A 57,671-nucleotide genomic window follows, 5' to 3' on the forward strand; every position below is an offset into this window, starting at 1 on the left:
AGATATCGCCGTTAGTGCCGCCGTCCTGGCGCGGCAGGAATGTAACGTCGGTGAGATCGTAGTCGCGGCCCAGGTCGACACTCAGATACTGGGGCATACCGGTCCCATGGGCCCAGTCGCTGTGCCAAAGCGTCCGCTCGTCGCCGTCGAGAGCGTTGACGGCGTTGCTGCCCTCGTAGTCGGCCTCACTCGAGAAGCCGGCCACCTTGACGTTCTTGCGGTTCTCGGGCGTGTTGATAAGAATCTTCTCATCGACAGGGCGCATCTTGAGGCCGTCGATTGCCTTCTCGATCTTGGCTGTGGCGTCTGCGACATCCTTCTTGCTATAGCTGCCTTGGCCGCCGTCGAGGAGCTTCTGAGCCGCCTCGACCGCAGCGGTGAGAGCTGCATAGGAATCCTTAGTGTAGACGGATTCGCTGTAGCCCGCGGCCTCGGAAAGCGCTGCCACGAGCGCAGAGGTATCGACACCAGCCTTGACTTCGACCTCATAGGATGCGGTCTTGGAGGGGTCGAGTACCGACGCCACCGTGATCTTTGCCTTGCCGGCCTTGTTGGCACGCAGGTAGTAGCTCACGCTATCGCCAGCCTGAACAGCGGAGACGCTTACCACAGAGGGGTCGGAGCTCTCGACCGTCACATAGGGGTAGCCGGCGCTCTCAGGCGTGGCCTTGGCGTCGACGAGCGTAACGTCGCCTTCAAAGAACTCGGTCTGGTTCTTGCCTAGCTCGACACCCTCGATGGCCTCGACACCCTGCGTGTAGTTGAAGTTGACCTCACGCAGTGTGAGCATCTGGTCACCCGATGCCTCAAGCGGCGTGACCTCGACCTTGGTCGCCTTCTTGCCCTTGTTCTCGGCAGAGAGGCCAAAAGCGTAGCGAGCCCGGGAGGAATCGTACTCCCCGCCCGCGAACTCTTGGGTCGAGCCATCCTCGAACGTCACGACAGCCTTGATCTTCTGCACGGTTCCGTTGCCACCGTTGCGGTTAACGACCTCGACACTATCGAGTTTCGAAGGCGTCTTAAATGCGAATGTCATCGTGGTGGGAAGCTTCACGTAACTCGGAAGCTTACCCTCGCTGTCCCAGTTGCCGCTCCAGTTCCATAGGAACTCAAAGCCGTTGTCGCCCTCGTTATTATCGAACAGCGCGTTATAGCTCTTCTGCTGGATAAGTTTCTCGACGTTGGTCCCGTCGTCGGTCGTGAGCTCATCGTTGGTCATCGTGATGTTGAAGGCATCCTGACCGTACTCGGCGACCGTTGGCTGAGGAACATCCGGCATCGTCACCGTGCCGTCGCTCGCAAACTCAAGTGCGTCGCATGCCGGACCGATGAGCCAAGATGTCGAGGGCAGTTCGACCTTGCCGGAGGTCTTGGCCTTGAGCTTGAAACTCGCCACCGCGCCGGTACCGTTGTAGAGCTTGCCATCGCCGCGGTTGGCAAAGGCGAGATTGATAGTCTGCGTTCTGTCCGCGAACTGGACCTTCTCGCGAGACAGGTTCTCCATGCCGGCAGTCGAGCCGTCCTGCGCGATGCTCTCGGACACAAACTCGAACTGGTCGCTCTTGAAGTTGACGAGAGCGCCCAGGGCGTTGACGTTCTTGGCGTCGGCCGCATAGACATCAACGGTGATCTCATCACCGGCCTCGACCTCGGTCTTGCTCGGAATCACCGCGAGCGAACCTGCGACCTTGCCCTTTTGTTTAGTGCCGCCGTCAAGACCCGCCATGGTGAACGAGTAATCGTAGACGTCGTAAACGCCGTTATCGTTGAGGTCGGCGAAGTGGTCGCGGATCTGCGAACCGAACGTCGGGGTATCGGGCTCGCGGTTCTCGAGGCCCAGATAGTTCTTCATGTTGGAGTAGTCTCCGTCGGAGATCGTGGCCTTGTTGAGGTTGGAGCCCACGGCGAAGCCATCCGTGCCGTCGGTCTTGTAGATGGCAATCTCGGACGCGGAGAAGAAATTGCCGACCGAGGCGAGCGGTGTCATGCGCACGTAACGGGCGGCCACGGTGCCGTCAAACGCTACCGTCTTACAATCAGCGGAACGTGCCCAATCGACCTCCTGGCTCGTCCAGTGGACGCCATCGAGACTCGTCTCAACACGCATCTTGGTCACAGTGCCGTTGCCGGCGTCATCGCGCGGATAGTACTCGAGCTTATCGAGCTTGTAAGCGCGTCCATAGTCAACGGTAAGCGCCTTGCCCAGATCGTTGCCACCGGAGTGGAAACCGCCGTCGCCCGACTGGAACTCATGGTCGAAGGCAAGCTCGGCCTTATGGCTGCCGTAAAGTGAGCCCTCCCAGGTGATTTCCTCGGCGTCGGGGACGTTCCGCCACGGATCGAGTGCGGAGTTCGCCTCGATCACATCGCTCCAGGCGGAGTAACCCTCGGCGTTGCGCGAACGAATCTGGTAGGTGTGCTTGCTATTGTAGGCGAGGTCGGTGTGCGTGAACTCGGCCGCATCACCCACGGCAAACACAGTGCCGTCGACCTTAAGGTCGTAGGAGGTAGCACCATCGACCTTTCCCCAGGTGAGCTTTATGCTCGTTGGGGTCGTGACGTCCTCGGGGGCAGCAAGGTTCGTGGGTGCGGAGAGGTTCTCGTTGAGGCGATCGGCTGTGAGCGTGGCGTCGGCATTCACGAAACCGCCCAGCTCAAGCGTCTGCGCCGCTGCAGCAACATCGGTCTTCGCGAACTTGACGTAGACCTTGGGGTTCGTGGTGATCTTGGTGTTGTTAAAGCTCTCGCCCTGCTCGGCCTCGGTGCCGTCCGCATCGCTGCCGTAGTGGTTGAGGTTGGGGGTCTCGCTGTAGAAGTAGACCGCCTGGCCGGCCTCGGGGGTCGCGGCGTCAAAGGTCTCCTGCGAGTCGACCTCAACCACGTTGAGTGCGGATCCGCCGTTCTTGGCGACAACGCTCGTGGGCTTGGCGGACACATTGGCCACGAAGGTCGTGGTGCGGTTGGAGTCGTAGCCGTTGTAGCCGCCCTTCGAGGCCTCGGCGGTAAAGGTCGCGGTGCCGCCTGCGGCCTTGGAGCTGTAGACGGTGCTCACATGCTCACCGTAGGAGATATTGTCGATCGTGCCGTAGGAATCGTCCTCAGTCGTGTTGTTTTCGATGGAGGAGCCGTCGTCCTCGTACTGCGTAAAGGTGCCGTCGCCCTCGGTGGCGAAGAACTCGACGATACGCTGACTGCGGTCGGTACCCTTGGTGTTGGTGTCGCTCACTGCCTCGGGGTTGTTGTTCTCGGCGTACATCGGCACGATAGCGTTGGCCTTCACAAACAGCGGCAGCTTCCAAAGCGGAGCCTCGTAGTTGTTGAGAACCTGGCCGCCGCGATACTGCTTACCCGAGAAGTAATCGATCCAGATGGTGGGATTCTCGTCGGTGCCGTAGTTGGGGAGGTAAATCCCATTGCGAATGTCGTTGCCGTTCTCGTCTGCCTGGGTATCCTGATACACCGGTGCCACTAGGAAGTTCTCACCGAACATATACTGGTACTGCGTCGAAGTGCTTGCGGCGTACTCGGAGTTGTCGGAAAGCAGCATGGCGCGGATCATGGGCAGGCCGGCATCGCCGTTACCCGTGTCGATGTTGGCCGCCGAGGCCGCGCTCGTGTAGATATAGGGCATGAGCTGCGCCTTGAGCTTGAGGTAGAAGCGCGAGATGCCTGTGTAGGGATCGCCGTGCGTCATGGGCGATTTACGGTAGGTGCCCCAACCGTCCATGTCAAGCATAGAGGGCGTGAACGTCTTCCACTGGTAGTCACGCGCAGAGATGATGGGGTCGCCGCCAAAGATGCCATCCATGTCGGAGCCGATGTTGGGGTTGCCCGAAAGACTCTGACCGATATACGTGGGGATATGGAAGCGAATGTACTCCCAGTTACCGCCATACTGGTCGCCGGTCCAAATGCCACCAAAGCGCTGCGTGCCGGCCCAACCATCGAGCGTGATGATGTTGGGGCGCTTGTTAGCGCCGGTCGTCACCGTGTCATAAGCTGTCTTGATGCCATTAAGACCAAAGGAGTAGCCAGATCCAACCCAGGCAACGTCGGTCTTAAGGGTAGAGATGCCTCCCGTCTTGACCTCGGCGTCGAAGTCGCGAAGCAGGTGCCACGGGGTCTCGGAGTTGCTGTCGGGCTCAAGGTTGGACTGGGTCCACAAGCCCGTGCTCACACCCTTGGAGTTGGCATACTCGGTGAACTTCTTAAGGTTGTCGACATTGGCACGCACAGCGTTAAGACGGTCGGCCGAGCTCGTTCCGTCGGAGTTGACGCCGCCGGTCTTGTAGTAACCGTTCTGGCCATAGCCGGCGCCGTAGCCGTCGTTCGGCAGGAACCAACCGAGCGGCATGTCGTTGTCCTCGTAGTCATCGATAACCTGCCGAGCAGAGAACTGGCGGTCGAAATCGGTCGCTTTCATGTTCTCGGTATCAACCGAAGGGCCCTCACCGTTGAGCGTCTCGGCCGCAAGTGTGCCGTCGAGCTTGTAGCCCGTCGACATGCCAGACTCGTACTTAACGTCGCCCTTCTCGCTCGAGGACTTGCTGCCCTTGGTCTCCCACTTCTTTTGACCCGAGGTCGTTGACCAGCCATCACGGTTATAGGCATTAAGATGACCAAGGTAGAACCCGTACTCGGGCAGCAGTACCGGGTTACCGGTCACCTTGTAGTAGTCCTGCAGCATCTCGGTTGCCACGTTCGAAGCGCCCTCGTTGGTCGCCACGAAGTAGTAGGCATCAAACTCATTCTCGCTGTGCAAAGTCGTGACCGTCGATGAGTCCGTGGAACCGAAGTCGTAGGAACCCTCTGCAAACGTGTTTCGGAGTACGCCGTAGCCGTCACTCGTCCAATAAAACGGGTTGGGCGAGGCAACGCCGCCATCAGTCCAGTTGTTCGTGTTGGAGATGGCGATGGTCTGGTTGGTGTGCAGGAAGCGTCCGTTCTGGGTGCCGCCGCCAAAGAAGTTCTCGGACTTCTCCTTGGCGAGCGTCTGGACGGTACCCTTCTTATCAAGGTCGAGGGACGCGGACTCGGAAACCACGACACGGTCGCCTGACTTGATACTCATCTTGCCAGTCGCCTTGTCCAGGATCACGGTCGCCTTTCCGCCGGTGATCTCGATAGTGTCGCCCTTGTCGGCAACCGTCGCGCTCGGCTTGCTGTAGGTGTCCGAGGTATCGGGCTGAGCCTGGATTTTAGCCGTGTGGGACTTACTGCGCGGTGTGGCGTAATCGGAAAACTCACCCTTGGGGTCGACGTTATAACGGAAAATACCGTCCTCGAGGAACGTAATACGGCCCTTGATGCCGTCAGCGAAATCGATGTCGACGACATTCGAGGCAGACTGGGACACGGTCGCTGAGTCGACGCCCTTGAGTGGCGTGGCAATCGCCTGCTGGGGATTGGCAAACACGAGCGTCGCTGCAGTGGCAACGAGGACCGCGCTTCCCTTCACCCACCGTTTCGTAAAAATGGAATTCCTGCGCACCTGGGCTCCTTTCTTCCGACATGCCGAGGACGCCCCCCTCCCGGCAGCATGGGAAAACGTATCAAACGGGGATGTTCGGTACATTCCGCACAATGGGGCCACCCGTTACCAAGGGGCCAACTGGTAGTAACCAGATAGCCACCTACTAGGTCATATCAATATATGGGAGCACTTGCGCAACCAAGTTCGGAAGTCCACCAACGGCAGTAAAATGAGCGTCAACGGCAAGGTAGGCTTAATAAGCCATACCAATTGGTTCTTCAGTCAAATACCAATCTAGCAAAAATGTACTGTTTATCTGGTATTACACAGACCATACCTTTCCCTCGGGAACTGGGCTTCGCGAAGTTTCCCGAGGGAAAGGCTCAGCCGCCACCCTGCGACCTACCGGGGGTTGCCATGGCGTACGTTGGCTGATTTGGTTTGGATAAAAAGGTTGGCGGAGAGTGATGGGCAGTTAGTTCAGATACGTATAATTTGGCCGTGGCCTTGGGCACGAAACTGCCGCTTGGAAGCCGGCGCGGACCCAGTATTGGGCCGTTCCCAGCTTGACAGAGCGTCTTTATCGATTCAGATTGCCAAAAATAGGCTGAATGAGTCCAAATCGATCTTCTCCTACTCTCTAGAAAACACGAATTTGAACTAACTGTCCAGAGGCGTCCTCGACTAACAGTAAAAAGGCCTCCATACAAAGAGTGGGCCCTGCCGCTCGAACGAACGGCAGGGCCCACACTCACTTTCTTTTTCAGCCCTAGTCATCGCGCAAAGCCCCTTCGGCAGCACACGGTGCAGCCAAGTCACCGCAGGCCGGGGCGGGAGGCGGTCCTTTCTCTCGGAAAACTTCGCGAAGCCCAGTTTCCGAGAGAAAGTGTCCGGCTGCCGCCCCGGCCGGCCAGGTCAACTACACCGTGTGCTGCGGCAGGTCCTGCAGGGCGATGACGTCCATGCCCATGTCATTGGCGCTGCCATGACCCTGCTGGTCCTCGCGCACGGCCTCGATGGCACTCACGTACGTGTTGGCGGCAGACATCGCCGTCACGCAGGTCACACCGCGACGCACGGCCTCGGTACGTAGCAGGTAGCCATCGCCACGCGAGCCCGGACCGTACGGCGTATTGATGATCACCGCGATCTTGCCATCGGCGATCAGGTCACCGATGTTGGGACGCTCGCCGTCGTGCGGACCGCTAATCTTCTCCACGACTTCGCACGTCACGTTGCCTCCGCGCAGCACGCGCGCCGTACCCTCGGTAGAGCAAATGTCAAAGCCCAGGTAGCGCAGGATGCGGGCGACCGAAAGGATATGGCGCTTGTCGCGGTCGCACACACTGATGAACACCTTGCCGCTGCTCGGGTCGGGCAGCTTGTAGTCGATCGCCAGCTGCGTCTTGGCGTATGCCTCGGGATAGCTCTTGGCGATACCCATGACCTCGCCCGTCGACTTCATCTCGGGTCCCAGGATAACGTCGGCTCCCGGGAAACGGCCCCAGGGCATAACGGCTTCCTTCATGCAGAACCAGTCCAGCTGACGCTCGTCGCTCGGCAGGCCCAGGCTCGCGATGGAATCGCCCGCCATGATACGCGCCGCGCACTTGGCCAGCGGCACGCCGGTGGCCTTGGAGATAAACGGCACGGTACGGCTGGCACGCGGGTTGGCCTCGATCACGTAGACGGTCTCGCCCTTAATGGCGTACTGCACGTTGACCAGGCCGCGGACTCCCAGCGCCATCGCGATGCGGCGCGTAGTCTCGCGGAGCTTCGCCTGCAGGCTCTCGCTAAAGCTAAACGGCGGAATGCACGTCGCGGAGTCGCCGGAGTGAATACCGGCCTCCTCGATATGCTCCAGGATACCGCCGATGTAGACCTCCTCGCCGTCGCACAGGGCGTCGACATCGGACTCGATCGCACCCTCCAAGAAGCGATCCAGATACACCGGGTAGTCGGGGCTAATGCGTGCAGCCTCGGTCATGTAATCGCGCAGATGCTCGGCATCGTAGGCGATCATCATGCCGCGGCCGCCCAGCACATAGCTCGGACGTACCAGCAGCGGGTAGCCAATGTGTGCGGCAACGGCCTCGGCCTCCTCAAACGAGGTGGCCTGGCCCGCCGGCGGGTACATGATGCCTAACTTGTCGAGCAGAGCGGCGAAGCGCTCGCGGTCCTCGGCAAAGTCGATGGCATCGGGCTTGGTGCCCATGATGTTCACGCCGCTCTCCTCGAGCATGCGCGCCAGCTTAAGCGGAGTCTGGCCGCCGAGCGTCACCACGACGCCGTCGGGGCGCTCAACATCGATAACGTCCATGACGTCCTCGTAGGTGAGCGGCTCAAAGTACAGGCGGTCGGACGTGTCATAGTCGGTCGAGACGGTCTCGGGATTGCAGTTGACCATGATGGTCTCAAAGCCGCGGGCCGCCAGCGCGTAGCTCGCGTGCACGCAACAGTAATCGAACTCGATACCCTGGCCAATGCGGTTGGGACCGGCGCCCAGGATCATCGCCTTGGGCTTGTCCGCCGGCGTGGTCTCGTCGGGAGCCACGCACTTCTTGGCGAGCGGGCTTGTGCGGTAGATGTTCTCGTACGTCTTGTAGTGGTACTCCGTGGCGCTCGAGAACTCCGCAGCGCAGGTATCGACCGTCTTCATGCTGGGAACCACGCCCAGGCCCTTGCGGTAGGCGCGCACAAAGCGCTCGTCCGAGCCGGTCAGCGCGGCGATCTCGGCGTCGCTCGTGCCATACTGCTTGAGCAGGCGCATCGCGTCGGCGTCGATATCCTCCACACGCAGGCCGCGGATGCTCTCCTGGACCTGCACCATATCGTTGATGCGATTGAGATACCACGGATCGATACCGCAAATGGCGTGGATGCGCGCAACATCCCAGCCGCGGCGCAGGGCCTCGACCACAAAGAAGATGCGGTGCTCGGTCGGGGTACCCACGGCCTGAGCAAGCTCGTCGTCGCTCAGCTTATCGGCACCTTCCTTGCCGCCGGCGCAAATGCCCTGGTGGCCGTCCTCCAGCGAGCGCATAGCCTTGCCAAAGGCCTCCTCAAAGGTGCGGCCGATCGCCATGATCTCGCCCACGGCCTTCATGCGCGTGGTGAGCGTGGGGTCGGTACCCTTGAACTTCTCGAAGGCAAAGCGCGGCACCTTGACCACACAGTAGTCGATCGTGGGCTCAAAGCAGGCGGGCGTAGCCTTGGTGATGTCGTTGACGATCTCGTCGAGCGTATAGCCCACGGCCAGACGCGCGGCGGCCTTGGCAATGGGGAAACCCGTGGCCTTGGAGGCCAGCGCGGACGAGCGGCTCACGCGCGGGTTCATCTCGATGACGATCAGGCGGCCGGTGTTGGGGTTCACGGCAAACTGCACGTTGGAGCCACCGGTCTCGACGCCGATCTTCTCAAGAATGGCGAGCGAGGCCACGCGCATGCGCTGATACTCAAGGTCGGAGAGCGTCTGCGCCGGCGCCACGGTGATGGAGTCGCCGGTATGCACGCCCATGGGGTCGAGGTTCTCGATGGAGCACACGATGATGCCGTTGCCGGCGTGGTCACGCATGACCTCCATCTCGTACTCTTTCCAGCCCTCGATGGACTCCTCGACCAGCACCTCGTGGGCGGGCGAGAGCTCCAGGCCCTGGCTCACGATGGAGACGAGCTCCTCGTGGGTGTGAGCGATGCCGCCGCCGGCGCCACCGAGGGTAAAGCTCGGGCGCAGTACACAGGGATAGCCCACGCGCTCGGCGATAGCCTCGGCGTCGGCCACGCTGTAGGCATAGCCCGAGCGCGCGACCTCCAGGCCGATCTCGGCCATGGCCTCGTTAAAGAGTTTGCGGTCCTCGCCACGCTCGATGGCGGCCAGGTCGCAACCGATCATCTCGACGCCGTACTTGTCGAGCGTACCGTCTTTCGCCAGCTCGACGGCGGCGTTCAGACCGGTCTGGCCGCCCAGCGTGGGCAGCAGCGCGTCCGGGCGCTCTTTCTTGATCACGCGCTCGATAAACTCGGCGGTGATAGGCTCGACATAGGTGCGGTCGGCCAAGCCCGGATCGGTCATGATGGTCGCCGGGTTGGAGTTGACCAGGATGACCTCAAAGCCATCCTCCTTGAGCACCTTGCAGGCCTGGGCGCCGGAGTAGTCGAACTCACAGGCCTGGCCAATAACGATAGGGCCAGAACCAATAACGAGGATACGCTTGATGTCAGTACGTTTCGGCATGTTAGTTCTCCTCACTCGCAGCGTTCTCGGACTCGGCGAAATTCCAGCCGGCAAGGCGGTCCTTCGCGGTGTCGATGTCCAGGTAGTTCTCCTCGCCGTCCATGAGTCGCGTAAAGGCGGTAAAGAGATAGTGGGCATCGGTGGGGCCGGGCGAAGCCTCGGGGTGGTACTGGACCGAGAAGCACGGTGCGTCGAGCAGCTGGATGCCCTCGGCGGTGCCGTCGTTGAGGTTCACGTGCGTCAGGCGAATGCGGCCGAAGCGCTCGTTCATCACGACCGGCGCGATGCCGCGACGCACCCAGACGCGCAGGTCGCCATCGGCCGCATGCTCGGTCTCGCCGCCGGAAAGTTCCGGGATCAGTTTGCCCAGACTGGGGAACAGCAGGCCAAAGCCGTGGTTTTGCGCGGTAATCTCCACGCGACGGCTCACCAGGTTCATAACCGGCTGGTTGCCACCGCGGTGACCGAACTTAAGCTTTTCCATCTGGGCGCCGCACGCCAAGCTGATCATCTGGTGACCCAGGCAAATACCAAAGACCGGCACCCTGCCGATCAGCTGCTGCACCTGCTCGTAGGTCTCTACCACGGCATCGGGGTCGCCGGGGCCGTTGGATAAAAAGACGCCGTCGGGATTCATGTCGAGCACCTCACTCGCGGGCGTATCCCACGGCACGACAGTAAGGTCGCAGCCGGCACGGACCAGGCCCTCCAGGATGCCGCGCTTGACGCCGCAGTCGTAGGCGACCACGTTGTGGCGGGAAGGAGCGGCAGGGGCAAGCGCAAAGTCATGCGTAGCGGGCAGGTCGCCCGCGGAAAAAGCATGGGGCTCGGGGCAGCTCACGGTCTTGACCAGATTCTCGCCCACCAGCGTCGGCGCTGCGGCCAGACGCTCGGCAAGCTCGTCGACGTCAAAGATCTCGGTCGAGATAATGCCCATCTTGGAACCGTTGTCGCGCAGGTGGCGCACCAGGGCTCGGGTGTCGACGCCCTCGATGGCGACGATGCCGTGGGCACGCAGATACTCCGGCACGCTGACGGCCGAGCGCCAGTTGGAAGGCGTGGCGCACATGTCGCGGACGATCATGCCGCGCATGGCGGGAGCGCTCGCGGGGCGAGCGGTATCGCCGGGGAAGGCCGACTGGACGTCGGTCTCATCAATTCCGTAGTTACCGATCTGCGGATAGGTCATGGTTACGATTTGGCCGGCATAGCTCGGGTCAGTCATGACCTCAAAATAGCCCTCAAGCGAAGTGTTAAAGCAGACTTCGCCGGTTGCGGTACCCTCGGCACCACATGCACGGCCATAAAAAATGGTCCCATCCTCAAGATACAGGATGCAGGGACCGCAGGTGCCCTTGCTGGTTTTTGCCAGCATACGCTGGCACAACTCGCTGGGCGCGACGGTGCGGGCGGCAGCGCCCGCAATATGGTTGTTCGCCATAATTCTCCTTCCCGGTCTCACAGGACCGGCTTAAAGGTTGGTAGTTAGGCCTCGCGGTATTCTAACCGTAAGCATCGCATATGGCATTAATTACATAGAATTGTTTACAAAATGATAATTATGACTTCCCATGCATAATGATTTTTCTGGGACGGGGATTAAAAATCGTCCCGCGTGGGCTTGTGACTCACGCGGGACGATTCGTTTTATTTATCCTGCTCCAGCAGATCGGACGGTGTGCGATCGGGCTTGCCGCCGCGGAAAATCTCGCGGCCATGCAGGCGATGCTCCAGGTCACGTTCGGCCTTTTCCTCGTCAATCTTGGTCTGGCTTACCGCCGGGTCCTCAATCAGCGACGACACCGAGTTCACCTGCTTTTGGATGCGCTCGGCAATCGTGTCGTCCATGCTCACGATACGCATCTTCCAGTCGATGCTCGTGGCATTTGACGAGCTCTTGGTCCACACGAACGTCAGAATGGCGCTCTGATGGCCCCGTGCGGGAAACATGCCAAAGAAAGAGTCGTGCTGGATCTTGCTGTCCTCGTCGATATAGGCGTGCACGTTATACACCACGCGGTCGATCTTATCGTTGAGCAACGCGTTGGTCGCAAGTGCCGCAGCCTGAATCTGCCCGTTGGACAGCAGCTCAAGCTCGTTGGCAGACGATGTGTCCAACACCGTTACCTCGACCGTGCCCGTACGTTCATCGGCTTCATCGACGGTAAAGTCGAGCGGGAACTGCGTAAAGCCGTTGCCCCACTCAAGGCCGCCCTTCAGTGCCGTGGAAACGGTATCCACCGAAACGCTCTCGGACAGGTTGGCAGTGTTCAAGCGGCGCATCACGCCGTAGCCAATCTGCATGCCCACGATCAACACCAGAATGCCGATAACTACGGCCATGGCAGTCTTCGTAATGGTATGGCTCACCCGCGAACCCGAAGGGTCATCCTCGGACAGCGGGTCGATATGTTTTGCCTGGCTCGCGCGGTCCTCGCTGCGCAGCTGCGCCAGCGCCGCCTTGTCGCCGCGTTTGACCGCAGCTTCTTTTTCGCGCATGCGCTCGGTGCGCTTTTTGGCAAGCGTCGGATCCAAAACGCCGGATGCGTCGATCTCGGAGAATAACTCCGTCACTTCTTCCGGAGTCAAAGGGTTCTTCTCAGCCATATACTTCCTGTCATATCAATCAGTCGAGCTCGTGCGCACGCGCACCTTCGAACTGCATTCGATAGTAACGGGCATAGGTGCCGCCACGGGCGAGAAGCTGCTCGTGCGTACCACGTTCCACAACGCGACCATGCTCGACGGTCGCAATCTCGTCGGCATGTTTAATGGTCGAGAGACGGTGGGCGATGATGATCGTGGTGCGACCGCGTGCCAGGCGCTCGAGCGACTCCTGCACCGCTTCCTCGCTCTCGTTATCCAAGGCGCTCGTCGCCTCGTCCAGGATCAGGATCTTGGGGTTCTTGAGAAACACGCGCGCAATGGCTACGCGCTGCTTCTGGCCGCCCGAAAGACGGCTGCCGCGCTCGCCCACGACCGTGTCGTAGCCCTGCGGCAGCGACTCGATGAAGGCATCGATATTGGCGCGGCGAGCGGCCTCGGCGACCTCTTCTGCCGTGGCGCCTGGCCTGCCGTAGGCGATGTTCTCGCCAATCGTACCGTCAAACAGATAGACATCCTGCTGCACCAGGCCAATGGCGCGGCGCAGACTCTGTTGCGTCACGTCGCGCACGTCCTGGCCGTCGATGCTGATGGATCCAGCAGCCACGTCATAAAAGCGCGGCAGCAGCGAACACGTTGTGGACTTGCCGCCGCCCGAGGGGCCAACCAGCGCAATGGTCTGGCCGGGCTTGATGGACAGATCCATATGGTCGATAACAGGGCGCCCGTCGGCGCCGCCCTCGCCCAATTCAACATCCTCGTAGCTAAAGCACACGTCGCGATATTCAACCGCGCCAGCCGTCACCTGCAGATCCGCGGCATCCGGCTTGTCCTGGATATCCGGGGCGGTCGAAAGCACCTCGTCCATGCGTTTAAAGCCGGCGATGGCCTTCTGATACGTCTCAGCCGAGTTCACAAGCGTCTCGAGCGGGGTGCAGAACAGCGAAATGTAGAGCGCGAAGGTCGCCATATCGACCGCCTGCAGCTGTCCCTGGGCCACCAGCCAACCACCCAGCAGCACCACAATCACGTACAGCACGCCCGAGAGCAGACCATACGTCGCAGTGTAGACGCCCATGGCGTGATACATATTCTCCTTGGACGAAAGATAGCGGTCGTTAGAGGCGCGGAACTTGGAACGCTCAGCTTCCTCGTTCGCAAAACTCTTGACCACGCGCATGCCTGCCAGCGAATCCTGCAGCTGAGCATTAATACCGCTGATCTTTTTGCGGTTGTCGCTAAAGACCTCGCGCATGCGCATGTTCTGCCAAAACATGATGACCGCAAACGCCGCCGTCACCACGGCCATGGCAAGAGCCAGCGCCGGGGCAATAGCAAAGAGGATCACAAACGAGCCGACGATCTCGATGCCGCAGATGATAATCCACTCGGGCACGTGGTGTGCCGCCTCGCAGATATCGAACAGGTCGTTGACCACGCGGCTCATCATGTCACCCGAGCTGTTGCGATCGAAGTACGCAAAGCTAAAGCGCTCGTACTGATCGAACAGGTCCTCGCGCATCTTGGACTCCATGCGCGCGCCCATCACGTGGCCCCAGTAACTCACAAAGTAGCGACAGGCACAACGGATGGCATACATCAGTACCAGGCCAACCGCGATCATACCGAGCGCCTGCATGATGGCCGCCTGGCCCTGGGTAAACAGCCCACCGGTCAGATTGCGCAGGATAATGGGAAACGCCAGGTCGATGGCGGCGAGCACCAAAGCGCAAACAGTATCAGCAACAAAAAGCCCCATCTGGGGCTTGTAGTAAGAAAGAAACCTCTTCAGCATGTGATCCTCAAAGAAATATCAGCAACGTAAGGCCCTGGGACAAAGCAATCAGCAGTACTTGTCCCAGGGCTACCCCCACTCGTTAAAGCTCCGCGCCCCCAAGGCGGTGCGCGATGCTATCGCAGGCCAAGGCGCCCACGACGGTCTTGGCATCCTCGATCTTGCCGTCGAGCACGGCGTCGATCAGCTCGTGCAGCGGCACTAGGTCCACGTTGACGAACTCGTCATCATCGGGGTTGGGTGCATCGAACTCGAGCTTGGTGGCCAGGTAGATATGAATGATCTCGTCGCAGAAGCCGCAGGTCGTGACAATCGACGTCAAAAAGCGAATGCGGCCGGCCCTAAAGCCCGTCTCCTCGTGCAGCTCACGCTTGGCGCAATCGAGCGGATCCTCGCCCGGATCGAGCTTGCCGGCGGGAATCTCGACCGTCACGCGGTCGATGGCGGTGCGGTACTGACGCACCAGCACAATCTTGCCGCTCTCGGTAAGCGCCACAACGGCCGCCGCGCCAGGATGTCGAATCACATCGCGGGCGCTGCGGTGACCGTTGGGCAGCTCAACCTCAAGACGGTGGACGTCGAGGATCTTGCCTTTCCAGGCGCACTCCTCCGAAAGAATCTTCTCGTGTAGCTCGGCATCGTGCGGGTCGTCATCGCCCAGCACCAGCATCGGCTCGTCGACAACCTCGCCACCCGGCTCGCCCTCGGCGTGTCCGTACGCGCGGCTATCTTCCTCGACGATTTGCGCGTCAACGAGTTCTTCGTTCTTCTCGTCCATCCGTCTCATTCCTCTCGGACTTTAGGCATCCCAGGCGTCGCGGCCACGCAGCGCGCGCAGACCGATGTCATGACGCAGGGTCTTGCCCTCAAAATCAATCTTCTCGCAGGCCTCGTAGGCAAGGTTGCGGGCGTTCTCAAACGTGTCGCCCAGCGCGGTCACGGCAAGCACTCGGCCACCGTTGGTCACGAGCTGACCGTCCACCACGGCGGTGCCGGCATGGTACACGGTCACGTTCTCCATGGCCTCGGCATCGGTGATACCGGCGATGACCTTGCCCCTCTCGTAGCTGCCGGGATAGCCCGCACTCGTCAGGACAACGGCCACGGCCCACTCGTCGCGCCAGTCGAGCTCAATCTGATCGAGCTCACAGTTGGCGCAGGCCAGCATGATCTCAACCAGGTCGTTCTTAAGGCGCGGCAGCACGACCTGCGTCTCGGGGTCGCCAAAGCGGGCATTGAACTCCAGCACCTTGGGGCCGGCGGGCGTGAGCATAAAGCCGCCGTACAGGCAGCCGCGGTAGTCGATGCCCTCGGCAGCAAGCTCGGCAACGGTCTGCTCCATGACCTTCACCATGGTGGCGTGCTCCTCGTCGGTCACGATGGGCACCGGGCTGTAGACACCCATGCCGCCGGTGTTGGGGCCCTTGTCGCCCTCGAGCGCGCGCTTGTGGTCCTGCGAGGTGGCCATGGGGCGCACGGTCTTGCCGTCGGTAAAGGCCAAAAGCGAGCACTCGGGGCCGGTCAGCATCTCCTCGATAACCACGGTGTTGCCGGCATCGCCAAAGGTGCCGCCAAAGCACTCGCGCACGGCCTCCTCGGCCTGCTCAAGTTCGGTCGCCACGATAACGCCCTTGCCCGCGGCAAGGCCGTCGGCCTTGACGACCAGCGGAGCGCCCTGCTCACGCACATAAGCAAGAGCCGAAGCCTCGTCGGTAAACGAGCCGTAGGCTGCCGTCGGAATGCCCGCGCGCTCCATGAGCTGCTTGGAGAACAGCTTAGAGCCCTCCATCTGGGCGCCCTCGGCACCCGGGCCAAAGCAGGGAATACCCACCGCGCGCACGGCGTCGGCCACGCCCGCCACGAGCGGAGCCTCGGGGCCAATTACCACGAGTCCGCATCCGTGGCTCTGCGCAAACGCCGCCACGGCCGCAGGATCGCAGTCGTCGAGAACAACGTTCTCGCCGCAGCTCGCGGTGCCGCCGTTGCCCGGCGCGATGTAGAGCTTGCCGGCGCGCGGTGATGCTGCGAGCTTAGCTGCCAAAGCATGCTCACGGCCGCCGCTGCCCAACAACAGGATGTCGATGGTTTGAGTGTCCGCCTTCAAGGGTGCCTCCTCTATGGATGAATGGCCCGCTCCGCGCGAGCCCTTTGCAAGCAAATATACCCCTCGGCCGCCCGCTTGGGCTGCAAAGGGGTATATCGCAATAACCAAATAGTCCCGATTACTTCCAGAATCGGTTGATGATCTGCTCGCGACCGGCGCCGACGCCAATGAACGTCACGCGGGTGTGTGCCAGATCCTCGATAAACGCCACGTAGTCCTGAGCCTCCTGCGGCAGCTCATCAAAGCTGCGGCAACCGGTGATGTCGCACTTCCAGCCGGGGAGCTCCTCGTAGATGGGCTTGGCATGCTCAAAGCGCACCTGATGCTCGGGCACGCTGGTGTAGCGCTCGCCATCGACGTCGTAGGCCACGCACACCTTGATGGTGTCGAAGGCCGAAAGCACGTCGAGCTTAGTCAGGGCGATATCGGTGAGGCCGTTGACGCGTGAGGCGTAGTTGGCGATGGGGCCGTCGAACCAGCCGCAGCGACGACGGCGACCGGTGGTCACACCGTACTCATAGCCCTCCTCGGTCAGCGTGTGACCGGCCTCGGACTCATAGGAAAGCTCGGTGGGCATGGGGCCCGAACCGACGCGGGTGATATAGGCCTTCATGACGCCCAGCACGCGGTCGACGTTCTTCATGCCCACGCCGGAGCCGGTGATGGCACCGCCGGCGGTGCAGTTGGAAGACGTCACGTACGGATAGGTGCCGTGGTCGATGTCGAGCAGCGTCGCCTGGGCGCCCTCAAACAGCAGGTCCTTACCCTCATCGATCATGTTGTTGAGCAGCAGGCTCGTCTCGGTGATGTAGGGACGCAGGCGCTCGGCCATGGGCAGATACTCGTCGCAAATCTGGTCCACGGTGTAGGTGGGCAGGTTGTAGATGAGCTCGAGCTCGGGGTTCACGCGGGCGAGAGCGGTCTCCAGCTTGTCGCGGAACAGTGCCTCGTCCAGCATGTCCTGCATGCGCAGGCCAATGCGGGCCATCTTGTCCTGATAGCACGGACCGATGCCGCGCTTGGTGGTACCGATGTTCTTCTTGCCGAGCTTCTGCTCAAAGGCGCCATCCAGATCGATGTGGTACGGCATGATGACATGCGCGTTGCCGCTAATCTTGAGGTTCTTGGTGGTGATGCCGTCGGCCTCGAACATGTCGATCTCCTCAAGGACAACCTTGGGGTTAACGACGCAGCCGTTACCGATCACCGACACGTGGTCGGAATACATGATGCCGGAGGGCACCTGGTGCAGGCCGTACTTCTTGCCGTTGACGACGATGGTGTGGCCGGCGTTGTTGCCGCCCGAGTAGCGCACGACGGCATCGAAGTCGCCGGCGACCAGGTCGCAAATCTTACCCTTGCCCTCATCGCCCCACTGGGCACCGACCAAAACGGTTGACGGCATGTTTACTCCTTACATTCATGGACTGTCTACGCGCCACGCCGGCACGCAGAAGCACAAAACATTCCCAGTATACCCGTGCAACGGGCGCCTGTCCTACTCCTCGGCATGTGCCCCATCAAGCTCATAGAACTTGGTGGATGCCGGCAGGAACATCAGGTCGACGTCGCCGATCGGGCCCGAACGGTTCTTGGCCACGACGATACGCGTAACGCCCTCGTCGGGTCGATCGTCGCGTGAGGCTTCGGCCTCGTCGGCGGAGCGGTCCAAGAACATAACGATATCGGCGTCTTGCTCGATGGAGCCCGATTCACGAAGGTCGGAAAGCTGCGGGCGCTTGCCGGTACGGGATTCGACCTGACGCGAGAGCTGCGACAGCGCGATGAGCGGGATCTTGAGCTCCTTGGCCATGATCTTCAGACCACGCGACATCTCGGAGACCTCGACGGTACGGCTCTCGGAGCGGCGTCCCGGCGGAGGACTCACCAGCTGCAGGTAGTCCAGGATGATGATGGCCTTCTCCTTGTTGTGGAGCATGCGGCGGCTCTTGGCGCGAATCTCGGTCACTGTGGTGCCGGGCGTATCGTCAATCAGAATATCGAGCTTAGACAAGGTCTGCGTGGCCTCGTTGATATTGGCCCACTGCTCGGGGCTAATGCGGCCCATGCGGAAGTCACTGATCGAGATCATGGCGTAGGCGCAGATCAGACGCTGGGCAATTTCCTTGCCCGACATCTCCAGCGAGAAGAAGCCGACGGTATAACCAGCGGCGGCAGCGTTGAGCGCCAGATTCAGGGCGAACGACGTCTTACCTACAGCAGGACGGGCACCGATAATGATGAGCTGACCCTCGCGAAAACCCATGAGCATGCGGTCGAGCGACGGGAAACCCGTGGGCACGCCCGCAGCCTGGCCACCGGCCTGGCACACTTCCTCGGCCTCGTTATAGGCCTCGACCATAAACTCGGTCAGCGTCTTGTAGCTCGACTTGACCTCGCGCGCCGTGACCTTGAGCAGCTTGCTCTCGGCCAGCTCCACGACCTCCTTGGTGTCGGTAGGGGCGTTATAGGCCAGCGCGTTGATCTCGTTGGTGGCGCCGATCAGCTCGCGCAGCATCGAGTCGCGGCGAACGATGGCGGCATGGTGCTGCCAGTTCACGAGCGATAGGGTCTGACCCATCAGCTCCAAAATGTAGGCCTCGCCGCCCGCAGCATCAAGCTTGTTGATGCTGCGCAGGTAATCGATCAGCGAGATAGAGTCGATGGGAATGCGGCTGTTGCACATATCGACCATCGCGGTGTAGATGGTCTTATGAATGGGCCGGTAAAAGTCATCGGGCTGCAGCTCGACCTGGGCCTCCTCGACCACCTCGGGCGATAGCAGCATGGCGGCCAGTACATTGGCCTCTGCATCTTGGTTTTGAGGGAGACCCAACTTGGAGCCACGGTCCTCGACCGTCAGTCCCGTCTCCCTTTCGTCATATGCCATGAGCATCCTCATTCATATCGCTTGCGAGCATCCATAGTATCAGCCACGGTCCCAAAACGGGCCGCGCCCTGGCAATCATCACCGAACGAAACGGATGAACGGTCCTGTATTTGGGACTTCACCATAACGCCTGCCATGACGCTCGCTGAGCGTAGAAAACAAAAGGGCGCCCTGGTTTCCCAGAGCGCCCTTCTTAGAACAAGATTGTTGCGTTGCAGCAAATGCTACTCGGCAGCAGCCTCAGTCTCGACCTCGGCGGTCTCGGCCTCGGCGACCTCAGCGGTCTCCTCAGCCTCGGCAGCGAGCTCCTCGGCGGTAACGCCAACGAGAACGACAACCTCGGCCTTGATCTCGCGGTACAGCGAGATGGCAACGGTGTGGGCACCGGCAACCTTGATGGGCTTACCGAGCTCGACGCGCTTGCGGTCGATGTCCATACCGAGCTGAGCCTTGATGGCGTCGGCGATCATAGCGGCGGTAACGGAGCCAAAGAGGATGCCCTCGTCGCCGACCTTGACGTCAACGGTGACCGTCTTGCCCTCGAAGGCAGCCTTGGTCTCGTTGGCGGTAGCCAGGCGGACGGCCTCGCGCTTGGCGATGTTGTTGCGACGCTCGTCAAGCTGCTTGAGGTTGCCCTTGGTGGCGGCAACAGCGAGCTTCTTGGGGAACAGGAAGTTCTCAGCGTAACCCTGAGCGACCTCTACGACGTCACCCTCGCCGCCCTTGCCCTTGATCTCATCGAGAAGAATAACCTTCATGATGCGTCTCCCTTCTTAGCCGCGGTCGCGGTTGCCACGAGAGGAAACCACGGGGACGGTGTACGGCAGGAGAGCCATCTCGCGGGCGCGCTTGATGGCGTTGGCGATGTCATGCTGATGCTGCGTGCAAGCGCCAGTGACGCGACGGGGCTTGATCTTGCCACGGTCGGTCATGTACTTACGGAGAAGCTGAGTGTCCTTATAGTCGATGAACTCAGTGTTCTCCTTGCAGAACTGGCAGTACTTACGACGCGGCTGACGTGCAGAAAAATCATTAGCCATGTCAAAATACCTTTCGTTTGGCAACTTCGGCGAACCGAAGCCGCCTCTCACTCAAAAATAGGTGAACAGCCCTTAAAACGGGATGTCCTCATCGTAGACGTCGACCGCGGGCGGCGTAGCCACCGGTGCGGCAGGACGCGGTGCGGGCGCTGCAGGGGCTGCGGGGGCGTAACCGCCCTGATCGTAGCCACCCTGGCCACCGCGGGAGCTCATAAACTCGATCTCATCGACGATGACCTCAAGCTTGCTCCGGCGCTGGCCGTCGCGCTCCCAAGAGCTGTAGCGCAGCTTGCCCTCGATCGCGACCTTGTTTCCCTTTGCCAGGAAACGGCTCACGGCCTCGGCGCGCGTGCCGAACATAGTGCAGTCGACAAAGTTGGGATAGTCCTCCCACTCGCCAGTCTGCGGGTTGCGGCGACGATCGTTCACGGCGACGCCAAAGGACAGAACCTGGGTTCCGCCGGCGGTGGCGCGCAGCTCGGGATCACGCGTGAGGTTGCCGGTGATGTTCACTCGATTGATGCTCATAACTCACTACTTCCTCTTGGGGCACAAGCCCAGTCCAAAACGACAGTCTTACTCCTGGTCGTCGCGACGGACGATCATGTGGCGGACCACAGCGTCGGTGATGCGCAGGACGCGATCAAGCTCGGCGATCTGGGTAGGATCTGCGTGGAAGTTGATGAGGGTGTAGTCACCATCGGTGAGGTCGTTGATCTCGTAGGCGAGCTTGCGCTTGCCCCACTCGTCAACGGAGTCGACCTTGCCAGCGCCCTCAGCGATCGTGGTATCGATACGCTTCATAACAGCGAGACGAGTCTCGGGGTCGAGCGACGGGTCAACAAAGAACAGCAGTTCATAAGCCTTCATATTGTCACCTCCTCTGGGCAAATGTGGCTTCAGGTCGTGAAGGTGCGCCTGAAGCAGGAAAAGACTTGGTAATAATATCTTTCAACCTCCCAGGCTGCAAGAATATGCAGCTACAACCTCATGACCTCCACATATGTCCATACTCACACGGCACTTCATGCGTCTTCCAACCAAATGCTGACCAAATGCTTGACGGAACTGTGGACAAGATACGATGCCGCGGGGACAAGCTGAGCCAAGCCGCAGGTCAAAGGGTACAAGGCTGTGGTCGCAAAATGCATACCAGTGGCCTAATTGATCACCAACAAGATTTTAAATTCGTTTGCTCGTGGTCTATAAAGTCCTTTTTTGAACAATTCACTTAGCACGATTTAGCTGGTCAGACTGCATGCGCCGCGCGTTTTAGGCATAGCGCGAGACACTGTGGATCAAAAAATGCTAAGTTTTCGGCTTGCACCTTACGATTCCTCGTGTATACTAACTTTCGCATTTAACGGAGAGTTGTCCGAGTGGCCGAAGGAGCACGATTGGAAATCGTGTAGGCGTCAAAAGCGTCTCCAGGGTTCAAATCCCTGACTCTCCGCCAGTTAATTCCAAAGCAGGCCTTCGAGCCTGCTTTGTTTTTACCCCACGCGGAGGGGTGGCAGAGTGGTTGAATGCGGCGGTCTCGAAAACCGTTTGGCCTGTATAAGGTCACGAGGGTTCGAATCCCTCCTCCTCCGCCATTTTGGTTGAGAAAGCTCCCAACAACGGGGGCTTTTTTGTTTAGAGTCCCTTACAAGCAAATACGGCGGAGGAGGAGGGATTCGAACCCGACCTTCCCTCAAAAACATGTACGTCAGCCTCCAAAACCGACATTTTTCGACATCTTTGAAGGCTGACGTACACGTTTGGATTGAGCTCACGGGAGTGGCACTATTCGGAAGGCGCCTCCTCGTCTCGCATGCCTTTCCAGTTACGGATAAGTGCCTTGCGTAGTTCGTTTTGTTTTCTCTGGTACCCGGTGTCGGTACAGCGAGGCATGCCGAGTGCTTCGCGAATGTTGTTCATGGCGCGGTGAAAGGCGAGCTGGCGGCCGAACTGAGCCGAAGTGAGCGTAACGATTCGATATCCCATTTGGGGGAGAACGGCCTCTCGCTCCGCATCTGCTCCCTTGCGCTCGAACTCATCGTGAAAGCCGCCCTTATATTCGATACCGAGCTCCCTGCGCTTGTAGGTAACGAGCGCATCGATTTTGAGCGTTCGAGCCTTGGCGCAATGCCAGAGACGTTGAGGGATCTCGAGCGGTTTGTTGAGTTCGATACCTCGGATGCCAACGCCGCCTTCGCTTGTTGGGAGTGAGAGGGCGATTGCCGAAGCGGTCTCCATAGGCGAGGCCGAGCGATCGTAGATGTGCCTGAGCGCGAGCCGTGCACGTGTGGCACCGGGTTTGCCGGGATGCCGATCGAGCAGTTCGATTATTTCATCCTTGGAGGTGGTGGCTGGTTGCTCGGTATAAGGGTCGGTGGGATTGAGCCTCATGCGATAATCGCCGCAAACTTCATAGCCATATTCGAGATATTCAATCCTATCCATCCACTCGGCCGCGAGCACGAAGGTGAAGGCTTCGTCGGTGATGAAGACTCCGGGCGTCAACTCGTTAATATGCTCGTAGGGAAGATTTTGTCCAAGAATGTGGCAAACGACGCCTTTGGTACGCATTCGCTCGAATTCGAATACAACCGCGATATCGATAGTCTTGAGCATATCGGACGGAATGCCGCAGTCGGTAAGGGCCTGTCGTATGCGCGCAACACGTTGCTGGGTGGAGATGCCTTGTGCACCTATCTGGTAGTCGTGCCGCGCAAGAGACTGAACCAAATTCTGGGGTGCATGATGGACAAGCCATGCGGTTTTATGCGAAATGAGAACAGGGGTGTCCATTGAGGGCCTCTCGCTCTGAGCCGGTATCCAACTCTTATGTCCGTTGAAGTGGGGAAATATACCGGATGTGAGTAAATCAACTCATTCATGCTGTGAGCTCAATCCAAACATGTACGTCAGCCTCCAAAGATGTCGAAAAATGTCGTTTTTGGAGGCTGACGTACATGTTTTGGACCCCTGGCATTCCAGCAATGCCACGTCCGCGCCCAGTCCCTACCGTTTGCCGAGCAATGGGGTCGCAATCGCCGCCAACCATGTACTATGTACGGGCATTGTCTAAACTCGCAATCAGAAGGATTCCATCTTGCCCGTCGTCGCCGCTATGACCGTTACCTCACATGCCTCGGATGCCATGGTCGCTATCCCCTTTTGGCTCGAGATGTTCGCTGTTGTCGCGGCATCGATCTCGGGCGTGCTGGTCGCGCGCGAGCATAAGCTCGACCTGGTGGGCGCGGTCGCACTCGCCGTGGTCTGTGGCCTGGGCGGCGGTCTATTACGCGACATGACACTGCAAGTGGGCAACGTCTACATCCTCAACCAGCCGATGGCACTGCCGCTCTCCATCGCCACGGCGGCCATCATCTACATCTTCCCGGCAATCGTCGATAAACCCGAGAAACTCATTCCCCTGCTCGACATCATCTCGGTCGGCATCTATGCGGCAACTGGCGCAGACAAGGCGCTGGTCTACGGCTTTGCGCCGGCGGTGTGCATCATGATGGGCTTCTTCACCGCGGTGGGTGGCGGCATGTTGCGCGACGGCTTTATGGGCGTGGTTCCGGGCATTTTCCAACGCACTAACTTTTATGCCATCGCGGCCATCGCCGGATCGGCAAGCTATGTGTGTCTCGTTATGAGCGGCATCATGAGCAATGTCGCCGCGCTGGTCGTATGCGTCATCGTGACCATGGGTCTGCGCTGGCTCTCGCTGCGCTTTGACATCAAAAGCCCCACCGAAGAGGACATCGCGCGCTTTTTGCACCGCAAAAAGTAGATTGCGCGGGCTCATCCTTCGAAATACAACCGAGAGGTTCTTTTAGAGCGCCCACGCGTTGGGTACCCTGTTAGATGCATATCGAGCATCTAACGAAGGATTCACTATGCCCCGCAATCAATTCCCGTCGACCCAGCGCTGTAAAGCGTGGGGCCGCATCACCATCCTATTCGCACTCATCGCGCTGGCGATCACCGCGCTTCCCACGGCGTCGTTCGCCGGCACGGACACCGCAGGAAACGTACTTGCGACCGACAATGACGCCAATCCGTCCGGCGTCGAAGGTGACCTGTACTGGGCAGGTCAGAGCCTCAACCTGAACGACACCTCCATCCACCGCGATATCATCGCCGCGGGCGATACCCTCTCGATCCGCGACTGCACGGTGGGTGGCGCCGTCCGCTTGGCGGCGCGTACCATCGACGTTGCCAAGACCACGGTTGATGGCAGCGTGACCGTCGCTGGCCAGCATGTCGTGCTCAATTCCGACAGCACCGCCAACTGCTTCTACGCGATAGGTGAGACGGTTGCCCTGCGAGGCTCTACCAAGTCGGCAGCGCTTGCGGGCGACACGGTGACCATCGATGGCACCGTCGATGGCGATGTCGAGGTTTGGGCCGACAAGCTCATCCTGGGCAAGAACGCCCGCATCACCGGCACCGTGAACGCTCACGTCTCCGAGGACCCCGAGCGTGCCGCGGGAGCCGAGGTCGGTGCGCTCAAGATCGACCGCACCGAGAGCGAGGATACTTCCACCGTTAACGATGTCATCGGCGGTATCGTCGCCGCGGCACTCTCGACCTGCTTTGTCGCCCTACTGCTCGAACTCGTCTTTCCGCGCGCAACCGCCAGCGCCGCCGGCATGCTCCACCAGCGCCCCATGCCCCTGTGGGTGAGCGGTCTTCTGGGCACGATTGCTATCGTCCCCGCCGTCCTACTGCTAATTATCTCTATCGCTGGTCTGTCGCTTGCCGGAGCCCTCATGTGCGGTGTTATTGGCATCGCGCTGGTGTCGAGTGCCTTTGCAGGGTGCGCGATCGCGCGCATGGTCGGACACAGCCAGAACCGCTACGCCATGGCGGCCGCCGGCGGCGTGATCGCAGGTGCACTTACGGCAATCCCCCTCGTAGGCGATTTCATCAGCGGCGTAGCCTTTGTCTTCACGCTCGGCTACGTTATCCAGATCATCTGGCGCAACGCCCACCTCAAACCGCAGCAGCCGGCTAACACGCCAGAACTCCCCACCGCTTAGCAGCTAACCACCACAAAGGGGACAGGCACCTTTGTGGTGGTGCAGACCAACTCAATCCCCTTGCACCAAAAAGGGCGCCGACCATCGCGGTCGGCGCCCTTTCTTATTGGCGGTTATAAGCCCTAGCGCTTATTTGTTGACCTGACCGGCGCGGACGGCGGCCTTCTTGCGGTCGGTGGCATTGAGCAGACGCTTGCGCAGGCGAATGTTCTTGGGGGTGATCTCGACCAGCTCGTCGTCGGCGATGTACTCCAGCGCCTCCTCCAGCGAGAAGGTGCGGGGCGGCACCAGCTGGACGGAGATATCGGAGGTCGAAGAGCGCTGGTTGCCCAGGTTCTTGGTACGGGCAATATTGACGACCATGTCGCCGGCCTTGCTGCGCTCGCCCACAATCATGCCCTCGTAGCACTCAGTGCCCGGCTCAACGAACAGCTGGCCGCGCTCCTGCAGCGTACCCAGAGCGTAGGCGACGGCCTTCTCGGTGGTCATGGAGATCATGGCGCCGTTCTGGCGGTTACCGATCTCGCCGGCATAGGGGCCGTACTCCAGGAAGGTGTGGTAGAACACGCCCTCGCCGTGGGTGACGTTCATGATGCGGTTCTTAAGACCCATGATGCCGCGCGTCGGGATCTTAAACTCAAGGTGCGTCACGATGCCCGAGGTGTCCATGCTCGTCATGATGCCACCGGAGGTACCGAAGACCTCGACAACCTTGCCCGAGTACTCGTCCGGGCACTCGACAACAGCCTGCTCGACAGGCTCCAGCTTGTTGCCGTTCTCGTCCTTCTTAAACAGAACGCGGGGACGACCGACCTGGAACTCAAAGCCCTCGCGGCGCATGGACTCCATCAGGACGGACAGGTGCAGAATGCCGCGGCCAGAGACCTCGACGCCACTCTTGTCCTCGAGCTCCTCGATCTTCATGGTCACGTTGTTCTCGGCCTCGTTGAACAGGCGCTCCTTGAGCTGACGGGCGCCCACGATGTCGCCATCGCGGCCGACGAGCGGGGAGGTCGAGGCCTCAAAGACGATGGACAGGGTTGGCGGGTCGATCTCAATGGGCTCGAGCTCGACAGGGTTCTCGGGGTCGGTGTAAACATCGCCGATATCGGTGCGGTCAATACCCACGACAGCGGCGATATCGCCGGCGCCGACTTCCTGGCACTCGGTGCGGCCCAGGTAGTCGAAGGTAAAGAGCTGCTTGACGGTAGCGGTGGCGCTGGAGCCGTCGTTCTTCACAACCAGAATCTGGTCGCCCTGGTGAATGGCGCCGGAGTACACGCGACCGATACCGATGCGGCCAACGAAGTTGGAGTGGTCGATGGTCACGCACTGCATGGCCAGCGGGGCGGTCTCGTCAACCTCGGGCGCAGGCATGTCGTCGATAATCATATCGAGCAGCGGGTACATGTCCATGTTGCCGTCCTCGGGATCGAGGCGGGCAAAGCCATTCATGGCGCTGGCGTAGACCACGTGCTCCATGGCGAACTCGAGCTGGTCGTCGGTAGCGCCCAGGTCGGCCATAAGATCGAGGCAGTCGTTGTAGGCCTTCTCGGGGTTAGCACCCGGACGGTCGATCTTGTTGATGACGATCATGATCTTGAGGCCGGTGTCGATAGCGTGACGCAGCACGAAGCGGGTCTGGGGCATGGGGCCCTCAAAGGCGTCGACCAGCAGCAGGGCGCCGTCGGCCATACGCAGCACGCGCTCGACCTCGCCGCCAAAGTCGGCGTGGCCCGGGGTGTCGATGACGTTGATCTTGACGTCCTTGTACTCGATAGAGATGTTCTTGGCGAGAATCGTGATGCCGCGCTCGCGCTCCTGGTCGTTAGAGTCCAGGACGCGGTCCTCGACCTGCTGGTTGGCACGGAAGGCATCCGTGGCACGCAGGAGCTTGTCGACCATCGTCGTCTTGCCGTGGTCGACGTGGGCGATGATGGCGATGTTCCTCAGATTGTCTACGCGCATGTAGTTCCCCTATCTTCTATCCATATACAAACGGCACGCGTATGCGGCCCGCCCAGCGATACAACGCTCAGCGGGAATATTGAGCCTTTTACCGAAAACTCGTTTATTTTAGCGATTTTAGATGAGAGGGGTTTCCTCACCTGCAGGTTCAGGGTCGCTCCACATAAAACCATCGCCGGCGCCCATGCCCTCATACAGCACATATGCCGAAAAGCCGCTCTCGAGCGTCGTCTCAAAGAAGCTCACGAGCAGAGCGTCGTGATAGCCGCCGTCAATCTCGACGCAGCCGGTATAGCCGATGGCATAGCGGGCGATACGGCCCAGGCCCTCGTCCTTAAGACCCATCTTGTGCTCGGAGATAAAGTTGGTGGCAGCCTCCAGGCATGCCTCCTCGCCATCCTCGTCGAGCGCGGCCAGATAGCGGTTGGAAGCAGCGTCCTCGATCGCCACAACTACGCCCGGATTCTCACCGGCGGCAAGGTCGTCCAAGAACGCACCAATCAGGTCACACACCATGGCGTCGAGCTCGGCGGAGACGTTACCGGCGTCCTGCATATCCTGTGCCATCTTTAGACCTTCCCATCGAGTCTCGCGTCGTTACAGTTCCTGTGCCTCGGCAGCGATCTTGGCGGCAGCGTCGCGGGCGCGCATCATATCCATCGCGCGCTTGTCGAGTACCTTGATCTGGTTGGTCAGCATGACCGCATCGACCACACCCCAGATTACCAAGCCTGTTGAAATCGAAAACCCAAGCGCACCAACTGTACCACGAAGGCGCGAGCAGATTGCCGCGACAAGGGCGGAGACGACAACCATCTTGATAAACGAGCCGCGGCGCTCGCGAAGCGTGCGGGCCTGCGTCACATAGGCAATGCGAGCCGCCTCAGAAGCCTCCGAGCGCATCTGGGCCTCGCGTGCAATGGCCGCCGCCTCAACCGACATACCGCTGGCCATCAGCGAACACTCCGCAACCCTGCCGCCCCGCATTTAGAAGTCATCGGGGGAGAGCGTATGGACGAACTCGTCGAACTTCTCGAACTCCTGCTCGTCGTCGACATCCTCGGCGTGGGTGGAAACAGTGCCCAGGCGATTCATGATGTCGTCCTCCACAAACATGGGAGCATTGCTGCGCACGGCAAGGGCAATGGCATCACTGGGACGAGCGTCGATCTTGCGCTCCTCGCCATCGGCCAGTACGACGATCGTCGCGTAGAACACCGGCGGCTCGGCGCGGACGATCTCGATGCGCTCGAGCTTGGCGCCCAGGGCGTCAACGGTATCGAGCAACAGATCATGGGTGATCGGGCGCTCGGCGCGGCCGCTATCGATGCCGCGGCTGATGGCAGCAGCTTCAAACGAACCAGTCTGAATGGAAAGGGAACGCAGCGGCGCGGGCGAGTCCGATTTGCTGCTGCGCTCACGAAGCACGATAAGCGATGGCACGGGACCGGCGGCCATGACGATGGTCTCTATGTCGACACGAACCATGGAACACCTCCGGTACGTAGCGGTTAACACGCGGCAGCCCGCCGCATTGAATAGCTATACTACCCAATCTTTCGCACAGCACACAAAATCAAAGTAGTTAATTTGGGACGGGGCTTTTTTGACTACTTTCAGTAGGTAAGAAAAAAGCCCCGAGGCAACGCCCCAGGGCTCTTCACAGTTTTGATGGTGGACCTGACAAGATTCGAACTTGTGACCTCCCGGTTATCAGCCGGACGCTCTAACCAACTGAGCTACAGGTCCATCATGGTGGAGGTTAGGGGGATCGAACCCCTGACCTCAGGCTTGCAAAGCCCGCGCTCTCCCAGCTGAGCTAAACCCCCACGGAGACAGTAATAAACACCCCAGCGGCGACTCGGCTCTCGCTGGGGTGTTTATTGCGAAAGAAAGTGGTGGACCTGACAAGATTCGAACTTGTGACCTCCCGGTTATCAGCCGGACGCTCTAACCAACTGAGCTACAGGTCCATCGCGCAAGGGATATATTAGACGAGTCGTTACGCGCGCGTCAACAACTTTTTTGAAAATCTTTGGGGCGTGTCTGGAGGGCGGGCGAGATGGGTTAGGTTTGCTGCTCGGGCAGTCCTGCGCAAGACGAAGGCCACATTAAGTGGCCTTCTTTGCGTGCGGAACTCGCGACAAACCTAACCCATCTCGCCCGCCCTCCAGACACAGGTTCCAAGATTGACAAAAAGCGGTCGGCGCGCAGTGCGCCGACCGCCGATATATGGGGTCTGATGGTTTTACCAGAGAGGGCTACTTACTCGTCTAGGAGATCCTGCGGCACTTCGTTTCCGTCGCCTAGGTCGACGGGGGCTTTTTCGGCATCGGCTACGCCCTCACCCTCGACGTCCTCGCCTTCGGGCTTCTCCTTGGCGGCCGTCATGCGGGCGACGGCGCATACGCGGTCGTTGTCGTCGACGGTCATCATCTTGACGCCCTGGGTGGCGCGACCGGTTTGGCTGATCTCGTCGGTCTTGACGCGAATGACCGTCGCGCCCTCCGTCACGATGAACAGCTCATGCTGCGGGCCCACCGTCTTCATGGCTGCGAGGTTACCCTTGCGTTCGGTCATCTGGATGGTGTAGACGCCCTGGCCGCCGCGGTTCTGCTCCGGGTAGTCCGCAACCGGCGTGCGCTTGCCGTAGCCGCGCTCGGTAATGACAAACAGGTCACCATTGCCGTTGGTAACCTCCATACCCAAAACGCTCACGCCTTCCTTCATGCCGATACCGCGGACGCCGCTGGTATCGCGACCGGTGGCGCGCACCTGGTCCTCGGGGAACATAATCGCCTTGCCCGCGGTGGTTGCCATTATGATCTTGTCACCCTCACGCACGCGGCGTACAGCGAGCAGCGCGTCGTCGTCCCTCAGGTTGATGGCGATCAGGCCATCACGGCGGCTACGGTCGTAGGCGCTCATCACGGTCTTCTTGACCATGCCGCTCTTGGTGGCAAACATCAGATACTCGTCGGCGGGGAACTCGCGGCAGCTGATGACACTCGCAATCTTCTCGCCCTCCTCGAAAGGCAACAGGTTGACGATCGCGGTGCCGCGCGCCTGGCGCGTACCCACCGGCAGCTCGTGCACCTTCAGGCGATAGACCTTGCCCTTGCTCGAGAAGAACAGCACGTACTCGTGCGTGGACGCGATAAACATCTCGTCGATAACGTCGTCCTCTTTGAGGTTGACGCCCGACACACCCTTGCCGCCGCGCTTCTGGGCGCGGTAGGCGGCCACCGGGATGCGCTTGACATAGCCGGTATGGGTGATGGTCACGACCATGTCCTCGTCGGCAATCAGGTCTTCGACGTCCAGGTCCTTCTCCACATGGCTGATCTCGGTGCGGCGCTTGTCGCCGAACTTCTTGGAGATCTCGCGCATCTCTTCCTTGATGACGCCCAGGATCTTCTCCTCGTGCGCCAGCAGGTCCTCGTAGTAGGCGATGGCGCGACGCAAGCCGTCCAGCTCCTCCTGAATCTTGTCGCGCTCCAGGCCGGTCAGGCGGCGCAGCTTCATCTCGAGGATGGCCGTGGTCTGCTCGGGCGTAAAGCCAAAGCGCTCGATCAGGCGGCTGCTGGCCTCAGAATCGGTCTGCGAGGAGCGGATGATGCTGATGACCTCGTCGATATGGTCGAGAGCCATCAGGTAGCCCTCGAGGATATGGGCACGCGCCTGGGCCTTTTTAAGGTCGAAGCGGGTGCGGCGGGTGACGACGTCGACCTGGTGGTCGATGTAGTGCTGCAGCATCTCGCGCAGGCTCAGGCATTTGGGAACGCCGTTGACAAGTGCCAGGTTGTTGGCGCCAAAGGTCGTCTGCAGCGAGGTGTACTTATACAGATTGTTGAGCACGACTTGCGGAATGACGCCCTTCTTGAGCTCGATGACCAGACGGATACCCTTCTGGTTGGACTCATCGCGCATATCCGAGATGCCCTCGATGCGCTTATCGTTGACGAGCTGGGCGATCTTCTCCTGCAGGGTGCCCTTGTTGACCATGTAGGGAATCTCGGTAAAGACCAAGCGGCTGCGACCGGTCTTGGTGGACTCCACGTGCGCCTTGGCACGCACGGTAATGGAGCCGCGGCCGGTCTCGTAGCTCTGCTTAATGCCGGCGCTGCCCATGATGATGGCGCCGGTGGGGAAGTCCGGACCGGGCATGATCTGCATGAGCTCGTCGACGGTGGCCTCGGGGTTGTCGATCAGGTAGCAGGTGGCCTCGATCGCCTCGGTGAGGTTATGCGGGGCGATGTTGGTGGCCATGCCGACGGCGATGCCCTGGCTGCCGTTGACCAGCAGGTTGGGGAAGCGCGCGGGCAGCGCCTGGGGCTCGGCGAGCGACTCATCGTAGTTGGGCTGCCAGTCGACGGTATCCTTCTGCAGGTCGCGCAGCAGCTCCATGGCGGGCTTTGCCAGGCGGCTCTCGGTGTAACGCATGGCGGCGGCGCCGTCGCCATCGATGTTGCCAAAGTTGCCGTGACCGTCGATGAGCGGCGTGCGCATGGAGAACCACTGCGCCAGGCGGACCATGGCCTCGTAGACCGCGAAGTCACCGTGCGGATGGTACTTACCGATAACTTCGCCGACCGTCCAAGCGGACTTCTTGTGCGGACGGTTGGGGTAGATGCCGCTCTCGTTCATGGCGTACAGGATGCGACGGTGCACCGGCTTTAAGCCATCGCGCACGTCCGGCAGGGCGCGCGCCGTGATGACCGACATCGAGTACTCGATGAACGACTGCTTCATCTCGCGGCCGAACTCCGAAATCTGGAGCTGACCGCCGTTGATATCCTCGCCGGCCGAGGCGCCACGGTCGACTTCGCCAAAGCTCTCCTCGAGCTCGGCGTCGTCGTCCTCTTCCTCATCATCGGCATCGGGGTTATAGGCGTCCGGATCGCCGTCCTCGCCCTGCTCAGCACGGGCAAGCAGGCGCTTCAGATCATCGGGCATGCCGGCGTCGCCGGCCTCGTCCATACCCTCGTTATTGTTGATATCGTCTGCCACGTTACCTCCTCATGGTTTGCGTGGTCCATTAGTTCCCTGCCACGGAGACGGCTTTTCCAGGTGCCGCAGATTCGCTCGAAAGAGGAGGGAAGCGTACTTGGGTACGCGACCGACGATTGAGGGCGAAGGTGCGGTGGCTGGGAAAGCCGAACAGGTTAGGCGTCTAAGAAGCGTGCATCATGTGCATGCTTCTCGATGTACTCACGGCGATAGCCGACCTCGGAACCCATCAGCTCGCGCACGGCGCGGTCTGCCACCACGGCGTCCTCGATCGACACGCGCTGCAGGATGCGGGTCTTGGGGTCCATCGTCGTCGAGGCAAGCTGCTTGGGGTCCATCTCGCCCAGGCCCTTGTAGCGCTGGACGGTATAGCCCTTGCGCTTCTTGGTGATCTTGCCGTCCTTGGCCTTGCCGTCCTCGTCGTTATCGTCGGGGTTCAGGCCCAGACTCTGGATGGTGTCGCGCAGGATCTCGTCTTCGGGCTGGCGGCCGTTGGGATACACGTAGTGGATCTTGTTGCGCACCTTAATGCCAAAGATGGGCGGGCAGGCGACATAGACGTAGCCGGCATCGATCAGCGGACGCATGTACTTGTAGAAGAACGTCAGCAGCAGGATGCGGATATGCGCACCGTCGACGTCTGCATCGGTCATGATGATGATCTTGTGGTAGCGCGCCTTGGTGATATCGAAGTCGCCGCCGTCGCCGGCACTCGTCGTGACGCCGCAGCCGATCGCGGTAATCAGCGACTGGATGGTGTCGCTCGAGAACGCACGATGATCGCCCACGCGCTCGACGTTCAAAATCTTGCCGCGCAGGGGCAGAATCGCCTGGATGTCTCGGCGACGGCCGTCCTTGGCCGAACCGCCTGCCGAGTCGCCCTCTACGATGAAGAGCTCGGTCAGCTCGGCATCGCGCACCGAGCAGTCAGCGAGCTTACCGGGCAGGGACGCCGTCTCGAGCAGGCTCTTGCGGCGGGTCGCCTCGCGCGCCTTGCGGGCGGCGTTGCGCGCCTTGCAGGCCTGTTGCGCCTTCTTGACGATCTCGCGGGCGGGCTTGGGATGCTCCTCCAAGTAATCGGCGAGGCCGTCGGTCACGATCTTGAGCGTCAGCGCGCGCATATAGGAGCTACCGAGCTTGGCCTTGGTCTGGCCCTCAAACTGCGGATCGGGCAGCTTGACCGAGATAACGGCCGAAAGGCCCTCGCGCACATCGTCGCCGGTCAGGTTGGCGTCTTTTTCCTTGAGCAGGTTCTGTTTGCGCGCGTAGTCGTTGATCACGCGGGTGAGCGCGGTGCGGAAGCCCTCAAGGTGCATGCCGCCCTCGGGAGTGTAGATGTCGTTGGCAAACGACATGACGTTCTCGCCGTAGCCGCTATTCCACTGCAGGGAAACCTCGACCTCGCCCATCTTGGCCACAGGCGCGTCCGGGTCCGATTTGCCCTCGATGTAGATGGGCTCCTTAAAGGCCTCAGGGACGTCCTTGCCCTCGTTGAGGAACTTGACGAAGTCGATGATGCCGCCCTCGTAGCAAAACTCCTCCACGTGGGGAGTCTCCTCGCGCTCGTCGGTCAGCACGATTTTGAGGTTCTTATTGAGGAACGCCGTCTCCTGCAGACGGTTGTGCAGCGTATCGAAATCGTAGATGCAGGTCTCGAAGATCTCGTCGTCGGGCCAGAAGGTGACGGTGGTACCCGTCGAATCCGAGGTGCCCACGACCTCCATCTTCTTGACGGTCTTGCCGCGCGAGAACTCCATCTCGTAGGTGTTGCCATCGCGACGAACCTGAACGACCACGCGCTTGGACAGTGCGTTGACGACGGAGATGCCTACGCCGTGCAGGCCGCCCGAGACCTTATAGGCCGAGTTATCGAACTTACCGCCGGCGTGCAAGATCGTCATAACGACCTCGAGCGTCGGGATCTTTTTAACAGGGTGCTCGTCGACGGGGATGCCGCGCCCGTTGTCGACGACCGTGATGGAGTTGTCGGCGTGGACCGTCACCTGGATCTCGGTGCAGAAACCGGCCATGGCCTCGTCGACGGAGTTGTCAACGATCTCCCACACCAGGTGATGCAGACCGCTGGCGCTCGTCGAGCCGATATACATGCCCGGGCGCTTACGAACGGCCTCGAGACCTTCGAGAATCTTAATCTCGCCGCCATCGTAATCGTTTTCGTTTGCCACACGTCCTCCTTCAGTCAAGAAAATGTGTACAGCCTTACTAGTTTATCGTAAAAAAATACCCTCGGGACCGAGGGTATTTGGCTCTACAAGGCCACCAGATGCGATTTAAGGCTCTTTTTTGCTTTGCACGCCCTTGGCCCACTCGGCACTGGCTCTCATGGCATTCTCGAGGGCCTCGCGCAGTTTTTGGTCTTCGATGGGCGCCACCTGGCGCTCGATCTCGGTGCACTCGGCCTCACTTAGGTCGGCGTGCGGGGCCGGCGGGCGCTCGGTCGTCGCCGGGCGCAGGCGCTCCTTGGCGGCGGGCGGCGTGTGACCGGGCGCGGTGGTTTTGAACACCAGGCCGTCCACATGCGCACCGGCGCGCTCCATGCGCGCGCGGATGATCTCGCGCAACAGCGTCATTTCCTGCGTCCACGAGGGCGAGTCGAGATACACCAGCAGCTCATTGGACTCGGGCAGGTAGCGCAGTCCCGTCACATGCCGCCCCTCGCGCGTGCCCGAGCACACCGCGTTCCATGCGCGATAGACCGTGCGCGACTCCTCGGCGGCCTCCATCTGCGCACGGCGCTTAGGCGTTGCAGCCGCCAGGATGCGCTGGCGCTCTGCGTTCAAAAACCCGCTGAAGGCGACTGTCTCGCTCTCGCGCTCGTAATTAGCACGTCTCACCCATGCTCACCACCTTGGCTCGATCAAGCAGGTCATCGGTAAAGTACCCCAGGTTGGTCGTAGTTATGACCGTCTGGATATCATCGCCAATCAGCCGCAGGAAAGCGCCGCGACGCTCGCCGTCGAGCTCGCTCATCACGTCGTCCAAAAGCAGCAGTGGGGCGGTGCCCAGGACATCGCGAGCCACGGCAACCTCGGCCACCTTCCAGGACAGCACCAGCGTGCGCTGCTGTCCTTGGCTGGCAAATGAACGGGCGGAGCGACCCGCCACGGTAAACTCAATCTCGTCGCGATGCGGTCCCACCAACGTCACGCCGCGGCGAATTTCCTCGTCGGCATGCTCGTCAAGGGCGGCCAGCATGCGCTCGTACGCCCAACCCTTCAGCTCTTCGCGATCCTCGACCTGGGGCAAAGCCCCCAGCGTGGACGCATAGGTCACGTTGGCGGCCTCACCTGACGCTACTTGCCCGTAGGCAGTGTGCACATGGCCCGCCAGCCGGTCGAGCAGAGCCAACCGGTGCACGAGCAGGGCCGAGCCCGCGCGGGCAATCGAATCGTTCCACGCGCCGAGCATCTCGCGGCAGCACCAGGTCTCCTTGAGCAAGGCGTTACGCTGGGTCACGCAGCGCCCATAGGTGCTCGCAAGATCGGCATAGCGTGCGCTCAGTTGCATGCCAAAGTCATCGAGGGCGGCGCGGCGCACACTGGCGCCACGCTTAACCATGTCCAGATGGTCGGGGCAAAACAGCACGCTCGGAAGAACCCCGCGCACACCGGCGGCAGAGCATCTCTTGCCGTTGCGGCTAAACGAGCGCTTACCGTCCTCCGCGCTCAATCCCATATCAAGCACGCGGCCGTCGCCCTCGAGCCTCAGCTCGATCTTGCACGAGCCCACGCCGTCATGGACGAGCTCGGCTGCGGTCGGATGCCTAAACGAGGCGCCGCTCGTCAGCAGCTGCAGCGCCTCTATGAGATTGGTCTTTCCCGCCGCGTTGGGTCCCGCAAGTATCGTCACGCCCTCGTCCAGGGCAAGGTGATAGCTATCGAAGCTGCGGTAGTGCGCGACGGAAAGATCGCGGGCGAACATGGTCATGGCGCAGCGCTAGATGCGGACCGGCATGACCAGGTACAGGTAGTTGATCTTGTCGTAGGACTTAAAGATGCCCGCCTGCGAGTAGCTCTTGAGCTCCAGCGTGATCTCCTTCTCCTTGGACAGGGCATTGAGGCAGCCGAAGATGTAGTGGTAGTTGAAGGCGATGGTACCCGACTCGCCCTCGGCCTCGACATCGATCGTCTCCTGCGCAAGGTCCTGGTCATTGGAAATGGAGGACAGGCCCATCTGCCCGTTCTCGACATCGATCTCGAACTTGACGGCGGGGTTGGCGCTCGCGATGACGGCCACGCGCTTGAGGGCGGCGTTAAAGGCGGCGACGTCGATCTTGACGCTCGTCACGCACGAATCGGGGATGAGCTGCTTGTAGTTGGGGTACACGCCCTCGATGCGACGCGACACGTAGGTGGTGTTGCCGGCCTCGAAGACGACCTGGGTGTCGGTAGCGCCGATCATGATGGTCGCTTGGCTGGCCATGATGTTCAGCGCGTCGTTAAAGGCGTCAGCCGGAACGTTGAGCTCAAAGGAGCCCTCGAGGGTCGAGGTCTCGACCTGCGTATCGCACACGGCCAAGCGGAAGGAATCGGTCGCTACCAGGCGTACGGTGTTGTTCTCGACCTTCATGTGCACGCCGCCCAGGATGGGGCGAGCCTTGTCGGTCGAGGTGACGCGCCACACGCGGCCGACCATTTCGGACAAGACATCGGTCGGCAGCTCCACGGCACTCTCGATGGCATAGGCCGGAAACTCGGGGAAGTCATTGGCATCGAGCGTGTTCAGGCGGAAAGAGCTCTTCTCGCAACCAATCAGCACCTGGCGCTCGGACAGCTCAAAGGTAACCGGGGCATCGGGGAGGGTCTTGGTGATATTGGAGAGCATCTTACAGGGAATAACCATCTCGCCCTCTTCTTCGACATGCGCCGCGATGCGATGACGGATCGAGATAGTGTAGTTAGAGGTCTGGAATTCCAAGATGCCGTCTTGGGCCTTAACGAGCACGCCCGACAGGATGGGAAGGGTGGATGCCGAAGCGACACCCTTCATAACGACGCCGATGGCTTGTGTAAGCGAGCTCTGGCTGACGGTGAACTTCATCTTTTAATACCTTTCTATAGATATAAATATCTTAATAATAGTAATAGCACTGACGAAACTGTTGATTACTCCCAAAGACGCAGGTCAGACCAAGAAAGAGAATCGACAGCAACCTGTGTGCAACAGGGGTGGTTTTCCACGTTCAAAACCTGCGCAAAACTTTTCATCACCGCGGGTTGGGTTTTAGACACCTTATGCCCGTGGTTTCGACAAGTTTTCAACAGGTGTCTCTATTTCCCTATGAGCGCAGTGTAATTTTATCGCGCAGCGACTTGAGGTCTTCGGTGACGGTGCGGTCTTCCTGGATCATCTTCTGGACCTTTTTGTAACTCGTGCTGACGGTCGAGTGGTTGCGGTTGCCAAATTCGGCGCCCACCGCCGTGGTCGTCATCTCGCACATCTCGATGGCCAGGTAGATAGCGATATGGCGTGCTTTGGCGATATTGGCGTTGCGACGCGGGCCGATGAGCTCCTCGTGCGTCACGCCGTACTGCTCTTCGATGACGGACTGAACCGTCTGGACGTTGATCTTTTTGGCCGATGTGTCAAAGTACTGGCTGGCGATGGCGTCGATATCGTCAAAGGTGAGCTCCCCGCCCTCGCGCTCGCGGTCGCCCGCCTCGCCGGCGCAGCGCTCGCAAAAGCTCTCGAGTTCGCGGATGTTGGTGCCCGAGACCTCGGCCATGTGTTTAAAGTGCTCGTCGGTTAGGTGCCCGCCGTCGCCCCCATAGGCCGCCAGCAGCGAGTCGTCGCCTGCCTCGGGAGCGGCGACGATGGTGTTCTCGTAATAGCGCTGCAAGATCTTGTATTTCATTTCGTAGCTGGGCTCTGCGACCAGGCAGAGCATGCCGGCGTTGAAGCGGCTGGTTAGACGCTCGTCCATGCTCAGGTCCTTGGGGGCGCGGTCTGCCGCGATGACGACCTTCTTGTTGTTGCGGATGAACTCGTCCATGAGCTGGAAAAAGTAGTCCACGCTCGCGCGCTTGCCGATGATGTTTTGGATGTCGTCGATGATGAGCACGTCCACGCCGTGGTACGCCTGCATGATGGGGGCGTTGCTCTTCTTTTGGCGGTCGAACTCGGTCATCAGGTCGTCCAGATATGCCTGGGAGTTGGCATACTTGACCTTGATCTCGGGCGACTTTTCGGCGAGCTCGTTTTTGATGGCAAGCAGCAGGTGCGTCTTGCCCAGGCCCGATTTGCCGTAGATGAACAGTGATGTGCACGTGCCCCGCTCGTCCGCGAGGGCGGCAAACTTGAGTGCCGAGCGATAGGCATGGCTGTTCTCGGGGCCGTAGACAAAGTTCTCAAAGGTAAATTTTGAGTTCGCGGCGAGCGGGGCTCCATCCGTATTCTGTTCGGCCGGCGCGGTCGGTGCTGGCATGGGTGAAGCGGGGGTCGCAGCTTGCGTGGATTTAGTTGGCGCTCCGCCCTTCATCTGGTTCATCATGCGACGAAAATCATCGGCCGAGAGCGTGTTCTTGATTGCAATGCCCGAATCCGCGCCCGTCGTTGCGTCGTGAGCGATGGGCATGTGCGTGACGGGTGCGTTCGTTGACGTCGCCGCCGCGGTCGGCAACGGTGCCATGGTTTCACGGGAAACATCGCTGTGCTGGTGCCCGATTGTCGGCACGTCGCCTGCGGAGGCCGGCGCCGCCGGGGAAGCAGCGGGGGCCGTGGCGGGCGCCGTCGCGGCAGCGGATTCCGTCGCGGCGCCTTGCGGTGCCACGATGTCGAGCGCAATCGGTGCAAAGGCGATTTCTTCCAGATAGGCCTCAATGGTCGGCTGATGCTTTTTGAGCTGCGCGATGGCAAAGCGCGAGGGGGCCTCGATCGTGAGCGTATCTTCGGTCAGGCTTATGGCGCGCGATTGCCCCAGCATGTTGATGAGGCGTGCATCTTGGCCGTCGCGCTGGCAAAAGGCGATGGCATCCCCCAGGATGATGCTTGCTTCCTCGTCCACTGTCTCTCCCGTTCTTTAGCTCTGAGCTCGCACGCGAGCGGCGCCGAGTTCGGTCAGATGGTATTTCTGGCCATGCTTGATGACCAAGCCGGCCTGCGCCAAGTCATTGAGCGTGCGTGACCAAGTGGGGGCCGAGTTTCCAAACGCCCTCGCCAGATCGGTTGCACCGCACGCTTGATTTTGCGCCAGATAGCCCAGCGCGGCGTTGCCGCGATCGCTTACGAACACGTCCGACTGTGGCTGCGCATACTGATTTGCTGCATTAGGATACATCATTTGAGCTGCTGATTGTTGAGAACTCTGCATCGGCGGCATTTGCTGTTGAAAACTTTGAGGCCACTGTTGGTAAGGCTGCGGAGTCATCTGCTGGGCCCAGGGGTTGTACTGCTGCTGCGGCATCTGCTGGTACGGCTGCTGATATCCCTGCTGGTACTGCTGTGGGAACTGCTGGCCATACCCCAGTGGCGGCATCTGCTGATATGGATATCCCTGTTGGTACGGCTGATATCCCATTTGCTGGCCACCCGGTGCCCCCGTCGCCTGCTGCATTGCTGCTGCATCCTGATCCGCCAGCGGCATGGCCTCTGGCACGTTTGGCGGCATCGACATCGACGCCGCCTGGGACTCTTGTGTAGGAAGCATTCCGGGCTGCTGCATCTGTCCCACGCGGGGCTGCATCTGTTGCGTTGCCATGGGCTGCTGCGCAAAAGCTCCCGGCAGGGGATATGCGGGCTGCTCCGTCTCGGGCCGCACGGCAGCACCGCGCCCGCCGGCGCGTTCGATTTCCTGCACGCGTTTAGGATCCAGGCTTACCGTAACCACGGTGCCGTTGCCCATGTTGTCCTCGATGGACACGGCCCCGCCGGCGTTTTCCAAATACTCCTGCACCATGGGAAACCCTGCTCCGGTTCCACGGATATAGCGCTTCATCTTGCTGTTTGCGCTGGTAACGCCAAAGTCGAAAGCGCGCTCCTTGTCGTCGATGCCGGGTCCTTGATCAGCAAAGCGGATGGTGTCTCCGCCGTCCAGAATCGAGATGATGGGCTCGGCAAAGTGCGCGTGGATAAAGTTTTCGACAATCTCGCGGATGACCATGAGCGAGATATGGCCACCTTGTTCTTTCATGCACTGGTAGACGGTGTTGGTCGTCTCTTCCAAATACGTGCGGACATCTTGCGGATCAATGACGATCACACGCGGTGTCGACAGCATGTCGTCATAGACGGCGATGCGCGCGGCGTACATGGCTTTTGGCGCCTGCGTGGTCGTCTGCTCGCCTTCGTCACGCTCTTCGCGCACGCCGGTGATGTGCTCGTTGTCGGGTGCCGGGTCTCCGGAATCGACCATGGTGTAAAAGTCGTCAGACATGCCGCTCGCAATCTTTCAAAAGGTTTCGAACAAATAGTAGCTCACCGTGCAATGTTTCTCATCTTTCGACAACTTTTCAAAACCTGTTGAAAACTTTGGAAAACGGACGAAAAGTTCTCAACATTGCCAACATGACCTGTTGAAAACTCGATGAAATATCGTGAAAAGTTGCCATGCACCGCTAAATCGAGCTCGGCTTATGGGGGAACCGTGTGAACTGCGCAACCTTTTACCTTTGATTTCTTGACATTTGAACATTGATTTCCCTACAATCTTCAAGCTCACGTGTCTATATCTGCGTCCGCGCCCCCGCGGACACTCGAAATGCAGCAGGAGGAACTTAAGATGAAGCGTACGTATCAGCCTAATAAGCGTAAGCGTGCCAAGACCCATGGCTTCCGTGCCCGTATGGCCACTAAGGGTGGTCGTGCCGTGCTCGCCCGTCGTCGCGCCAAGGGCCGCAAGCGTCTCACTGTCTAGCAGCGATACACACATCTCGCATGAAGACTATTAAGTCTCGGCAAGATTTCGAGCATGTGTTCAGTCAGGGGCGTCGTTTCAATCACCCTCTGATTCGAATGACCATATGTGAATCGGTTGGCGAAGGCGACTCCGGAAGGGTCGCCTTCGTTGGTGCTAAACGGCTCGGTTGTGCTGTCGTGCGCAACCGTTCTAAGCGTGTGATGCGCGAGGCCGCCCGCAGCTGTGGATTTCCCGTTGCGGGTTATGACATCATCTTGTTCGCAACTCCCAAGACGAGGGTTTCTTCGCCTCAGGAGATGGACAATGCATTGCGTTCGCTTATGAAACGCGCCGGCGTTGCCGGGGAGGAGCGATGAGCAATCACGTTTTGCGACGTGTTGCCATCGCTCCTATTCGCATATATCAACAGGTTATTTCGCCCTTATTGCCTGACGCCTGCATTTATTACCCAACGTGCTCGCAATACGCCGTCCAGGCGATTGAGAAGTACGGTGTTTTGAGAGGCTGCTGGCTTGCCGTGAGGCGCATCGCTCGCTGCAATCCCCTGCACGTCGGCGGTTATGACCCTGTGCCCTAGCGGGCACTCGCTATCGGAGGAAAACTTACATGTGGGATTGGATCGTTAACATCCTTTTCGAGCTGCTCAAGCTCATCCAGACCTTTGCGGTCGACTGGGGCCTGTCCATCATCATCCTGGTGGTCATCATCCGTCTGCTGCTGACGCCGCTTATGCTCAAGTCGACTAAGTCGACGGCACGCATGCAGGTGCTGCAGCCCAAGATGCTCGAGATCCAGGAGCGCTATGCCGACGATCCCCAGCGTCAGGCCGAGGAAATGCAGAAGTTCTACAGCGAGAACAAGTTCAACCCGATGGCTGGTTGTCTGCCGCTGTTGATTCAGATGCCTGTCCTGTTCGCCCTATTTACGCTGCTGCGTAACCTGCCGGACTACTTTAACGACGGCACGTTCTCGTTCTTTAATATTCTGCCCGACCTGACCACCACGCCGAGTGCCTCCTTTGCCGATGGCTTTATGGTCGCGCTGCCTGCGCTGGTCTGCCTGATCCTGTTCGCTGTCCTGACCCTGATTCCGCAGCTCTATATGTCGCGCAACCAGACCGGCCAGCAGGCTCAGAGCATGCGTATGATGGCCGTTGTCATGACGGTCATGATGCTTTGGATGGGCTGGAGCCTTCCCGTTGGTGTTCTGCTGTACTACGACGTCTCGTCTGCTTGGCAGGTTATCCAGCAGATTTTTGTGACGCAGAAGGTCATCGACAAGGCGAAGGCCGATGAGGAGGAGCGCCTTAAGAACGCGCCGCTGCAGGTTGAGGTCACTCGTCGCGAGAAGAAGCCGCGCCCGCACAAGAAGAAGTAGCGGGATATCAATCTTATTTAGGTACCTAACTTTTGGAGTACGTTATGTCTGAAGAGATCATCGAGGATATGCTTGAGGAGGTTGCCCCGCAGGTCGCGGGCGATTATCCCGAGATTGCACAGCGCTACAAGGCCGGTGAAGAGCTGACCGACGAGGAACTCGACACCATTGCCGATGTCGCGATTTCCATCCTGCGTTCCATCCTTTCGCACTTCGATGCCGCCAACTCTCCTATCGATGAGTATGAGGGCGACGAGGGTGAGCTGATTCTGGATGTAACGGCTCCCGACCTTGCTGTTCTCATTGGCCGTCATGGTCGCACCCTTGATGCCCTTCAGGTTATGTTCTCTTTGCTAGTGAGCCGCAAGCTTGGCTTTAGGTATCCGGTTGTAGTGGACGTCGAGGGATACAAGAGCCGCCGTCAGGACAAGGTTGCCTCCATGGCTCAGTCTGCAGCCGAGCGTGCCATCCGCACTCATAAGAGTGTTTCGCTTCCGCCCATGAATGCCTATGAGCGTCGACTGGTTCACATTGCACTTCGTGGCAATGATGCCGTCGATACTCATTCTGAGGGTTCTGACCCTGATCGCCATGTGGTGATTGTTGCTCGATAATCTGCTCGAGCTTATGCTAAGGGGACGTGGTTTCCACGTCCCCTTTTTTTGTCAAAAGTTCTCGATACACTGATTTTTGTCAGAAAGGAGCTTTCGTTGTTAGTACTTACTGATCAGCAAGCTGACGAGATGTTGACTCGTCTAACTTCCTATTGCAAAGAGTATTCCTTGAGCGTATCTGATGTTGAGCTGAGGAAATGTATTCAGCATTTGGATTTGGTTCTGGAAACAAATAAGACAACTAATCTCACCCGTATTCTTAACGTAGAAGATGCTGCGGTACTTCATATCCTCGACTCACTTGTTTTGCTCCCCTATATCAATAAGGCTCCTGAGGGAGCTTTGCTCGATATGGGGACAGGTGCGGGCTTCCCTGGTATTCCGTTAACCATAACCACGCATCGTAAAGCTACTTATATTGACTCTGTTGGTAAGAAGGTTGATGCCGTCAATTCTTTTGTTCATGCTCTTGGGTTGAAACATGCTCATGCGATTCATGATCGCCTTGAAGAATATGCTCGAAGCCATAAGAAGCAGTTTTCTGTCGTAACCGCCCGCGCACTTGCCCCTCTACCGATTCTTGTTGAGTATGCGGCTCCGTTCCTCAAGGATGGAGGTCTATTTGTTATCACCAAGGGTAATCCTTCGGATGAGGAGCTAGTTTCCGGCATGTCGGCAGCTAAGATTTGCGGCTTCACTTTGCTTCTTAATGACGCAATCGATTTGCCTGAGGGCTTGGGCCACAGGGAGTTCATTGTTCTCAAGAAGAGTCATCCAGCATCCGTTTCATTGCCTCGTGCAAATGGCATGGCTAAGAAGAATCCGCTTGCCTAGATGTTTCACGTGAAACATAATGGATACTAACAACTTGCAATGTTTCACGTGAAACATGGCGGTTGATATCGAATCGGAATGTTTCACGTGAAACATCCTCCGTTTGACAGCTTTAATACACACCAGGAGGGACCGTGGGATTTCGCGACGTTAAGCGTTCTAAGAACGCAAAAGACACGCGTATCATTGCAATCATCAATCAAAAAGGCGGCGTCGGTAAGTCAACGACGGCTGTAAACCTTGCAGCAGCACTGGGTGAGCAGGGTCGTAAGACACTGATTGTCGATTTTGATCCGCAGGGAAACAGTACCAGTGGATTTGGAATTGAAAAAGAAGACCTTGATCACTGCATCTATGATGCATTGTTGAATGATGTGCCGGCAGAATCGCTTGTTCTTGATACAAATTGCAAAAAGGTATTCGTAATTCCAGCTACGATTCAGCTTGCAGGTGCCGAAATTGAGCTCGTAAGCGCAATTGCTCGTGAAACCCGCCTCAAAGATTTGCTTGAGCCGATTCAGGACGAGTTCGATTTTATTTTCATTGACTGTCCTCCTTCGCTCGGCCTGCTTACTATCAATGCCTTGACCGCAGCAGATAGCGTTTTGATTCCAATCCAGTGCGAGTATTACGCACTCGAGGGCGTTACGAAGCTGCTTGAGTCAATGAAGATGGTCAAATCACGTCTGAACAAGGGCTTAGACACCTATGGCGTGCTTATGACCATGTATGACTCACGTACTTCTCTATCGAATCAAGTTGTTGAGGAGGTTCAATCGTACTTTGGTGATAAGGCGTTTAAAACGCTGATCCCCCGTACGGTTAAAATCTCCGAAGCTCCGTCTTTTGGAGAACCGGTAATTACCTATGCACCTCAAAATAAGGGTGCAAAAGCGTATATGAACCTTGCAAAAGAGGTGATCAAGCGTGCCTAGTGTAAAGAAACGTGGCGGATTGGGACGTGGACTCAATGCTTTGGTCTCAGAGGCCGAGTATGAGACCGGTGGTTCGGCTGCATCTGCTTCAAATGCCGCATCTGAAACAAAACTACCTATTGAGGATATTGTTCCCAACCCTAACCAGCCGCGAATTCACTTTAACGAAACTGAACTTCGAGAGTTGAGTGAGTCAATCCAAGAACATGGCGTTTTGCAGCCGCTTTTGGTTCGAAAGCATGGAAACGGCTATGAGATCATCGCTGGTGAGCGTCGTTACCAGGCGTCAAAGCTTGCTGGTCTTGAGGAACTGCCTGTCATCATTAAGGAAGTTAATGATGAGGAGATGCTCGCTCTTGCTCTTATCGAGAATCTTCAGCGTTCTGATTTGAATCCCGTCGAAGAGGCGAAGGGTTATCGTCAGCTCATTGATGCTAGCGGTATGACACAAGAGGCGTTATCAAAGGCTGTCAGTAAGTCTCGTTCTGCAATTACAAATTCACTTCGTTTGCTAGATCTTCCCGAAGTCGTACAGCAGATGATTTTCGAGGGCAAGCTTACTGCTGGCCATGCGAGAGCGATTCTTGCAGTTCCATATGAAGATGCAAGGATTCGACTTGCTGAGAAGGTTGTTGCAGAAGGCCTTTCCGTTAGAGCGACAGAAAATCTTGCTCCGTTGTTTTCTGCCGGAGAGACACCTAAGACACCGAGGCCTGCAACGCCTCAGTCTTTTAAAAAGGCTGCGCGTGTACTTCGTCAGGTATTTAATACCAACGTGCGCGTGAAGAGCTCGCGTGGAAAGAATAAGATTGAGATTGAGTTTAAAGACGAGGAAGAGCTCTCTCGTATTCTTGGTGAAATGATTCAGTTTGATCAAGGAGGCCAAGATGAGGAATAAGATTTTAACTGCGATTGCATTGGTGACGACTGTCGCGGCTGGTGCCTTTGCTGGCTATAAGATCGCGACAGACGATGAACTTCGAGGTCGTTTGCTTCGTGGTGCGTGGGATATTGTCGATACTTCCAAGAAGAAAATGGATGTTATGACAGAAGATGTTGCCATGCGCACTGCTCAGGTAACGAAAAATCCTAAGATTAATCAAGGTTGGGTTAGCAACCAATGGGAAAATGTAGGCTATTAGGTACCTAACAATTACCCTGCATATTTTGAGCGGCCCTTGTCTGATTCATGAGACAAAGGCCGCTTATTTTGTCCGTAAAAAATGGGAAAGCTAGCAACGGTCCAAAATTGAGGTCAATAAATGAAACGACCCCGCTTGCATATTCTGCAACCGGGGTCGTTCATGTTTCACATGAAACGTTTTGGGGTGCGACTCCCCTATGCGTTCTTCTGAACTTTGAAGCGCTGCTTCAGCTGTCCGCAAGCGGCGTCAATATCGTTACCACGGGAGTTACGGATCGTGGTCTCGATGCCACGGGACTCAAGACGACGCTGAAGATCCTCAACCTTATGAATCGGCGACGGCTTGAGCGGGCTGCCCTCGATGTCGTTAAGCTGAATGAGGTTAACGTGGCACAGCGTTCCCTCGCAGAAGTCGCAGAGCGCCTGCATCTCGGGATTCGTATCGTTGACGCCTTCGATCATGGCATACTCATAGGTCGGGCGGCGGCCAGTCTTCTCGGTGTAGAGCTGAAGCGCTTCGTGAAGGCGAAGCAGCGTGTACTTCTTAACACCGGGCATGAGCTTATTGCGCGTCGACTGGATGGCGGAATGCAGGGAAACGGCAAGCGTGAATTGCTCGGGGATGTCGGCAAATTTGCGAATACCGGGAATAACGCCGCTGGTAGAGACGGTGAGGTGACGAGCGCCGATACCGATGCCGTCGGGGTCGTTGAGGATTCGCAGCGCCTTGAGAACCTCGTCGTAGTTGGCAAACGGCTCGCCCTGGCCCATGAAGACAACGCTCGTGGCGCGCTCGCCAAAGTCGTTGGATACATGAAGTACCTGGTCGACGATCTCTTGAGCTGTCAGAGAACGCTTAAGGCCGTTGAGACCGGTAGCGCAAAAGGCGCAGCCCATGCCACAGCCTGCCTGGGTGGAAACGCAGACGGAAAGCTTGTTTCGACGGGGCATACCGACGGTCTCGACGGAAATGCCGTCGTGGTACTCGAGCAGATACTTGCGAGAGCCATCTTTGGAAACCTGCTTGGTGAGTTCGGTCGGCGTATCAAAGGCAAACGCCTCTTTAAGCTGTTCGCGGAAAGCCTTGGGAAGGTTGGTCATATCGTCAAACGAACAAACGTTCTTCTCAAAGACCCACTCGATGAGTTGCTTGGCGCGGAAGGCGGGCTGGCCAAGTTCGGCCACGAGCTCGCGAATATCGTTTTGGCTCAAGTCGCGAATGTCCTGAGATTTAGTCCTGGGATTCATGGAAGCCTTTCGATTTTGGGGAAACGTAGAGGGTATCGCTACAATATGGTATCAGCTGCAGAAATTATAGAGGAGGAGTCTGCCCATGCCGGGTAAAAGCCTAGAGAACATGCACGTAGCGGTCTTGGCGGGCGGTCATTCCGCTGAGCGCGAGATCTCGCTCAATTCGGGAAAGAACGTCGTGGTGGCACTGAAGGAAGCCGGCTACACCTCGGTGGAGCTGCTCGACACGGCTGCCGATGACTTTATGGTAACCATGGCGACCGGCGGTTTCGACGTGGCATTTATCGCCATGCACGGCGCCGGCGGTGAGGATGGCGCCATGCAGGGCGCCATGGAGACCCTGGGTATCCCCTACACGGCCTCGGGCGTGCTTGCCAGCGCCTGCGGTGCCGACAAGGAGGTCTCTAAGCTCCTGTACGCCAAGGCGGGCATTCCCATTGCCCCCGGCATCGCGCTCGAGGTGGGCGATGAAGTCGATATCGATCATATCGTCGAGGTTTGTGGCGAGCGCTGCTTTGTGAAGCCGGCCGTCAACGGTTCCAGCTATGGCATTTCCCTGGTCCATGAGCCCTCCGAGCTACCCGCGGCAATCGCCAAGGCGTTTGAGTACGGCGACAAAGTGCTGGTCGAGAAGTGCATCGAGGGTACCGAGATCACCGTTGGCGTATACGGCGAGGATGACGTGCGCGCCCTGCCGATTGTCGAGATCCGTAAGCCCGAGGACTGCGAGTTCTACGATCTGGACGTGAAATATGTCGACCCTACGGACATCCATCGCATTCCGGCGCAGATTTCACCCGAGAACTACGCTCGTGCCCAGGAGCTTGCCTGTGCCGCTCACAAGGCGCTCGGTTGCCTGGGTATCTCGCGCAGCGATTTTATCGTGAGCGAAGACGGCCCCGTTATCCTCGAGACCAATACCATTCCCGGTATGACCGATACGTCGCTGTATCCGGATGAGATCCGCCACACCGACGACATGACGTTCCCGCAGGTCTGTGACAGCCTGATCCGTATGGGTCTTCGTCGAGCGGGCATTGCATGCTAATCGAGGACGCGGTTTCGTCAGGAACGCCGCAGTTTGTCATCGACTCCTATGCCACGCTTGCCGAACGCGCCAAAACGCAGTCCTTCGGCCTTATCGAGGAAGATGTGATTGTCCTCGATACCGAGACCACGGGTCTTTCGGTGCAGGACAATGAGCTGATCGAGATCTCGGCGGCCCGTCTTTCGGGCCGCGAGGTCGTCGACCGCTTCGATACCTTCGTGCATCCCAAACAGCTGATTCCCGCCGAGATTACCGAGCTCACGAGCATTACAAATGCCGATGTGGCAGATGCTCCGTCGGCCGTTGAGGCCGTCGCCGCTCTCGCCGATTTTGTCGGTGGTTGCCCGGTGATCGCACATAACGCCACGTTCGACCGCTCGTTTATCGAGTCGGTCAAAGGCGGCGTCAACGTGAGCGATATTTGGATCGATTCGCTGGCGCTGTCGCGCATCGCGCTTCCGCGCCTGGCCTCGCACAAGCTGTCTTTTATGGCCGATCTGTTTGGCTGCGACTCGGTATCACACCGTGCCAATGCCGACGTCGACGCCCTGTGTGGCGTATGGCGCGTGTTGCTCGTGGCGCTCACCGACTTGCCCCAGGGCCTCATGGCGCGCCTAGCCGACATGCATCCGGACGTGCCTTGGTCCTATCGTCCTATCTTCTCATTCTTGGCAAGGCAGAACCCTGGTTCTATCTTCTCTCTCAGCGCCGCTCGTGCTGACGTTCTCAAGGCCGATCGCGCCGACGATCGGGTGGACGCCGATGAGCTGCCGGTTCTCAAGATGCCGAGTCGTGAGGAGATCGAGGCAGACTATGCGCCAGGTGGCCTTGTCAATCGCATGTATCCCACCTACGAGCCGCGTGATGAGCAGATCGCGATGGCGCTCGAGGTCCGCGATGCGCTGGTCACGGGCACTCATCGAGTAATTGAGGCAGGCACGGGCGTCGGCAAATCGATGGCCTATCTGGTGCCTTTTGCCGAGGCAGCACGCCGTAACAACATCACGGTAGGTATTGCGACCAAATCGAACAATCTTGCCGACCAGCTCATGTACCATGAGCTGCCAAAACTTGCCGAGCAACTGGACGGTGGTCTGTCATTTTGCGCTCTCAAGGGGTATGACCACTATCCGTGCCTGCGCAAGCTCGAGCGCATGAGCCGCGGCCAGGTCGAGATTACCACCAAGCGCGATCCGGCGGACACGCTCACGGCGGTCGCGGTCATTATGGCGTACGTCTGCCAATCAGCCGATGGCGACCTCGACTCGCTCGGCATTCGGTGGCGCAGTGTCAACCGTCCCGACTTTACGACGGCCTCGCGCGAGTGTGCTCGTCGCCTCTGCCCGTTTTTCCCTGATAAATGTTTGGTCCACGGCGCTCGCCGTCGTGCGGCGCATGCCGATGTGGTGGTCACCAACCATTCCCTGCTGTTCCGCAACGTCGCGGCCGAGGGCAGGATTTTGCCTCCGATTCGTCATTGGGTAATCGACGAGGCCCATTCCATCGAGCGCGAGGCGCGCTGTCAGTGGGCGCGTGTGGTGTCGGCGGACGAATCGCGCGTTCTGTTTGAGCGTCTGGGTGGCTCGAGCACCGGCGCGCTAAGCCAGGTTTCCCGTGATTTGGCAACCTCCGAGGGCTCTACGCTCTATCTGGGCCTTACTGCCAAGGCGACGTCGACGGTTGCGCGCGCGAGAATGGCGATCGCCGGCGTGTTCGATGGCGTTCGCGAGCTCGGCCGCCGTGCGCGTGGGGGTTATGACAATGCCAATCTATGGATTGGCCCCGAGCTGCGCGAATCTGACGACTGGCATGATTTCTTACAGTCGGCCTACACTGGCATCGACGCATTGGAACAAGCTGACAAGAGCGTCGACGCGCTGGTGCAAGCCGTCGCCGCCGACAAGCCAGAGGTTGTTGTCGACCTGGGTGATATCTCGCGCCGCCTGCACGAGCTGGCCGAGAACCTAAAACTCATCATTGATGGTACCGATGAACACTACGTGTATTCGCTGCAGGTCAATCGCAGGCTGCGTGCCGGCGGAGAGTCAATGACCGCAGAGCGCATCGACATTGGCGAGGCCTTGGCAACCGAGTGGCTGCCCGAGGTTCACACGGCTATCTTTGCCTCGGCGACCATGACGGTGTCCAAAAGCTTTGAGCACTTTAACCATGCGGTCGGCCTTGATCGCATCGGTGCTTCAACGTCGTCATCGCTGCACTTGGATTCGAGCTACGACTTCGATTCGAACATGGCTGTAGTCGTTGCGGGCGATATCCCCGATCCGCGCGATCGTGAGAGCTATCTTACGGCGCTCGAGCGCGTACTGGTCGACGCCCATCTTGCCATGGGCGGATCGGTGCTCACGTTGTTCACCAATCGGCGCGACATGGAGGACCTATACGCCCGCGTTGAGCCCAAGATGGCCCGTGCGGGTCTGGAGCTCAACTGCCAGCAGCGCAACTCATCTCCTCGTCGCCTGCGCGACCGGTTTATCAACGAACCGACCTCGTCGCTTTTTGCGCTCAAGGCCTTCTGGGAGGGGTTTGATGCCAGCGGCGAGACGCTGCGCTGCGTCATCATTCCCAAGTTGCCGTTCTCGAGCCCCACGGACCCGCTCTCGTGCGAGCGCAACCTGCGCGAAGACCGCGCATGGGCGCGCTATTCGCTGCCCGAGGCGGTGCTCGAGGTTAAGCAGGCCGCGGGGCGTTTGATTCGCTCGTCGACCGATAGCGGCGTGCTGATCTTGGCGGATCCTCGCCTGGTGACGAAGGGCTATGGCAAGAAGTTCTTAACGTCGCTGCCCACGAGCTCCTACCAGCGCATCGAATCGGCGCAGATCGGGCACTATCTACAGCTGTGGCGCGCACGCCACGAGCGGCGGCGCTAAAGCGGACAGACGAGAGTTTTTGCCATATCGCACAGACGCTTTGACAGGGTGGGGTCATCCAAGATGCGGATGGCTCCGCCCGCTGCGATTATCTGGCTCAGTAGCCAACGCTCGGAGCCGTAATGCACGGTTACCGTTGCCATGTCTGCCCCGCTGCGCTCGATGAGGGTGATGCCGGCCCAGTCCAGATGCTCCGCCATATCGAATGGCATCAAGAGCTTTGCGCTACGCTGCGTCCGGGCAAGGGAATCGTGGAGGGATGCGACGTCCGGTGCGTGAGGCACGACGGAGTCTTCCGTCAAGGCGAGTCCCTCGATTTTATCCATGCGATAGGTGCGCTGCTCATCGACCGCGATGTCCCAGGCAATCAGATATGTTTGGTCGCCGTTTGCCGTAATGCGCAAGGGGTCGACCAGACGCTCGCGTGGCCGCGCATCGTCCATCGAGCGATACGAGATACGACAGCGAACGCCGTCCTGAATGGCGCAGCTCAGCTGCTGCCAGTGCGACCCGTGGTTGACGGTGTCAAAGACGTGCTGGTTATAGCCGAGCTCTTCGGGTAGAAGAGCATGTCGAATTCGAGCCGCCGCCTGGGGCTCGATCCCCAACGATTCAAGTTCGTGGTTGAGCACAGCGCCCTCGGCGGCACTCAGGCGCAGCGGTAGTACACGCCCGGCGTCACCGGTGAGGACCACGCGCTCGCCGTGGCATTCGCAGATGATACGCGCACCCGATTCTCGGTCCGCGAGCGTCGAGACGATCTCGAGAATCTCGTCGAGCGACGCCCCCGTGATGTCAAAGCGACTGCAAATCTCGGTTCGTGTCATGCCGCTCTCGCCGGCGGCGTAGAGGGCCTCCATGATGTCGATGGCGCGCGAGAGCCTCTGCTCGCTGGTGAGTTTACGCACGGGCATGCTCGTGCACCGTCCTTTCAATGAGGTGGTTCCACGCCTGCTTGAGCGATTTGGGGGCCATGGGCCTCATGCCGTCCATGGCGTGGGCCATGCAAAATGAGGCGGCGGCTTCAAGATCGCGCACGTCAACGGTCCAAGTCCATCCCGAATCGGTGTGTGCGAGCTCACCTCGCCCGCGCGTGAGGCCGTTGATCATATCGATCTGCGTCTGCGGGGCGAACGAGAACGTAGCCGCAACGGGCGGGCGGTCGGCAAAATCGAATTCAAAGAACAGGTAGTCGTTGAGATTGAAGTCTGCAGGGATGGCGTAGGCCTTCGAAGGACGCCAAGCGCGAACGATACGGTCGCAGCGGAATGTCCTGATGTCGTCGGTGGCATTGTCGAGGCCGCAGAAGTACGCAACGCCCTCGCGCTCGAACATGCCGTAGACGCAGACGGTACGCTCTTTCTGCTCACCGCGTCCGTTCTGATATAAAAATCGCAGTGCGCATCGCTCGGCAAAGGCGCTCCATACCGCATCGACGGTGGGAGAGCGGCGGATCGGTGCTTCGTCCGCCGTCGTCCTGCCGGTGAGGTAGGCAATCTTGGAACGAATATCGGCAAGCGGCGCGGCAAAAGTGGATGAGCCGGCCGCTATTGTCTGGTCGATAGCGTTGAGCAGGATATCGGCGTCGTCTGCGGTGATGAGGCCGCCTGCCGCAAACGTGTGCTCGCGGTCGATTGTCCATGAGCTTTCCTCGGTCTCCTGCGCGCCGGCGGGGCGAACCTCCTTGATTAAGATGCCGCGTTCGAGCAGTTTGTCACGATCGCGCCGAAACTTGCGCTTATCCGAGTCGATATTGCCCGAGCCATATCCCAGGTCAGAATCCAAGACGATCTGCTCGGTCGTCAGCGGTTCGGGGGAGCTGTTGAGCACAAAGAAAAGATTGAGGATGCGCTGAGCCGTTTTATCGAAACTGGGCTCCGAATTCCCCTTTTTAATTGTCGCGGTCGCGTCGCTTGCCGTCATAGAGTCCTCGCATGAGAAGGTGGTTTGCTGCCATGATTTTAGTCCGATATGGAGATTAGGCTATATCCTTGTCCGCTCGGGGCGTTAAGATGGCCCGAATTCGGTCGTTTGCGCTCGCTCGGGGTATACTTTCGACTATATACGGTTCTAATGTGCATGCATTGGGCCTATTTGTCGGATTATGGATGTGGAGCGCACATGGCGAACACCCAGAACTATATTAACCACCTGCTGCAGAACACCGGCATTACGCCGGCATGCAGCGAAGAAGAGCGCTTGGCTGCCGAGGATATCGCTCAGATCTTCCGCAACCACGGCTTTGATCCCGAGGTTCAGGAGTTCAATGCCCCGGCGCCCAGCAGGTTGGCATTTGCCGTTACCGGTATTCTTGCGTTTGCCGGCGCCCTGCTGATGGGCATCGGCGGCGGCATCGGCTTGGTCGGCACCTTGCTGGCCATTGTCGGTGCCGTTCTTTACGTGCTCGAGCGCACGGGCCATCCCGTGGTTTCGCGCCTGGGCAAGACGGGCGTGAGCCAAAATGTCATCGCCTACCACAAGGCCTCGGGCCCGCTCGCGTCTCCGCGCAACCGCCCGGTGGTCGTTGTCGCACACTACGACTCTCCCCGTGCTGAGCTGCTCGCCCGCGAGCCCTATGCTTCGTATCGTGCGCTCATCGCCAAGCTGTTGCCCGTTGCCACGGTTGCCCCTGCTGCCGTTGCCATCTTGCGTATCCTGCCGCTCCCCGGCGCGCTCAAGGTTCTGCTGTGGATTGTCGCGATCCTCGCTTCCCTCGTTGCGCTCGCCAACGCGGCAAACATCATTTCTAACCGTTTTGTGCTTCCCTATACGTCCGGCGCAGTGTGCAACAAGTCTTCTGTCGCCGCTATGCTCGGCGTTATGGACAACGTTGCTCCCTTCCAGGGCGAAAACGAGTTTCCCGACGATGTTCCGTTCGATACCTATTTTGGGGAGCAGAAGCGTCGTGCCGAGGAGATGGCGCGCGCAGCAGCGGAGTATGCCGCGGCCCAACAGCAAAACGACTACGGCAACACCATCGAGTATGAAGAGCCTACCTACGCCGAGGACGAGTTCGGTCAGCCGATTGCTCCCGACGCTCAGACCGAGCCCGAACAGGGCGAGGCTTTCGACGAGCAGATCGAGGGCTTTGAGGGTGCGTCTGCCGACGAGACGCTGATTGGCGCCATCGTGCCCGAGGATCAGAATCAGGCTGTCCAGGCCGAAGAGTTCAATGACGAGGTTTCCGCTGCCGAGCCGGCGGAGGAGCCTGTCGCGGCCGAGCCCGAGCCCAAGCTCTATCGCAATGCCGCCGGCAACATCCGCTTTGGTTCGGATGCCATCCGTGCGCTCGGGATGCTTCCCGAGTCCTGCACGCTCGATTACGAGGAGGGCGAGGAGCCGACGTTTGAGCCCGAGCCTGCCCCCGTCGTGACTGCACCTGCGCCCGCCGTCACCGTGGATGATGAGTCTGCCGCGGTTACCGCTGCCGTTGCCGAGCCCGAGGCGGTGTCCGCGATCGATCCCGCGGCAGGACTGGACATTTTGGCCCCCGCCGCGCCGGCGCAAGACGTTGCGGACGAGCCTGACGACGATTACGTTGAACAGCCGAGGCGCGTGTCTTACGAGAGCGATACTGATTTTTCGGCCGAGATTTCCGCGGCAACGCCCCATGCCGATATTGCATCCGCGTTCTCTTCGATTGGCGCCAGTGCTTCCAACTTCCTTAAGGGTGCGCTTGCAAAGGGCAAGAAATTTGTCGACGATTTCGAGGAGAAGCGCGCTGCCGCACGCGAGGCTGCCGAGCAGGAGGCTATCGCTCAGCAGCAGGCAGCCGAGGCGGCACGTGAGCGCGCGGCGCAAGAGCTCGAGCAGAACGAGGCTATGCAGTCCGTGCCCGTCGACGCTGCCGAAGCTACAACGTCCTTTGAGTCCCAGCAACCGGCGTCCACGGATGTTGTTGAGGCGACGACGTCTTTCGAGGCTCAGCAGCACGTCGATAGCACCATGTCGTTTGATGCCGCGCAGTTCGATTCCACGATAACGTTTGAAAAGCAAGGCACCGCGATTGCCGAGCCCCTTCCTGTTTCCGATGAGCAGGGCGACGCGGCAGACGATGACGAGCCCATTGATGCTGCCGAAATTCAGGATGCTGCCGAGGACGAGTCCGTCGAGGTCAACTCTGACGAAGAGCAATACGCGGCAGCCGATCAAGGTGATTCGGCCGAGGTCGAGCAGGAGGAGGTGCCTGCGGTTTCCGAGACTCCCGAGACGGATGAGTCGAGGCCTTACTCCACGCAGATTTTCACCATGCCGACCCCGAGTGGTTCCGGTGCCACGGTTGCCAATGTCGCTCCCACCCAGGACGAAACGGTCGATTCCCTTATGGCCCAGATTTCCTCCCAAGCATCGCCGCGTCCGCAGATGAATGTTCCCGATCCGGCGTCGGCACCGTCGCCTGCACCCTCCTCGTCTCCGCTGGCTTCGGTCCCCGATCCGTCGCTGCCGTCGATGAAGCAGACAAACGTTGCGTCTCGCACGTCGCTGTTCGACCTTCCCGATCCCTCCGCACAGGTCAACGACCCCTTTGCTACCGCCCAGGGTCCCGAACCCACATCGGCACCCGTTGCGCCTCCTATGCCCGTTGCGTCGGGCGCACAGCCGATCGAGACCATTTCGGCTCCCGCCCCTGCGGCACCCAAGTCTCGCAAGCGCGGCCTGGGCGGCCTGTTCGGTCGTAAAAAGAAAAACGAACAGGACAGCATGAGTGACTGGCTGGGCGTCGAAGACGATTACGATGCCAAGAAGTCCGGTCGCGGCATCGGTTCGTGGGATAATTTCGAGGACGATAACGATGGCTGGAAGGGCGGCGCTACGTCTTCCGACGGCGCTTCTTCCGAAGATATGCTCTCGGCTGTCGCCTCTATGGGCGACGATGAGCTGCTCGGTCACGATATCTGGTTTGTGGCAACGGGCGCCTCGGATTGTGATGGCGCCGGTATGAAGGCCTTCTTGGCTTCGCATCGCGATAAGCTCCGCGGCGTCTTCTTCATCAATCTTGAATCCGTCGGCGCCGGTAGGCTTTCGGTGGTGACGGTTGAGGGCGAACAGCAGCTGCTCAAGGGCGATCGCCGCATCATGAACCTGGTCAGCAAGGTGTGCAAGTCGTTCCATGTCGATTGTGGCGCGCTCGAGATGCCCTATGCCAAGACCGATGCCTACGCCGCGCTCGAGGCGAGCCGCCGAGCCCTCACCATCGCCGGCGTGGACGGCACGCGTCTGGCTTGCGCTCGTACCGAGGACGACCTGCCCCACAATGTCAACCCGACGAACATTGCCACGGTATCCGAGGTCGTGACCGAGGTTATCCGCCGTTCGTAGACGGAGCTCTAAGGAGTCAACGTGTTTTCGTATATTAAGCGCCATTGGCCTGTCTACGTGATTTTGACCTTGATTGCCATTGCGTTGGGGTTTGGAGCCGCCTATATCGTGGGCGCGAAGGGCTCGACCCCCGCCTCCGCAATCAGCGAAGAGGTGGAGCAAGAACAGAGCACGGGTGCCGATGGGATTCCTGAGTCCGAGCAGGCAATCGTTGATGGTGGATCTTCGTCTGCAGAGTAGATACGGCGATTTAAATGATTGAAAGCGGGCGAGCCGGGGGACTGGCTCGCCCGCTTTTTTATCGCGCTAGCGCTTCTTTGGGATCGACCTAAGGCGAGCGAACCATAAGGCTGCGGCACCCGAGGTCAGAAGCGCGGTGATGCAGGCGGCGATGGGAACTGATCCTGTTGCCGGTAGGTCTTGCGGTAGGGTACAGCGTTGAATGACACGGTCCTCGTCATGTGACTCAAGTTTATCGCCGCCGCCGTTGCGGCAAAGATCGACGCGCGCGCTGTTGGTGAGTGCGGTTTGGGGCGTATAAGCCGACGTTGCCTGCATGTGCACGGCTGCGCCCCGAGCGTCTGTGCCAAGGATTGCTTTGGCATCGTCAAGGTCGTCGTGCTCATCTTTGAGATCATCACGGGTCCAAGAATCCACATCGCTTCGAGTCGTAAAGTCGGCGGCTACTGCACCGTATTCAATGCGAATGCCCGTTACGACGGTATTGGATGCAAGGTCAAGTTCTTTCACCTCGAGTGTGGTGGATTCCGTGGTCGGGACATCCGCCTTCCAGAGGTGCCAGCCGTCGTAATCGACGAGGCGGCAATCCTCACCCAAGCTTTCTATTACTTCGTCGGACTCAAGCCAAGGATTTTCGTGCCCATCGTCAAGTGTCGCGTTTGCCGGCTCATCGACGTCTGTCGAGTCCAACGGCGCCGTGCGATACCACACGTTGCACAGACCGCTGAGGTCGCCGATGGCGACGGGGGTTTCGATTGAGACGAATCTCGCCGTATCGTCCTCGGCACACTCAAGATCATCGGTAATTGTGAACTCATCAACCCAGGTAGCTGAATCATTTCGAGCGTCGATGGTATAGGAGAAAAGTCCGTCCGTATTGGTTTGCGTCGCGGCGCGATTTTTACCATCGCCGTTGGCCAGCAGACCCTTCCCGATAGGTTGGACAAGTTCCTGACGCTTGTCGACCTGTCCTTTGATCTCGATGGGCG

At 59.3% G+C, this 57,671-nt stretch carries 44 protein-coding genes and 5 tRNA genes (2 of these 49 cut by a window edge); 17 read left to right on the forward strand and 32 right to left on the reverse strand.

Translation table 11 applies throughout. From position 1 onward, the window contains the following. From DWY05_RS03305 to rpsF, 13 genes are all read right to left on the reverse strand, one after another. A protein-coding gene (locus DWY05_RS03305) for a discoidin domain-containing protein (protein ID WP_158558681.1) crosses the window boundary here: on the reverse strand, positions 1–5,491 show its 5' portion. Its footprint begins 923 nt before the window's first position; 5,491 of the gene's 6,414 nt are visible here — the first part of the coding sequence; the start codon lies at positions 5,489–5,491; its stop codon lies beyond the left edge, outside the window. Between the two features lie 901 nt (positions 5,492–6,392). Then, entirely contained in the window at positions 6,393–9,707 is a 3,315-nt protein-coding gene (gene carB / locus DWY05_RS03310) for a carbamoyl-phosphate synthase large subunit (RefSeq protein WP_117820645.1), read from the reverse strand. A gap of 1 nt (position 9,708) precedes the next feature. Beyond that, entirely contained in the window at positions 9,709–11,148 is a 1,440-nt protein-coding gene (carA, locus tag DWY05_RS03315; RefSeq protein WP_117820644.1) for a glutamine-hydrolyzing carbamoyl-phosphate synthase small subunit, read from the reverse strand. A 206-nt stretch (positions 11,149–11,354) separates the two neighbouring features. Further along, positions 11,355–12,314: a hypothetical protein gene (locus tag DWY05_RS03320; protein WP_117820643.1), complete on the reverse strand. Its 960-nt coding sequence runs from the start codon at positions 12,312–12,314 to the stop codon at positions 11,355–11,357. A gap of 19 nt (positions 12,315–12,333) precedes the next feature. Continuing rightward, positions 12,334–14,106: an ABC transporter ATP-binding protein gene (locus DWY05_RS03325; protein ID WP_117820642.1), complete on the reverse strand. Its 1,773-nt coding sequence runs from the start codon at positions 14,104–14,106 to the stop codon at positions 12,334–12,336. A gap of 82 nt (positions 14,107–14,188) precedes the next feature. Continuing rightward, entirely contained in the window at positions 14,189–14,884 is a 696-nt protein-coding gene (locus DWY05_RS03330) for an NUDIX domain-containing protein (protein ID WP_117820641.1), read from the reverse strand. A gap of 21 nt (positions 14,885–14,905) precedes the next feature. Further along, entirely contained in the window at positions 14,906–16,210 is a 1,305-nt protein-coding gene (purD, locus tag DWY05_RS03335; protein ID WP_117820640.1) for a phosphoribosylamine--glycine ligase, read from the reverse strand. Between the two features lie 118 nt (positions 16,211–16,328). After that, positions 16,329–17,615 (reverse strand): adenylosuccinate synthase, encoded by a 1,287-nt coding sequence (locus DWY05_RS03340; RefSeq protein ID WP_055251352.1) that lies wholly within the window; start codon positions 17,613–17,615, stop codon positions 16,329–16,331. A gap of 93 nt (positions 17,616–17,708) precedes the next feature. Beyond that, positions 17,709–19,106 carry a replicative DNA helicase gene (dnaB, locus tag DWY05_RS03345; RefSeq protein ID WP_117820639.1) on the reverse strand — a complete coding sequence of 466 codons (1,398 nt, stop codon included), beginning with the start codon at positions 19,104–19,106 and terminating at the stop codon, positions 17,709–17,711. A gap of 218 nt (positions 19,107–19,324) precedes the next feature. Further along, positions 19,325–19,858: a 50S ribosomal protein L9 gene (rplI, locus tag DWY05_RS03350; RefSeq protein WP_117820638.1), complete on the reverse strand. Its 534-nt coding sequence runs from the start codon at positions 19,856–19,858 to the stop codon at positions 19,325–19,327. Positions 19,859–19,873: 15 nt separating this feature from the next. Then, positions 19,874–20,140: a 30S ribosomal protein S18 gene (gene rpsR / locus DWY05_RS03355; protein WP_006235829.1), complete on the reverse strand. Its 267-nt coding sequence runs from the start codon at positions 20,138–20,140 to the stop codon at positions 19,874–19,876. Between the two features lie 72 nt (positions 20,141–20,212). Continuing rightward, complete coding sequence (locus DWY05_RS03360) at positions 20,213–20,668, reverse strand: single-stranded DNA-binding protein (protein WP_117773648.1); 456 nt, start codon at positions 20,666–20,668, stop codon at positions 20,213–20,215. A gap of 48 nt (positions 20,669–20,716) precedes the next feature. Further along, positions 20,717–21,010, reverse strand: coding sequence for a 30S ribosomal protein S6 (gene rpsF, locus DWY05_RS03365; protein WP_006235831.1), 294 nt, complete (start codon positions 21,008–21,010; stop codon positions 20,717–20,719). Between the two features lie 495 nt (positions 21,011–21,505). On the opposite strand from rpsF, the gene DWY05_RS03370 reads away from it, so the two are divergent. Both DWY05_RS03370 and DWY05_RS03375 read left to right on the forward strand, forming a co-directional pair. Further along, positions 21,506–21,596, forward strand: a tRNA-Ser gene (locus tag DWY05_RS03370). Between the two features lie 48 nt (positions 21,597–21,644). Beyond that, positions 21,645–21,735: transfer RNA gene (locus DWY05_RS03375), tRNA-Ser, on the forward strand. A 190-nt stretch (positions 21,736–21,925) separates the two neighbouring features. Here the strand turns inward: DWY05_RS03375 and DWY05_RS03380 are convergent. Next, positions 21,926–22,933: a hypothetical protein gene (locus DWY05_RS03380; protein WP_117820637.1), complete on the reverse strand. Its 1,008-nt coding sequence runs from the start codon at positions 22,931–22,933 to the stop codon at positions 21,926–21,928. A gap of 304 nt (positions 22,934–23,237) precedes the next feature. Here DWY05_RS03380 and DWY05_RS03385 point away from each other — a divergent pair, with 304 nt between their 5' ends. Then, positions 23,238–23,927, forward strand: a complete 690-nt coding sequence (locus DWY05_RS03385) for a trimeric intracellular cation channel family protein (protein ID WP_233503983.1) — start codon at positions 23,238–23,240, stop codon at positions 23,925–23,927. 106 nt (positions 23,928–24,033) lie between these two features. Further along, entirely contained in the window at positions 24,034–25,179 is a 1,146-nt protein-coding gene (locus tag DWY05_RS03390; RefSeq protein WP_117820636.1) for a polymer-forming cytoskeletal protein, read from the forward strand. Positions 25,180–25,308: 129 nt separating this feature from the next. On the opposite strand, the gene typA is transcribed toward DWY05_RS03390, so the two are convergent. The 14 genes from typA to DWY05_RS03460 form a co-directional block, all read right to left on the reverse strand. Continuing rightward, entirely contained in the window at positions 25,309–27,147 is a 1,839-nt protein-coding gene (typA, locus tag DWY05_RS03395) for a translational GTPase TypA (protein WP_117820635.1), read from the reverse strand. 117 nt (positions 27,148–27,264) lie between these two features. Continuing rightward, on the reverse strand, positions 27,265–27,714 hold the full coding sequence (locus DWY05_RS03400) for a hypothetical protein (RefSeq protein WP_089572580.1): 450 nt from the start codon (positions 27,712–27,714) through the stop codon (positions 27,265–27,267). A gap of 30 nt (positions 27,715–27,744) precedes the next feature. Then, positions 27,745–28,101 (reverse strand): hypothetical protein, encoded by a 357-nt coding sequence (locus DWY05_RS03405; RefSeq protein ID WP_117820634.1) that lies wholly within the window; start codon positions 28,099–28,101, stop codon positions 27,745–27,747. Between the two features lie 33 nt (positions 28,102–28,134). After that, positions 28,135–28,635: a bifunctional nuclease family protein gene (locus DWY05_RS03410; RefSeq protein ID WP_117756926.1), complete on the reverse strand. Its 501-nt coding sequence runs from the start codon at positions 28,633–28,635 to the stop codon at positions 28,135–28,137. A 184-nt stretch (positions 28,636–28,819) separates the two neighbouring features. Further along, positions 28,820–28,896: transfer RNA gene (locus DWY05_RS03415), tRNA-Ile, on the reverse strand. Positions 28,897–28,900: 4 nt separating this feature from the next. Beyond that, positions 28,901–28,976: transfer RNA gene (locus tag DWY05_RS03420), tRNA-Ala, on the reverse strand. Between the two features lie 67 nt (positions 28,977–29,043). Beyond that, positions 29,044–29,120, reverse strand: a tRNA-Ile gene (locus DWY05_RS03425). A 292-nt stretch (positions 29,121–29,412) separates the two neighbouring features. Next, complete coding sequence (gene gyrA, locus DWY05_RS03430) at positions 29,413–32,127, reverse strand: DNA gyrase subunit A (protein ID WP_117820676.1); 2,715 nt, start codon at positions 32,125–32,127, stop codon at positions 29,413–29,415. A 185-nt stretch (positions 32,128–32,312) separates the two neighbouring features. After that, positions 32,313–34,343 (reverse strand): DNA topoisomerase (ATP-hydrolyzing) subunit B, encoded by a 2,031-nt coding sequence (gene gyrB, locus DWY05_RS03435; RefSeq protein WP_117584033.1) that lies wholly within the window; start codon positions 34,341–34,343, stop codon positions 32,313–32,315. A gap of 105 nt (positions 34,344–34,448) precedes the next feature. After that, positions 34,449–35,012 (reverse strand): DciA family protein, encoded by a 564-nt coding sequence (locus tag DWY05_RS03440; protein WP_117584032.1) that lies wholly within the window; start codon positions 35,010–35,012, stop codon positions 34,449–34,451. Continuing rightward, positions 34,999–36,105, reverse strand: a complete 1,107-nt coding sequence (locus tag DWY05_RS03445) for a DNA replication/repair protein RecF (protein WP_117584031.1) — start codon at positions 36,103–36,105, stop codon at positions 34,999–35,001. The genes DWY05_RS03440 and DWY05_RS03445 overlap by 14 nt, the downstream gene beginning before the upstream one ends. A 9-nt stretch (positions 36,106–36,114) precedes the next feature. Continuing rightward, positions 36,115–37,218 (reverse strand): DNA polymerase III subunit beta, encoded by a 1,104-nt coding sequence (dnaN, locus tag DWY05_RS03450; RefSeq protein WP_099432409.1) that lies wholly within the window; start codon positions 37,216–37,218, stop codon positions 36,115–36,117. A gap of 238 nt (positions 37,219–37,456) precedes the next feature. Beyond that, a complete protein-coding gene (locus DWY05_RS03455; protein WP_117820633.1) occupies positions 37,457–39,181 on the reverse strand; it encodes a DnaA ATPase domain-containing protein in 1,725 nt (574 codons plus the stop codon). 15 nt (positions 39,182–39,196) lie between these two features. Then, positions 39,197–40,549: an ATP-binding protein gene (locus DWY05_RS03460; protein ID WP_117820632.1), complete on the reverse strand. Its 1,353-nt coding sequence runs from the start codon at positions 40,547–40,549 to the stop codon at positions 39,197–39,199. Between the two features lie 345 nt (positions 40,550–40,894). Between DWY05_RS03460 and rpmH the strand changes: the two genes are divergently transcribed. The 9 genes from rpmH to DWY05_RS03505 all read left to right on the forward strand — a co-directional run bounded on the left by rpmH (position 40,895) and on the right by DWY05_RS03505 (position 45,934). Continuing rightward, the gene (gene rpmH, locus DWY05_RS03465; RefSeq protein WP_019127408.1) at positions 40,895–41,029 is read left to right on the forward strand and encodes a 50S ribosomal protein L34; all 135 of its coding nucleotides are present in this window, start codon (positions 40,895–40,897) and stop codon (positions 41,027–41,029) included. 20 nt (positions 41,030–41,049) lie between these two features. Next, positions 41,050–41,388 (forward strand): ribonuclease P protein component, encoded by a 339-nt coding sequence (rnpA, locus tag DWY05_RS03470; protein ID WP_082435526.1) that lies wholly within the window; start codon positions 41,050–41,052, stop codon positions 41,386–41,388. After that, positions 41,385–41,609: a membrane protein insertion efficiency factor YidD gene (gene yidD / locus DWY05_RS03475; protein ID WP_022093804.1), complete on the forward strand. Its 225-nt coding sequence runs from the start codon at positions 41,385–41,387 to the stop codon at positions 41,607–41,609. Before rnpA ends, yidD begins: the two co-directional genes overlap by 4 nt. A 29-nt stretch (positions 41,610–41,638) precedes the next feature. Beyond that, a complete protein-coding gene (locus DWY05_RS03480; protein WP_055251326.1) occupies positions 41,639–42,409 on the forward strand; it encodes a YidC/Oxa1 family membrane protein insertase in 771 nt (256 codons plus the stop codon). 44 nt (positions 42,410–42,453) lie between these two features. Beyond that, entirely contained in the window at positions 42,454–43,023 is a 570-nt protein-coding gene (locus DWY05_RS03485; RefSeq protein WP_022093802.1) for a R3H domain-containing nucleic acid-binding protein, read from the forward strand. Positions 43,024–43,191: 168 nt separating this feature from the next. Beyond that, entirely contained in the window at positions 43,192–43,857 is a 666-nt protein-coding gene (rsmG, locus tag DWY05_RS03490; RefSeq protein ID WP_229057815.1) for a 16S rRNA (guanine(527)-N(7))-methyltransferase RsmG, read from the forward strand. A gap of 134 nt (positions 43,858–43,991) precedes the next feature. Continuing rightward, positions 43,992–44,792 (forward strand): ParA family protein, encoded by an 801-nt coding sequence (locus DWY05_RS03495; RefSeq protein ID WP_055251322.1) that lies wholly within the window; start codon positions 43,992–43,994, stop codon positions 44,790–44,792. After that, positions 44,785–45,690 (forward strand): ParB/RepB/Spo0J family partition protein, encoded by a 906-nt coding sequence (locus DWY05_RS03500; RefSeq protein WP_195361607.1) that lies wholly within the window; start codon positions 44,785–44,787, stop codon positions 45,688–45,690. Before DWY05_RS03495 ends, DWY05_RS03500 begins: the two co-directional genes overlap by 8 nt. Then, a complete protein-coding gene (locus tag DWY05_RS03505; protein ID WP_117820630.1) occupies positions 45,680–45,934 on the forward strand; it encodes a hypothetical protein in 255 nt (84 codons plus the stop codon). The genes DWY05_RS03500 and DWY05_RS03505 overlap by 11 nt, the downstream gene beginning before the upstream one ends. A 197-nt stretch (positions 45,935–46,131) precedes the next feature. On the opposite strand, the gene rlmN is transcribed toward DWY05_RS03505, so the two are convergent. Next, entirely contained in the window at positions 46,132–47,184 is a 1,053-nt protein-coding gene (gene rlmN, locus DWY05_RS03510) for a 23S rRNA (adenine(2503)-C(2))-methyltransferase RlmN (protein WP_055251319.1), read from the reverse strand. Positions 47,185–47,269: 85 nt separating this feature from the next. Between rlmN and DWY05_RS03515 the strand changes: the two genes are divergently transcribed. Beyond that, the gene (locus DWY05_RS03515; protein WP_117820629.1) at positions 47,270–48,235 is read left to right on the forward strand and encodes a D-alanine--D-alanine ligase; all 966 of its coding nucleotides are present in this window, start codon (positions 47,270–47,272) and stop codon (positions 48,233–48,235) included. Further along, complete coding sequence (locus DWY05_RS03520) at positions 48,229–51,123, forward strand: helicase C-terminal domain-containing protein (RefSeq protein WP_117820628.1); 2,895 nt, start codon at positions 48,229–48,231, stop codon at positions 51,121–51,123. The genes DWY05_RS03515 and DWY05_RS03520 overlap by 7 nt, the downstream gene beginning before the upstream one ends. On the opposite strand, the gene DWY05_RS03525 is transcribed toward DWY05_RS03520, so the two are convergent. Together DWY05_RS03525 and DWY05_RS03530 are read right to left on the reverse strand one after the other, a co-directional pair. Beyond that, positions 51,120–52,037 (reverse strand): YafY family protein, encoded by a 918-nt coding sequence (locus DWY05_RS03525; protein ID WP_117820627.1) that lies wholly within the window; start codon positions 52,035–52,037, stop codon positions 51,120–51,122. The genes DWY05_RS03520 and DWY05_RS03525 overlap by 4 nt on opposite strands. Next, a complete protein-coding gene (locus tag DWY05_RS03530; RefSeq protein WP_117647825.1) occupies positions 52,024–53,046 on the reverse strand; it encodes a YafY family protein in 1,023 nt (340 codons plus the stop codon). The genes DWY05_RS03525 and DWY05_RS03530 overlap by 14 nt, the downstream gene beginning before the upstream one ends. A 198-nt stretch (positions 53,047–53,244) precedes the next feature. Between DWY05_RS03530 and DWY05_RS03535 the strand changes: the two genes are divergently transcribed. Then, positions 53,245–56,442 carry a hypothetical protein gene (locus DWY05_RS03535; protein WP_117820626.1) on the forward strand — a complete coding sequence of 1,066 codons (3,198 nt, stop codon included), beginning with the start codon at positions 53,245–53,247 and terminating at the stop codon, positions 56,440–56,442. 21 nt (positions 56,443–56,463) lie between these two features. Next, a complete protein-coding gene (locus DWY05_RS03540; RefSeq protein WP_022094153.1) occupies positions 56,464–56,682 on the forward strand; it encodes a hypothetical protein in 219 nt (72 codons plus the stop codon). Positions 56,683–56,748: 66 nt separating this feature from the next. Here DWY05_RS03540 and DWY05_RS03545 read toward each other — a convergent pair whose 3' ends face one another. Beyond that, positions 56,749–57,671, reverse strand: the end of a protein-coding gene (locus DWY05_RS03545) for a SpaA isopeptide-forming pilin-related protein (RefSeq protein ID WP_117820625.1). Its footprint extends 2,509 nt past the window's final position; only the last 923 of its 3,432 coding nucleotides appear in the window; the start codon falls outside the window, past its right edge; it ends in the stop codon at positions 56,749–56,751.

This window comes from Collinsella sp. AF23-4AC (assembly GCF_003462685.1).
GTDB lineage: Bacteria > Actinomycetota > Coriobacteriia > Coriobacteriales > Coriobacteriaceae > Collinsella.

Excerpts from the sequence above, each read along its gene's own strand:
- carB (WP_117820645.1), bottom strand. The coding sequence starts at position 9,707 with ATGCCGAAACGTACTGACATCAAGCGTATCCTCGTTATTGGTTCTGGC.
- carA (WP_117820644.1), bottom strand. The coding sequence starts at position 11,148 with ATGGCGAACAACCATATTGCGGGCGCTGCCGCCCGCACCGTCGCGCCC.
- DWY05_RS03320 (WP_117820643.1), bottom strand. The coding sequence starts at position 12,314 with ATGGCTGAGAAGAACCCTTTGACTCCGGAAGAAGTGACGGAGTTATTC.
- DWY05_RS03325 (WP_117820642.1), bottom strand. The coding sequence starts at position 14,106 with ATGCTGAAGAGGTTTCTTTCTTACTACAAGCCCCAGATGGGGCTTTTT.
- DWY05_RS03330 (WP_117820641.1), bottom strand. The coding sequence starts at position 14,884 with ATGGACGAGAAGAACGAAGAACTCGTTGACGCGCAAATCGTCGAGGAA.
- DWY05_RS03340 (WP_055251352.1), bottom strand. The coding sequence starts at position 17,615 with ATGCCGTCAACCGTTTTGGTCGGTGCCCAGTGGGGCGATGAGGGCAAG.
- dnaB (WP_117820639.1), bottom strand. The coding sequence starts at position 19,106 with ATGCTCATGGCATATGACGAAAGGGAGACGGGACTGACGGTCGAGGAC.
- rplI (WP_117820638.1), bottom strand. The coding sequence starts at position 19,858 with ATGAAGGTTATTCTTCTCGATGAGATCAAGGGCAAGGGCGGCGAGGGT.
- rpsR (WP_006235829.1), bottom strand. The coding sequence starts at position 20,140 with ATGGCTAATGATTTTTCTGCACGTCAGCCGCGTCGTAAGTACTGCCAG.
- DWY05_RS03360 (WP_117773648.1), bottom strand. The coding sequence starts at position 20,668 with ATGAGCATCAATCGAGTGAACATCACCGGCAACCTCACGCGTGATCCC.
- rpsF (WP_006235831.1), bottom strand. The coding sequence starts at position 21,010 with ATGAAGGCTTATGAACTGCTGTTCTTTGTTGACCCGTCGCTCGACCCC.
- DWY05_RS03380 (WP_117820637.1), bottom strand. The coding sequence starts at position 22,933 with ATGGACACCCCTGTTCTCATTTCGCATAAAACCGCATGGCTTGTCCAT.
- DWY05_RS03390 (WP_117820636.1), top strand. The coding sequence starts at position 24,034 with ATGCCCCGCAATCAATTCCCGTCGACCCAGCGCTGTAAAGCGTGGGGC.
- typA (WP_117820635.1), bottom strand. The coding sequence starts at position 27,147 with ATGCGCGTAGACAATCTGAGGAACATCGCCATCATCGCCCACGTCGAC.
- DWY05_RS03400 (WP_089572580.1), bottom strand. The coding sequence starts at position 27,714 with ATGGCACAGGATATGCAGGACGCCGGTAACGTCTCCGCCGAGCTCGAC.
- DWY05_RS03405 (WP_117820634.1), bottom strand. The coding sequence starts at position 28,101 with ATGGCCAGCGGTATGTCGGTTGAGGCGGCGGCCATTGCACGCGAGGCC.
- DWY05_RS03410 (WP_117756926.1), bottom strand. The coding sequence starts at position 28,635 with ATGGTTCGTGTCGACATAGAGACCATCGTCATGGCCGCCGGTCCCGTG.
- gyrA (WP_117820676.1), bottom strand. The coding sequence starts at position 32,127 with ATGGACGAGGCCGGCGACGCCGGCATGCCCGATGATCTGAAGCGCCTG.
- DWY05_RS03445 (WP_117584031.1), bottom strand. The coding sequence starts at position 36,105 with ATGACCATGTTCGCCCGCGATCTTTCCGTCGCGCACTACCGCAGCTTC.
- dnaN (WP_099432409.1), bottom strand. The coding sequence starts at position 37,218 with ATGAAGTTCACCGTCAGCCAGAGCTCGCTTACACAAGCCATCGGCGTC.
- DWY05_RS03460 (WP_117820632.1), bottom strand. The coding sequence starts at position 40,549 with ATGTCTGACGACTTTTACACCATGGTCGATTCCGGAGACCCGGCACCC.
- rpmH (WP_019127408.1), top strand. The coding sequence starts at position 40,895 with ATGAAGCGTACGTATCAGCCTAATAAGCGTAAGCGTGCCAAGACCCAT.
- rnpA (WP_082435526.1), top strand. The coding sequence starts at position 41,050 with ATGAAGACTATTAAGTCTCGGCAAGATTTCGAGCATGTGTTCAGTCAG.
- yidD (WP_022093804.1), top strand. The coding sequence starts at position 41,385 with ATGAGCAATCACGTTTTGCGACGTGTTGCCATCGCTCCTATTCGCATA.
- DWY05_RS03480 (WP_055251326.1), top strand. The coding sequence starts at position 41,639 with ATGTGGGATTGGATCGTTAACATCCTTTTCGAGCTGCTCAAGCTCATC.
- DWY05_RS03485 (WP_022093802.1), top strand. The coding sequence starts at position 42,454 with ATGTCTGAAGAGATCATCGAGGATATGCTTGAGGAGGTTGCCCCGCAG.
- DWY05_RS03505 (WP_117820630.1), top strand. The coding sequence starts at position 45,680 with ATGAGGAATAAGATTTTAACTGCGATTGCATTGGTGACGACTGTCGCG.
- rlmN (WP_055251319.1), bottom strand. The coding sequence starts at position 47,184 with ATGAATCCCAGGACTAAATCTCAGGACATTCGCGACTTGAGCCAAAAC.
- DWY05_RS03515 (WP_117820629.1), top strand. The coding sequence starts at position 47,270 with ATGCCGGGTAAAAGCCTAGAGAACATGCACGTAGCGGTCTTGGCGGGC.
- DWY05_RS03520 (WP_117820628.1), top strand. The coding sequence starts at position 48,229 with ATGCTAATCGAGGACGCGGTTTCGTCAGGAACGCCGCAGTTTGTCATC.
- DWY05_RS03525 (WP_117820627.1), bottom strand. The coding sequence starts at position 52,037 with ATGCCCGTGCGTAAACTCACCAGCGAGCAGAGGCTCTCGCGCGCCATC.
- DWY05_RS03530 (WP_117647825.1), bottom strand. The coding sequence starts at position 53,046 with ATGACGGCAAGCGACGCGACCGCGACAATTAAAAAGGGGAATTCGGAG.
- DWY05_RS03535 (WP_117820626.1), top strand. The coding sequence starts at position 53,245 with ATGGCGAACACCCAGAACTATATTAACCACCTGCTGCAGAACACCGGC.